Consider the following 57055-nt stretch of genomic DNA (forward strand, 5'->3'; position numbering starts at 1 on the left):
TCGTCGGTATGTACCCAGCGAATCAAGCGCCGCACTGCCCAGCAGACGAAGAACAGAAACACTGCTTCGCTCATACCGTTCGCACCGTAGAAGACGATCATCGGGTTGATCGCGAACACCACCGTGATGAGCGTGCAATACCGGGTCGAGAGGCCCCGGTCGCGACAGATTCCGTACATCATCACGACCGCACCTGCCATGAACGCTGCCGAGACCACGATTCCGGAGATGTTCCACCGGGTGATCGCCGGCCACCACGAAGACAACGCAACGATCGGCAACTGTGCCAACGCAGTCAACGGGGTGAAGATGAATCCGATGGCGGACACATGTGGGTCGCGGCTCAGGAGAACCGACTGCGCAGCCGAGGTTCGCGACAATGCGTCGCCGAGTAGGTAGCCGAACTTCAGGCTCAGCGTCGACCCGATCGCAAGGTAGCCCGCCAACGATGCGGTGAAGACGATCCACGGTGTGCGAGAGCTCACGGAAGAGCCTCTTCGGTCTCGGCGGCTGCCGCGGTCGGGGTGTTCAGTCCGTGAAATGTCTTCTCCCAGTATGACGGGTTCCGAATGAGCTGCCAGCATCCCTTGATTGCAGCAACGCTCATCATCACCCAGTACAGCGGCATCGTCAGGCTCGGAACGAGAAGGTAGGCGTTGTCGCTTTCCCGACTGGCGATCAGGTACATGTAGATGGTGGCGACGTTGCCGATGATCAGTGACACCAGCGAGAAGTAGTAGATGTACGGCGGGAACAGTGCGGCTATGAGGTCTGGTTGCCCGAGAATCCAAGCGGCAGTTGTGAACCAGAAGATCATGTTGATGCAGGCACTGATCGGAGTGCCCGCCAACAACAACGTCAACCGGTAGGTGCCGACCGGACCCAGCGCACGCACGGTAGCGACGGGTCGACGCATATGCACCAACCACGTCTGAAGGTAACCCTTGTACCAGCGTGATCGCTGTCTGACCCAGTTGATCGGGTCACTGTTCGCTTCCTCGAGGGTGATCGAATCCAGTACCGCGGTGGAGTAACCGGATGCGGCGATACGCACTCCGAGATCGGCATCCTCGGTGACGTTGAAGCCGTCCCACGCGCCTACCTGCTCGATCACGTCGCGCCGAAGATGGTTGGATGTGCCGCCCAGCGGAATCGGTGACGTACTGCGCATCAAGCCGGGGAGCAGGTAGCCGAACCACAGCGCATAGTCCGCGGTGAACCATCCGGTCAGCAGATTCTGAGAACCGTTGTGGAATGCCAACTTTGCCTGTACGCAGGCAACGGTATCGGGCAGCCGGTCGAACGCTGCGATGACCCTGCGCAGCTGTAGAGGTTCGGGAAGATCCTCGGCGTCGAAGATCGTGACGATGGTTCCGGTCGCAAAATGCAGTCCGTAGTTGCAGGCCTTCGGTTTGGTACGCGGGTCTCCGGCAGGGACGAGGATGACCTCCACGATCTGGCTGACGCCACTGCGCGCCGCCGCGTCGATGGTGACGTCGTCGTCCTCTTCCAACAGCAGCAGAACTTGTAGTTTGTCCGGCGGATAGTTCAGGTTGGTCATGGCCGCGATGAGGTCGCCGACGACCTCGGGCTCGTTGTATGCCGGGACCAAGATCGTGTACGCGGGGAGAAGTTCGTCCGGAATCGCGAGTGCTTGCTCATCGGTGACCGTCACGATCGCTGTCGCATCCAGCCCTCGGGAGAAGATCAACAGGCGGTCGAACATCATCGCCAGATAGCCCAGCGTGCACAACACCGTCAATACCAGCAGTGTCGGAACAGGATTCAGTAGGGCGCTCACCAGAGTGAGAACGGCGATGGAGATGGCGGTGTACTTCTGCCACGGCACGAAGGCGATCGCAGCCGACGCCAATGGATTTCGTCGGGCGAGTCCGTTGATGGCGTCGTCGAGCGCCTCTGCGCGAAACTCCGCTGTCTCCTCCCCGACGCGCGGCGGCGTCCGCGGCGTGCTGTTCACTGTCCACCTCTGGTATCGATACTCCATTGCGCCCGAACGAGACCGGTACCGAACGAGGCCAGCAGCGTGCGGTCTTTGTACTCCGGTTCGGTGTCGGCGATGATGGAATTACCGCGAAGGAATGTTGCGAGACTGGTACCGACATTCGACGCCATCGACGGTATCGGCCTGGGGAACGTAGCGCCGTCCTCGTGATTGTCCACGCTGATGATCGTCACCCGCTGGGTGACGTCACCGCGTACCCAGGTGAAGACCAATTTTGTCCAGGTCAACAACAATGCGTCGCTGACCGAGGTGTACAGGGTTCCGGTGACTCCGTGTCCGAGGGGCACCTGGAGTGGAGCGCTGGTACGGGTATTGCTCAGCCGATACAGAGTGCTTTCCGGATAGATCGCCAAGCTGGCTCGGTTGGTGGTGGAGAGGACGTCCACGACCACCGTTCGTGGTCGTGATTGGATGTCCCACTCGGGGTTTCCGTCTTCGGCTTTCATCGTCTGCCGGGTCAGCGTCGCTGTTTGCCCGAAGTACGAGCGCACCCAGTCGTACGATTGGAGGGATGTCCGGCTCCAACCGGTCGGCGGAGCCAACGGTACGGACGTCGATCCCGGAGGGCCTGCGGTATCCGGGATGACCGTTGTCTCGGGCAGCGGGAGAATGAGCAGGATCACCGCAGCAACGATCACCATGATCGCCGAACTCGGAGACCTTTTCGCCGAAGACGAGGACATGCCCTTCGGCAACGGTTTCTTGCTCTCACCGCGCCGGGAGAGCAAATAGAATCCCACCCCGATCACCATCGAGGCACCGACCGTCGGGATGAGCTGCATCAGAACGACGTCGATTCGAGGCCAGAGGGCCAAGATGAACGCCAGCACCGCGAACCCTGTCGCCACCGTGCAGACGAATCCGAGCCACGCTCTACGACGAGTACGACCGACGGCTATCGCGCCTGCGACCCCGCCCAACACCACCAGCACTGCTCCGTAGGCGAATCGGCTTCCACCGACGTTGATGGCGACCAGCCGATACATCAACGGGCTCAAAGCCAGCAGCAGTAACCACACCGACCAGAACCGACCGACCGGGCGAAGCCCGAACAACAGGATCGCGCCGCCGAAGAAGAACACCAACGCCGACAGGACATCGAGGTGCGCAAGTGCGTACTGCTCGGCGTAACGCGGCAACCACAAGGCTTTGACGGCGATGGCTACCAGTAACGCGAGACCGCCGACAATGACGTCGGTCTGTCGATCATGAATCGGCAACTCTCCGGCCCGGCGGCGAGCCACTCCCTGCGCTGCCACGGCCGCCAGAAACGGGAGCACGAAAATATAGGCGGTGATGGCACCGTTCGAGGCTTCCTCCATCACCCGTTTCCAGGTCGGAAAGTACGCGACGATGACGCATCCGATGAGCAGAAGCCACCGAAACACGATCATCGTGGCCGGATGCGCCGTCCATCCCGTCTTCTCCGGTGCTGGATCGAGTTGTTCGACGTCGTCGCTGCTCGAGTCCCCTTCCCCGGTGTTGTCGGGTCCGGCCTCGGCATCGGCGGTCATGACGGCGGTGAATCGTCGCGGCGGCGGTGGCGACGGCGACCAGAGCGGCGAGAACGCACAACGAGGACGACCGCACCTACGAGAGCGACGAGCAATACTGCGCCGGCGATTCCGAGAAGCGTCACGCTCAGGCGATCGACGCCGGACCCGCTGGCCTCCGTCGCCTCCTCCGATGACTCCCCTGCCAGGTCCCCGCTCGACAACGACACCGGTTCGATTCCCGGTACAGCGAAGAGAATGTCACCGCTGCGGCCGAACCAACGCGACGGATCTGCGTCCAGCCAACCCAGAAGTGCGTCGAGCCGGCCCCCTTTGCCTGTCGACGATGCCACCAACAATGCCTGGTTGTTCTCGGTCGTAGTCACCTGCAGGCTGGCGTAAGGCACCCCTGGATCGACGGTGAGCGAAAAGTCGGTGTCGGTGTCGGTGGATTCCGGCGTTGCGATCGAGAACGTCGTAGCCCCGGACGAGGACAATGGCAATGTGAGCGAGTCCGGTAGACCGCCGTCTGCTGCGATCACGACGGCCGGGTCGGAGCTGGCGAGCGCGTCGTCGAGAGAAACGACCTGCGGCATGATCGGCCTGGCGGACAGGCGCTGCAGTCCGGTCACGACCGAGACTGCACGGGCGGTATCGGCGAAGGTTTCCTGGGTCATCGCTACGTCGAACTGCGGCATCAAGGCTTGCGGCAGCGATCCGAATCCAAGCGGAGCCGGCGTCGAGGAAGGTCCGGATCGGACGACAGTGGAACCGTCGACCGTGATCGTCGACGCTGCCTGCGTGCCACATCCGGCGGCCGAATCCGAGGGGTGCTCGACGCTGACGTCGAGGGTGGTAGCTTTCTGCAGCTCGGTGTTCGGGATCTCGACCCACTGATCCAACCGACCGGAATCGTCGGCGGACCACGATGCGATCGTCTTGCCTCCCACTCCGGCAGTGATCGATCCGACGCCCGGGGTGTAATTTCCGGTCAGATGCAGCGACACATCCGAGACCGAGCGGCCGAGGCGTGCTTGATCGAGCGTGAGCGACGCAGTGGCGGTGGTGTCACCTTTCCCCGTGACAGTCCCGATTCCGAGATCGTCGAGTGTCGTCGAGTCGGGTGCGAGGACCGCTCGAGGAGCCGACGCCCCCGCGAGTGCTTTGGTCGTCACCGCCAAGTCGGAAATCTTGCTGGTGATCAATCGAGTCTGGTCGGACAGCGCCGTACCGCTACCTGTGACGAACAGCCGTGGAGGTGATTGATCGAGCGGAAAGATCAGTTCTGCTGCGGCGTCCTTGTTCTCGGCCACGACGACGGACCGTTCGAATGTCTGGTCCGGCTGCGATCCTTGCAATTCGGTATCCGGGCGCACGACGACTCGAACGGGTTGCGAACCGTAGTAGTCGATCACCGATGTCGTCAACGTCAACACTGCCGAGATCATGTCGCGGTTCGGCTGGGCAGGCATGAACACAGTGAGCTGCCGAAGTACCGGCGGCAGGAACTCGGAGATCGTGCGCGGGATCGACGGCACCCCGGTGAAATCGACTCGGGCGTCGAGGAGTCGCAACTGCGTGTCTCGGACATCGGGGCAGAAGCCGGCGTCGGGAATCAGCGTCGACGCGAAGTCGAGTGTCATGGCTCCGTCGACAACTGGAACTGCTGCCAGCGGGATGGAGATCGGAAGCGTCGGTGCGTCACCCCCGAGCGCGACACGTGAGATGGGCCGGTTGCCGGACTCCACGTCGATCCAACCTCGATCGAGCCAGGCCGGGACGGTGAGCACCGCGTTCAACGACGCCGGCCCGGTACCCGGTGGCACCGGCACGGTGATCTGAGTGCGGCCACTCTGCCCATTCAGTGCAATCGAACCACCTAGGCCGGTCTCGCTGAGGGACAGCGAGATCGGGCCCGTCTCGTCCGCGTCCTGCGCCTGCGCGATACCCGGCACCGAAGAAATAACCATCATCGCAACGATCCCACTGATCGCGGCCATTCGAGCGGTACTGCGTGAAGGCATACCAATAGTCGACGACATCAAATAGCCCGGCCCTTTAGGTGGAAGTGGCATCTCTCGAGAATGATTATGACCGATCAGCAGCGAACAGCCCTCGAAGTACATTCGAATTTATCGTCACCCCTGGTGACCAGGTGAAGGGACCCCAGGAAAGCGTCGAGATAAACAATCTCCACGACCAATACCGATGCGCATTTCGGTATCGAAGAATACTTTTGTGAAGTTTTCCGAGTCCGAATAAGTTACGAGCCGATATGCCATTCAATGGGAGCGGATATACCGACTGTCAATACCAGGCTTATCATCTGCGATATGCCGAGCATGGTTCGTTTCCGTCGAGTCGCCGCCGTGGCACTCGCGGGACTCCTCGTCACCGTCACCGGTGCAGTACCGACAGACGCTGCGCCGTCGCCGGGAGCTCGCGTGAGCGCGGGCGCCGACGGACTGACACTCGACGGCGCACCGTGGTGGCCGACGGGTTTCAATGCCTACCAGCTGGCGACGGATTGGTCCGTCAATGCCGGGTGCGGGGCCATGGTCGATCTCGACAGCTACTTCGCAGCGCTGCCTGCACACTCCCTGACACGCTTCGACGCGTTTCAAGCTCTCGCGATCAACCGCTTCACCGGCAACCTCGATTTCGGCCCCATGGACGCAGTCTTCGCCGCAGCGGAGGCGCACGACCAACTTCTCGTCCCTGTCCTGTCACCTCAGGACGGCGCGTGCGAGGACAACGTCTTCAAGGATCGACAGTGGTACATCGACGGCTGGATGACGCCACCGCCCTCCCCCACCGCAACTGCACTTCTGAGCTTCGAACAATGGGCTGACACTGCCGTTGCGCGCTGGAAGGACTCACCTGCACTGGCTGCGTGGGAACTCGTCGGCGAACCGGAAACGAGTACCTGCACCGACGCGAATTGTTCCTGGGAGAGTCGAACCTGCACCTCCGACGCGGATGAAGTTCTACGCACCTTCTTCGATACCGCCGGTGCACGAGTGCGCGCTCTCGACCCACGCACCTTGATCACCGCGGGCCTGACCGGCGGAGGCCAATGCGGAAGCCAGGGCGAGGAATACCGCTATCTGGCGCAGTCACCAGCTGTCGATGTTCTCCAGTACCACGACTACGGCGCCGACGGGGTCGCACTGCCCGGCGACCAGTGGAACGGGCTCCAGCGTCGGATCACCCAGACGGCGGAGGTCGGTAAGCCCCTTGTGGTGGCCGAGATCGGCGAACTCGCGGGATCCTGTTCGACTGTGGAGAATCGTGCCGCACACATCGAAGCGAAGATCGACGGTCAGCGGGCTGCAGGTACCGCCGGGGCACTGCTGTGGGCGTTCGTTCCGGACCCGAGACCGACAGAATGCAGTTTCGACATCGGGCCGAGCGATCCGCTGTGGCAGGTCCTCGAGCAGGGAACCTCGAACTAACCGCTTGCACAAGTGTGCCCCGAGTATTCATACTTGAACTAACATTTGTAGATGTACAACTATCGGGCGGTCCATATGACAGAGTCTTCGTCACAGCGCCGATACCTCGTGCTCGGCATCTGCTGCCTCAGCCTCTTTCTGGTCAGCATCGACAACACCATCGTCAACGTCGCACTTCCTTCCATTCGGGCCGAGCTGAACTCGTCGGTGGCCGGTCTTCAATGGATCATCGACGCGTACACCCTCGTACTGGCGTCACTGTTGATGCTCGGCGGATCTTCCGCAGATCGTTTCGGGCGCAAGAAAATCTTCATGATCGGCACCGGATCCTTCGTCATCGGATCGCTGCTGTGCAGTGTCGCGCCGTCACTGGGCTGGTTGGTGGCATTCCGCATGGTTCAGGCCGTCGGCGGATCGATGATGAATCCGGTCGCGATGTCGATCATCACCAACACATTCGACAACCCCAAGGAACGCGCAGGGGCGATCGGCGTGTGGGGCGGCGTCGTCGGAGTGTCGATGGCTGCGGGACCACTGCTGGGCGGGGTGCTCGTGACTTCGGCAGGGTGGCAGTCGATCTTCTGGGTGAACGTACCGATCGGACTTCTCGCGTTGGCACTGACGTGGAAGTACGTTCCGGAATCCAAGGCACGGCATGCGCGCAAGTTCGACCCGGTGGGTCAAATCCTCATGATCGCATTGCTCGCCGGTCTGGTGTTCACCATCATCGAGGGCTCGGCAGTGGGCTGGACCTCCCCACTCATCCTCACGACGGGCGCGGTGACCTTGGCATCGCTCGTCGGGCTGATCCTGGCGGAGTCCAGACGCACCGAACCACTCATCGAACTGTCGTTCTTTCGCAGCGTCCCGTTCAGCGGCGCCACGATCATCGCCGTGTGCTCCTTCGCATCACTGGGTGGCTTCCTGTTCCTCAACACCCTGTATCTGCAGGACGTCCGCGGCTACTCCCCGCTGCACGCCGGCCTCTACACGTTGCCGATGGCCTTGATGACCCTCGTTTTCGCCCCGATCTCCGGCCGTATCACCGGATCCCGCGGGCCGCGGATCTCACTGGTTGTCGCCGGGGTCGGGTTCATCGTCTCTGCCACGATGCTCACCCGTCTGACTGCGGACACGTCCTTCGGCTGGCTTGCGGTGTCGTACATCATTTTCGGTATCGGCTTCGGTGTGGTGAACGCCCCCATCACCAACACCGCAATATCGGGCATGCCACGTAGTCAGGCCGGTGTCGCATCCGCGATCGCGTCGACGAGTCGACAGGTCGGCCAATCGCTCGGAGTCGCGGTCGTCGGATCGATTGTGACCGCAGGTCTGGTCGGCAGCTTCGAGGACGGTTTCATCGACGCTGCGAGACCGGCCTGGACTGTCATGTTGTGCGCCGGTGTCGTGGTTCTGATTCTGGCCGTCGTCACCACCGGAGGATGGGCGCGCGGTACCGCGCACGCGGTCGCCTCCCGCTCGAAGGAGCTGGTCACGTGAGCGCCCCCGACGTCTGGGCCGACATGCGCAGGCTCGTCCTCGAAGTGTCCGATCCACACCGCGCCGTCGTCGCCGCGACAGGGGAGAGCTTCTTTCGCACCAAAGTTCTCCGACGGCTCCTGGACGGGCCGCTCTCGGCGGGCGAACTGACCGAACAACTCGGTTCCGATCCGCCGTACCTGTCGATCACTCTTCGTGATCTCGAAGCCAGAGGCCACCTCGTACGCACGGAGGACCCGTTCGACCGACGTCGACGCGTCGTAGCCCTCACCGACTCCGGGCGTGAGCTCGCGCGGATAGCGAACGACGTCCTTCGAACGCCGCCTGCGGCCTTGTCCGCTCTGAACGAGGCAGACCTCGCTACCTTGGCGCGGATTCTGTCTTCGCTGGTCGACGACTCGGCCGCGTCTGCATAGGCTCACACGCCGGCGTCAGTCTTCGTACGTGACGACGATGTCCTGAAACCCCTTGTTCCGCTGCGCTTCTGCTTGGCCGGTGTAGGACTTCTTGTCCCCCTCGGTGAGTTCGACGTTGTCGGTGAACGGCGTCAGCAGCGCACGAGGATGCAGTCGGTCGACTCGAACGGCATTGATCTCTATACAGAGAACGATGAGTATCGAAGCGACATAGAGGAATCCGAGCAGACCGAGGACGATTGCGAAGACGCCGTTGCTGGTGCTGGCATTGCCCACCACATATCGGATGTAAATCCCTCCGAACGCTTGCAATACCTGCCAGATCACTGCGGCGATCATTGCCCCCGGCAGTACGTCCCGGAGGGTAAGCGGACGTGGAGTTCCGATTCTGAACGCTGCGGAGAAGACTGCGGCGTTGACTACAACGGCCCCGATCAGGGCCAGCGTGCCCCCTGCAAACCCGAAAACGCCAGAGGATGCGACGGCATTGAGAACTGTGAGCCCGATGATGGCGGTACCGACAGTGCTGAGCAGCAGAAGACCTCGCAGGCGTGCTCGCAGCGGGTCGGGCTGCTCGTTGCGTGGAACGGACCACGCTGTGTTCATTGCGTACTGCGCGGCGAGCGAGATACCGAGCCCGCCGTAGAGCGAGCCGACTATGCCGATCACAATCGCCGTCACACCGCCGCTGAGACGATCCGGTTCACCTAGTTGATCTCCGATGACGGGTATCTGGCTCATCGCCGAGTCGAGAATGGTGGCCTGCAGGTCCGGATTACCGGCAAGCACGATGCCCAGCAGCGTGGTGAACAAGAGCAACAGCGGAAACAGCGACAAGAACGCGTAGTACGCGATCAGGGCAGCGAGGTATCCGCCGCGGTCGTCGAGGAATTTGTACACCACGGCCAGCGGGAATCCCGCCGATGGATGCCTTCTTTGAAACTCGTCCAGTCGCGCCAGCATCATCGGTCGAATCCAGCCATGCTTGTCACACTCCTTCGCCGCGCCACTCGCGACCGGATCGCACATACCCGCTGCTCACCCATCCGACACCGCCCGCTGGTCCAACTCTGAAGGAACTAAGCGCGCAGGTAGGCCAGTACTGCCAACACCCGACGATGTCCGCTGTCCGCAGCGGAAAACCCCAACTTGCCGAAAATGTTGCCGATATGTTTGCTGACGGCGGTATCGCTGACGAACAGGCGCGCAGCGATAGTGCCGTTGTCCAATCCTTCTGCCATGAGGCCCAGGACTTCACGTTCGCGTGCAGTCAGAGTGCGGATGGGGTCGTCGACCGCTCGTCGGCTCAGCAATTGCGAGATCACTTCGGGATCCATGACAGTCCCGCCGCCTGCCACTCGCCGTACCGCATCGGTGAACTCGGCGACCTTCCCGACACGTTCCTTCAGCAAATAGCCGAGTGCATAGGCACCATCGGCCATCAGTCGACTGGCATAGCGGTCCTCGACGTAGGCGGACAGAACGACGATCGGAAACCCCGGTCGGCGCGATCGAGCCTCCGCAGCCGCTTTCAAGCCTTCGTTGGTGAACGTCGGTGGCATCCGAACGTCGACGATGGCCACGTCGGCATCGTCGATGAAGCCGAGGAGCTCATCTCCGTTGTCCACGGCGGCGATCACCTCGAAACCTTCACTGCGAAGCAGAAGTACCAGGCCTTCCCGGAGCAGGGCATCATCCTCGGCAATCACAACCCGCACGGCAGTGCCACCTCGATTCGTGTCGGTCCCCCAGGCGGACTGACCACTTTCATTTCTCCCTCGAATGCTTGGACTCGACGACGCATTCCCGCCAACCCGCCTCCCGGACGTTCCATCGCGTCACCACCGCCATCGTCGACGACCTCGAGGGTCAACTGCTCTGCTGCTCGCTCGACGGAGATGGATATCTGTTTGGCTCCGCTGTGCTTGGCCGAATTGGTCAAGCTTTCGGCGACCACGAAATACGCTGCAGATTCGACAGCGGCAGGCACACGTCCCACAGCGCCTAGTCGCAGCTCACACGGGATCGCGCTACGCCCGGCAAGCGCCGACAACGCACCTTCCAGTCCCAAATCATCAAGTATGGGCGGATAGATGTCATGGACGATGGTCCGCAGACCGGACAGGGCGTCGTTGGCGGCGTCCTGTGCTCGCCGCAACTGCGGAAGCGCAGACTCCGGATCATTTGTCAAGGACCTCTCGGCGATCCCGAGCATCATCACGACCGCGACGAGTCGGTTCTGCGCTCCGTCGTGCAGATCGCGTTCGATGCGACGCAGTTCTGCCGCATGCGCATCGAGTGCCGCTGCGCGGCTTGCCGATACGGCGGTCAATCGTTCTGCGAGTCGAGATGCACGGGTGGGTGCCAGTAGGTTGCGCAGAAACTCCGCCAGCCATCTGGCACCCAGCGGTATCAGCCACCATGCAAGCAGCCCGAAGCCCACCGCCACCAATGGCATCGCAGCAGCCCGGGCCCAGGACGTGACCGGAAAAGGGCTGCCCACCGGCTCGTCCGCGGGAAGCGCCCACCAATATGCAGGCACGAGCAAAGAATTGATCGTAGCGAGCGGCAACACCACCGTGAACAGCCCAACGAAGGATCCGACGATTGCGTGCGCGGCGAGCCACACAACTTCACGTCTGGTCGAGGGAGCCCAGAGGAGGTGCTGTAACTCGCGCAACGTGGGGTCCGGGGGTATTGCGGCATATCGTGAATCGATATCGACACCGCTGAAGCGAGCCACTCGTCTGCGGCCACGATCTGCCCACCCCTGTAGTCCTCGGACGAGCCGAGGTACGGCGGCCCACCCACCCGCCAACAGCAGCAGGGGCACGCAGATGAGACCGAGGATGACGAGCATCAGAGATACGGCACCAGCGCCGCCTTCGACGGCGGCGAAACGGGCCGCGCGTAGCCATCGACGGGACTTGTCCATGGCCTTCAGCATGCCGTACAGCGTCACCTACTGCGGTACAGCCAGCTATACCTTTTCTTCGGTACTCAGGCACCTGGTTGTGCACTCGCCGTCTCGCTAGCGTATTTTCTGTGATTCCAACTACCGCAGCACCGTCGACAACTCTGTCCCACAACACTATTCGAATCGAGAATCTGGTCAAGACCTATGGCCGGGGTTCGGCCGCCACGACAGCACTACGCGGAGTGAGCCTCGCGCTCCCCCGTGGCTCCTTCACTGCGATCATGGGCCCCTCCGGATCCGGAAAAAGCACCTTTCTCCAGTGCGCCGCCGGCCTGGATTCACCAACTGAAGGTGCAGTGCACATAGGCTCCACCGACATCTCCACATTGAAGCCGGCACAGTTGAGCGAATTTCGGCGCGACAAGATCGGATTCGTCTTCCAGTCCTACAACCTCCTCTCGGCCTTGACCGTGGAGCAGAACATCACCCTTCCGTTCCTCTTGGCCGGGAAGAAATCCGATCGAACGGTTGTCGACCACGTACTCGATGCAGTCGGCCTCAATGGTTTTCAGCAACGGCGCCCCGCAGAACTATCAGGCGGGCAACAGCAACGCGTCGCGATCGCGCGCGCATTGGTAACGAGCCCGGACGTACTGTTCGCCGACGAGCCGACAGGAGCGCTCGACTCACGTACGGGACGTCTCGTACTCGAGTTGCTGCGTCGGTCCGCGAAAGACCTCGATCAGACCATCGTGATGGTCACTCACGATCCGCTCGCAGCATCGTTCGCCGACGTCGTCGTCTTCCTCGCCGACGGTCGGTTCGTCGCGCACGAGAAGGCGCCGAACGTTCAGCAGATCGCCGACCGCATGACCGCACTCGGGGAGTGGTGACCATGTGGCCTTTGGTCCGAGCGGACATCCGATGCCACCGCGCCAGCCTGGCAGGCGTTTTCGTCACCTTGATGGTCTCGACGATTCTGGTCACCGGCCTCACCGTGCTGATCGAGTCCGGCCTTCGAGGCGGAATCGACCCAGAACGCTATACCGGGGCCGACGTAGTGGTCACCGGTTCGCAATCACTCGATGTTCCCCAGGACATGGACCCCATCTATGCCGAGCGTGCGCCGCTTCCACCGGCCGTCGCAAAATCGTTGCTCGAGTTGCCAGGCGTCGCCGATGTCATCGAGGACCGGACCGCGCCGCTGTCGTGGGACGGAACAATCGTCGAAGCCCACGATTGGCGGTCTGCCGCTATGACTCCATACCGACTCACCAGCGGACACGAACCAGGTGCTCCTGACGAGGTCGTCGTCGACGGCAGCCGCGCGGTGGAGCTGGGAGAGGCCATTTCCCTCACCTACGGCGGGATTCCCACCACGTACACCGTCGTAGGTATCGCCCGGACGGACGGGCCGCTTCCCAGCAGGGCCGAGCACGTGTTCGTTTCCGAAGCACACCTGACCGCATTGAACCCGGACTCGAAGCCAGTAGTCGGTGTTGTTGCGACACCAGGATCAAATCCACAAGTGTTGCGGGAGAGCATAGATCGCAACATATCCGGAGTGGACACCTTTGTCGGACGCGCGCGGGGGGACGCTGAATTTCTCGACGCAGGTAGCGCAAGGTCGCAGCTCTCGGTCATCGGCAGCTCGCTTGCGGGGACTGCCCTACTCATCGCCATGTTCGTCGTCGCGAGCACCCTGGCACTGTCGATCGCCGGACGTCGCCGTGACTTTGCGTTGTTGCGGGCAGTAGGCGCCACACCGCGCCAGATCCACACGATGGTCGGCCGTGAAGTCGTGGCAATCGGAGTCCTTGCGGCAATGATCGGAGTGGTTCCCGGTTATCTGACGGCAGGGCTGTTGGGCTCGCTCTTCGTTCGAGCCGGAGCCCTGCCTGATGACTTCGCGTTGGCCTATGGACCGCTACCGGCTCTGTTCGCGGTGTCGACAGCACTCGTCACCGCACGCACCGCAGCCTATGTCGCCGCGCGTCGACCTGCCCGTCTCGCACCGACCGATGCGTTGCGCGAAGCGTCGACGACACCCGCTCGAATCGGCCCTCGGCGGTACGGCATCGGTGCCGTCTTCGGTATCGCTGGACTCGCAGTCGCGCTGCTTCCAATCTTCGTCTCGGGAGAGCAGGGGATCGCTGGTGCCGCTGGTTCGGCGATCATGTTGATGGTTGCGGTCGGTCTTCTCGGACCCGCTCTGGTTGGCGGAGCGGTCGCCCTGTTGTCTCGCTCAGTCGGCTCGGCGCATTCTTTCGCGGTCGTTTTGGCGTTGATCAACTCGGGCTCCAACACCCGCCGGCTCGCATCTGCCATTACGCCACTGGCCCTGGCGGTCGCAATCGGATCGGTCCAACTCTTCGTCAACAGTACGGTCGCAACAGAGGCGGAACGTCAAGCTGTGGACGGCGTGACGGCAGATCTGATCGTCAGCGCACCAGCGGGAGTCTCTCCAATGGCCGTCGAACAGGTTGCGGCGCTGAACGGTGTCCGGTCGGTGAACCCCGTGACCCGGTCTCAGGCGTATCTGACGTACCTCGAAGCGGGCGATCCAGTTACCACCATGTACTCACTACAGGGGGTAGATCCCGCGGCAGTGGTATCGACTATGGATCTGGGCCGAGTCGATGGCGATCTCGGCAGACTCGCAGGTACCGACACCGTGGCACTGAGCACGGCCGCAGCGTCCGCAGTCGGTGCCGACCTCGGTTCACACATCGAGGTGAGATTGGGAGACGGATTCTCGATCCCTGCAACGGTCGTCGCACTGTACGAGCACGGTTTGGGCCTGGGCGAGATCACGATCGACGGTGGCGTGGTTCGGAACCACACCACCTTCGGGCTCGTCGATTCGCTGCTGCTGGCGGTAGACGAAGGCCACTCGACCGGTGTTACGGCCGCCCTGTCGGTCGGCGGATTCGCGGTCACCGATGCTCGCGATCTCGGCGCGGCGGGCGGGCAAGAACGTAGCGCGCAATCGTGGACGAGCCTGATCGCCCTCGCTGTGCTCATGGGCTATCTTGCAGTGGCAGTGGTCAACACACTCGTGATGGCCACGAGCGAGCGCAGCCGAGAATTCGCCCTGATGCGTCTCGTCGGGGCGACCAGCAAGCAAATCCGCGCGATGATGCGTATCGAGGCAACCATCGTCACGGCCGTGGCAGCGGTGATCGGCACGGCAATCGCCCTGCCTGCACTGATGGGAGTTGCCTACGGCATCTCCGGGCAACCCTGGCCTACGATCTCGCCCGTCGCCTACGGGGGCATCGTGGCCCTTACCGCAGTACTCGGCTTCGCTGCAACCGTCGGACCGACGCTGGTGATGTTGCGCTCCGACCCGGCCGACTCCATCGGGACGCGAGACTGACCCGCGCTCCGCGGCATTCGATGGCCTGAAGATATTCGAACTAGTGGGTTCGTTGTGCACCTCGGTGGTGGTGGAGGTACCGAGATGAGATCAGGGGCCTGTGCCATCATCGAGGGCATGACAGCAGCGGGCGACGACCCTGCAGCCCCGGAGGCAAGCAGCGGCCACGAGTACACCGAGGACGGACACTTTCTCGTGATCAACGGCCGACGATGGCGAGCCACCGATCCGCTGATTCCCGAGGACCGCAACGCCGAACTACGGTCCATTCTCATGGCCTGGCGACGCGACGTTCGCTCCACCGGGGGTGCCGCCGCCTCCCGAGCTGGGGTACAGGCCGCGAAAGCTGCGCTGGGAGAACGTGGCACACCGTGGTGGGAGCAGTCGGAATCCGAGCGGCGGGCCAGGTGGGAGAAGGACGTCCCGCGACCCGGGGCGTGACCGGCCGGCCGTAAGGTCGCCAGGGAAAGCATCGCGTGGCACGAGCATCTGGAGCACCTGAATCGACATGGAACTGGTTTCGTCACTACCCGCCGATACCCCGCTACACCAGGTTGCCGAACGCGTCAGGCGCATCGAGGATCTCGGTTTCGACACCGTGCACATCTCCGAAACCGTCCGAGATCCGTTCGCGGTAGCTGCTTTGGCCGTCGAGCACAGCTCTACGCTCGTCGTCCGGACGTCGATGGTGGTGGCGTTCGCTCGCAGCCCGATGGTGACGGCGTTGGCGGCCTGGGATTTGGCGAGCTTCTCCGGTGGCAGGTTCCAATTGGGGTTGGCGACTCAGGTGCGAGGGAACATCGTCGGGCGGTATTCGATGCCGTGGACGGATCCTGCTGCGCAACTACGTGACTACATCGGTGCTGTTCGAGCGATCTTCGTAGCATTCCGCGACTCGACTGCGTTGGATTACCAGGGCACGCACTACACGTTCGATCGCTTGCAACCCTATTTCAACCCGGGTCCGATCGACGTCCCGTCGCCCGAAATATGGACCGGCGGAGTCAACGCCCGGATGTGCATGCTCGCCGGCGAAGTTGCCGATGGCTTTGTCGTTCACCCCACGTGTTCGCACCCGAAAGTGCTGGAAGAGATCACTATTCCGCATCTCGAACGTGCCGGTCGACGGCCTCGCATCATCGCGGTCCCGAAGACGATCACCGGCCGCGACGCGGCTACGGTCGCATCGGACCGGGAGCCTGTGCGTAAAGAACTTGCGTTTTTGTACTCCACCCCGGCGTATCGCGTTGCTCTCGATGCACTCGGATTGTCCGAGATCGGCGAGAAGCTGACCGCCATGTCCCGCTCGGGCGACTGGGCTGATCTAGCCGGCGTAGTCACCGATCAGGTACTGGACGTGCTGGTCACTCAATGCACGTACGCCGAGCTTCCTGCCGTGGTCGCAGCGAAGTACGGGAACCTTTGCGACGGGATCGCGTTGGCGGTTCCCGCGGATCGCGCCGATGACGACGAGTTCCGGGACATGTGCGCGAGGCTACGAGTCCTGAAGTAATTCTCGGCCGATTGCTTTCGAGCCAGCCGACCACGCCAGCTCAGCGACTCCGGAAGCGGTCGATGGCGGCAGCTCGACGAGCGGAGAATCGTGCCCAGACGCTCTGCTGGATCGCCAGAGTAGCCCAGCCTGCCAACGCCATCCCGGCAATGTTCAGCAGCAATTGAAGAGTGCTGCCCCAAATTTCCGAACCGACCCCGAACGCGATACCGAGCGCGACGTTTCCGGCGGCGGGCACCGTAGTCACCGAGATGAATACCCCGGACAGCCCGCCCGTCTTTGCCGAGGTGATCGAAAGAACCCCTGCTGCTGCCGCGATGACTGCCACGATGAACGACCATTTGTCCGGGGAGTAGATGAAAGCGGTGCTCGGTCGGGGTCCTGTGACGTCGTCGATGACCACCCAGCCCACCGAACGAGCGACAAGCACCAAAAGAGTTGTCGTAGCAATCGATAGTACGAATCCGACCACGAGGGTCCGGCTCGCGCGGGCCAGCAGCGTAGGTCTTTTCCGTACCAGTGCAACACCGAGAGCTGCGATAGCTCCGAACTCCGGACCGAGAACCATCGCACCGATTATCAGGATCTGCGAGTCGATGACGATCGCAATCGATGCGAGCAGCGTAGCCATGCCCATGAAGCTCAGGTAGGTCCAGTTGAGTTCGGTGTCTTCGTACGACCGCTGCGCCACATCCGCCCACACCACCGAGTCGGCGCTGCTACCCGGAGTTCGTTTCTCGGCCTCGAACCCCGATCGCGAAAGCCAGGTGGGAACCGGTTCGATGTGGATGCTGCCATCCTGATGCACTCCGAGAGCGTGTAGTCGTTCGATGATCTCGTTCGCTCCCTCCCGAGCGATATCGGCGACAACAAGGTCACCGACAGGTTCGACGGAGGCCGCGCGTGTCACCGCGATACCGCTGACAGCGGGACTGTCGACAAGACATGCGAGCACATCCTGAGTCAGTATCGATGGCGAGAGGATACGCAGGTGCAGCATGCCCATATTCTGCGCACAGCCTGTACGGACCCAAGCATCGACTCCCCCTCGATTCGGCCGCCGGCAACACTCCTCGGGGTAGACGCTTTCGCTTGCTCGCGGGCTAATATTCTTACTTGCATTAATATGCAAGTAAGAATATTGTGAATCTGCGTAGTTCACTAGTACGACACTCAACAATCAGTGGAGGTCCGCGATGAGGACTCGATACCGGCATGCGGAGCGCTCGGGTTCCGGTGTTTCTGCAGCCGTGGCGGTAGTCGGAATACACGAATCCTCCCCGCGATCGCGACAAGCTCACGATTCGGTTCGCGGCCGGGTTGCGATGGAGGAGTACGCCGCCGTCATCGGCAACCTCACGTCACTGCGTGTGACACGACTTTCGCTGGCCGACTGCACCGAGACCGACGTCGTCGATCGCCTGTGCGCGGTCGACGCGAATGTCGGCATTGCCCTGGTGGTCGGAATGAACGCTGCACACTCCCAAGCGATCGCTCGTCACGTCGACGGGCGGGGCGGCCCGGCTGTCGTCACCGAGATCGATCTCGCGACCGCCACGATGGCAGCGTCGGTCCTCTCCACGCTGAGCCACCGCGGCATCTCCCCCAGCCGCGGGCGAGTGATCCTCGCCTGCCCCGAACGCGCCCCGCTACTGGGTCCGGTGCTCATCGAATGTGGAGTCGGAAGCGTCACTAGTTGGAGTATCCATGACGCGCAGGACTTTTCGCTGCGTCGCCTGCTCACGCACAACGATGTACTGGTGGATCTGTCCGACTCGGAAAGTCGGGTCGGCGGGGAAATCGAAGGATCGATCACTCTAGGATCGGATCCTGTTGCGGCCGTTTCGCTCGCACTGACCGGACTCCTCGATGCACTGGACCGGCGGACACTACCCCGCGTCGACGTACCAGTTCTGGCGGCCTGTGCGCGCGCTCTGAATCATCTCGAAACATCCGGCCTCCAGCCCAGCCGGTGACAACTGCGAATCGGCAACCTCATGCCACCCCGAAGGGACACCCCATGACCGCCTCGAGCACCGTCGATCTCGATATCGGCTGCCCACCGACTTCACACACCGAACTCCTGATGTGGGTGAGCGACGTCGTGGAACTCACCACACCCGACCGGGTCGTCTGGTGCGACGGCACCACGGATGAATGGGACAGGCTGACAGCGCTCCTCGTAGCCAAAGGCACGTTCGTCGAGTTGAGCGAGCCCCCGAACTCCTTCCGCTGCATCTCCGATCCCGAAGATGTTGCGCGCGTCGAAGATCGCACCTTCATCTGTTCGGAGAACGAATCGGATGCAGGACCGACGAACAATTGGATGGACCCGCTCGACATGACGACGGTGCTCACCGAGGAGTTCCGCGGCGCAATGGCGGGACGAACGATGTACGTCATCGGCTACTGTATGGGGCCCCTCGAGTCCGTCTCACCGAAATTCGGCGTCGAGATCACCGATTCCGAATACGTCGCAGTATCGATGCGCGTGATGACTCGCACCGGCACCCCGGTCTGGGATCGCATGGGCACACACGCAGACTTCGTCAAAGGACTTCATTCGGTCGGTGCTCCGCTCGCACCGGGTCAACAAGACCTCCTGTGGCCGTGCGACAACACGAAATACATCGCCCACTTTCCTCAGACGCGAACCATCTGGAGCTACGGATCCGGCTACGGCGGCAATGCCTTACTGGGTAAGAAGTCGTTTGCCCTGCGCATCGCTTCGGCGATGGCCCGCGACGAGGGGTGGCTGGCCGAGCACATGCTCATCTTGAAACTGACCTCCCCTGCCGCCGAAGTGCGTTATATCGCCGCGGCATTCCCCTCTTCGTGCGGCAAGACCAACCTCGCGATGCTCGAACCGACCCTCGACGGATGGACCGCGGAAACCATCGGAGACGACATCGCCTGGATGCGATTCGGTGAGGACGGGCGGCTCTACGCCGTCAACCCCGAAGCGGGGTTCTTCGGCGTCGCGCCCGGAACCGGGATGGCCACGAACCCGAATGCCATGCGCACCATTGCCGGCGGCAACTCGATATTCACCAACGTCGCCCTGACCGACGCCGGCGGTGTGTGGTGGGAGGGGATGACCGAGCAGTTCCCGGAGCATCTGATCGACTGGCGTGGCAACGACTGGTCACCGGAATCCGACACCACTGCTGCACATGCGAATTCACGCTATTGCACCCCGATAGACCAGTGCCCGACGGCTGCTGCGGAATGGAACGATCCAGCCGGAGTCCCCATTTCGGCGATCTTCTTCGGGGGCCGACGTGCATCGACGGTGCCGTTGGTCACCGAGGCATTCGACTGGCAACACGGGGTATTTCTAGCCTCGATCCTCTCGTCGGAGACGACGGCAGCCTCGACCGGAAGCATCGGAGTGGTGCGTCGCGATCCCATGGCGATGCTGCCCTTCATCGGATATCACGTCGGCGACTACTTCCAGCATTGGCTCGACATCGGGGCCGATTCGAGCGTTCCAGGAGCTCTACCGAAGATCTTCTACGTGAACTGGTTTCGCCGTGATGACGACGGGGATTTCCTGTGGCCGGGCTTCGGGGAGAACCTTCGGGTGATCGACTGGGCGTTGCGCCGAATCGACGGGAAGGTCGACGCATTGTCCACCCCTCTCGGCTACGTCCCCACCTCCGATTCCCTCGACCTGACCGGCCTCGACATCGATCGAGCCGATGTCGAGGCCGCCCTGGCCGTCGACACCGACGAACTTCTCACAGAATTACCCCTCATCGACGAGTGGTACGCAACCATCGGTGGCAACAAGCTCCCCGATGCCCTACGTCAAGAGCTGAACTGGCTCAAAGTGCGCCTGTGCGGCTACCCGAGAGGTCTGGAAACGTCTCCGAAGCACCGACTGGAACACCATTGCGTCGAGTCCGGAAACCCGAACCGATGATCGTCACACCTCGACCCTCGGTCCGGCAGCTGGCCGCCTACCTCGCCGGGCGGCCCCTGCCCGCAAAGTTCAGCGACTGGGTCATCCAAGACATCACCGGACCTGGTTCCACCCGGCATTACGCAACACGGTGCATCGTCCCGCTGGTCCCGCTGCTGGCAGCATGCTTGCTCGTGCCGGGCCCACTGTTCGTCCGCGCCGGCATGATGCTGATCCTGTTACTCCCGTTCGTCTATTTCATGATCGCTCTCAAACCGATCTATCAGCGTCATCGCCTGGTCACCCATGGGCTCGATCCCGCACTGTTGACCGCATACAAACAACGCACTATCGACGACGACGCAGCCCGCTATTCGGCGCGCTACCGGGGTTTCTGATCGATCGCACGAAGTAGAAGCTCTTCGATCCGAAGATGGACGGAATCCGTATCATCTTCTGTCGCAATAATACTGAGAAACAGCGACGCTCCCGCCGCCATCGCGATCAGCGCACGAGCGTCGAGCACAGCGTCGTCCGCTGCGTCCACCGATGAACCAGCAGAGAACAGTTCGGTGGGAGGCCCGCTGAAGCTTTGCCAGAGCTGACGACGAAGATCTTCGTTGCGAGCGAAGGTGCTGATCAGACCTGGGACTGCTGCGCGCACTTCCGGTTTGGCGAACAGCTCGCGGCTACCTGTCGCCACCCATCGCACCCACCCGTTCGGATCCGTACCGTCGAACGGCTCGAGGTCGGGGGTCGCTCCGAGGATCGAATGCAACACCAACTCGGCTTTGGACGACCATCTTCGATCGATCGTGCTGCGGCCGACACCTGCGCGGGCAGCAACGCCGCGCATGCTCAGGTCGTCCCATCCGAGCTCCATAAGCAGCTCGCGGGTAGCCGCCAACACTCGGTCGTCGACGCTGCTGTCTCGGGGGCGGCCGGCCCGACCTTTACCGCTATTGCCATCCGGATTCATGAAATTTCGTCACACTCGCCGTTTATCGTCTATGTTCAATTATGATGCCGCTGGCATCGTATTACTGCAATCAGGGGTGACTGCATGGTCGAACAAAACGTACACGGGTCGCTGTCACGACGCCGCTTCTTCGGCACCGCGGCCGCCACGGCGGTAGCAGCCGCAGTCGCCGGGTCCCAATGGACGCCCGCCGCTGCTGCGCCCGTCGGGGAGGCCTCGCTCACGGTGCCACCCGAGTTCCCTGGGGGGATCGACCTCTATCAGCAGAGCTACGTGAACTGGTCCAAGGAGATCGTCTTCGACCACGTCTGGACATGCGCACCGCGGGGTGAAGCCGAGGTGGTGACGCTGGCCAACTGGGCCGCGAAGCACGGCTACACGATACGGGCACGAGGTTCGATGCACGGCTGGAGTCCGTTGACGGTGGTCCCCGGATACCCCGTCGACAAAGTAATTCTTCTCGACACGACCGCGCACCTGATCGGCGTGAGCGTGGATCCGACGGGGTCCCCTGCCACGGTGACCGCCCAGGGTGGCGCGAGCCTGCTGTCCATCTTGACCGCACTCGAAGGCCACGGACTGGGCTGGTCGAGCATCCCGGCCATCGGCGACATCACCATCGGCGGTGCTCTCGCTATCGACGCGCACGGCGCCACCCCTCCGGCCGACGGAGAAAGTGCAGTCCCCGGAACCAGCTTCGGTACCGTCAGCAACCTCGTCACCGCCCTGACGGCAGTAGTCTGGGACGATGCCGCGGGAGAGTACGTCGCGCGAGTATTCACCCGATCCGACCCCGCCATTCGCCCACTGCTCACCCACCTGGGCCGCACCTTCATCACCTCCGTGACGCTCCAGGCAGGCGTCGACAAGCGCCTCAGATGTCTCAGCACCTTCGACGTCGGCTGGCAGGAACTGTTCGCGCCGGCAGGATCACCGGGCCGGACTTTCGAGAAGTACCTCGCCGAGTCGGGGAGCGTCGAAGCCATCTGGTTCCCGTTCACCCAGGAGCCGTGGCTCAAAATATGGAGCGACGAACCGAACCGCCCGGAACAATCACGGGAAGTGACCGGACCGTACAACTACGCGTTCTCCGATACGCTCCCCGAGCCGCTCACCGACGGGCTGGGTGTACTGGCGACACAGCTCGCGGCCGGCACACCCGCATTCGGTGCATCTCAGCTCAGCGCGGTCAAGGCCGGCATGGCACTCACCGGCACCGCCGACATCTGGGGCACATCGAAGAACGTCCGCTTGTACCTCCGCGCAACCACGTTGCGAGTGACTGCGGGCGGAGGCGTGGTACTTGCACGCAGGTCCGACGTCGCCACGATCATCCACGACATGACCACCTGGCTCGACGAGCGGCTCACGCATTACAGCTCGCTGGGGCAGTACCCGGTGAACGGCCCGTTCGAGGTGCGTTTGTGCGGGCTCGACCACGGCGCAGACGTGGACGTGGAAAGCTCGGGCCCGCCGTCTCTTTCAGCGGTGGCCCCAGTGCCCGGCCATCCGGAATGGGACACCGCAATCTGGCTGAACGTGGTCTCTTTCCCCGGTACGCCTGGAATGCATGCGTTTTTCCGCGAGATGGAACAGTGGATGCATGGACACTATTCAGGTTCACTCGGAATCATGCGGCCCGAATACTCGAAGGGCTGGGCGTTCACCAACGACCGGTCCCACGCCGACACCGAGTTCCTGACCCGGACACTCCCCTCCCGGTACCCCGAGTGGGAGTCCGCCTCCGCAGCATTCGACGAGTTCGACCCACGGCGAATCTTCCGGAACCCCTTCCTCGACAAGGTAATGCCATGAAAATATTCGAATCGGCTGATCTCGGCCCCCTCACGCTCCGTAACCGCGTCATCAAAGCCGCGACCTTCGAAGGACGTACCCCGGAAGCACTGGTCACCGATGAGCTGATCGATTTTCACCGGGCCGTCGCTGCCGGTGGTGCCGGCTTGACCACCGTCGCCTACTGCGCATCCTCGCCCGAGGGCAGAACCGACCGCCATCAGATTTGGATGCGCCCGGAAGCTGTTGCAGGACTGACGCGACTGACCGAAGCCGTCCACGCCGAAGGTGCCGCCGTCTCCGCTCAGATCGGGCACGCGGGACCGGTCGCGAACTCGCAGTCCAACCGTGCGACGGCATTGGCCTCTTCGTGGCAGATCAGCCCACTGAGCCTGCGGCTGACGAGGACGGTGAGCGCAGCCGACCTCGATCGCATCGTCGCCGACCACGCCCGCGCAGCCAGAATTGCCGTCCAGTCCGGATTCGATGCTGTCGAACTGCATTTCGGGCACAACTATCTCGTCAGCTCATTTCTCAGCCCAGCGCTCAACCGCAGATCCGACCAGTTCGGTGGAAGCCTCGAAAACCGGGCGCGAGTCGCGCGGGCCGTAGCGTCGGCAGTGCGCGCCGAAGTAGACACCGAGATCGCCGTCACCGCGAAGTTGAACATGGATGACGGAGTACCGGGCGGCTTCTGGCTCGACGAGAGCCTTCAGGTCGCCCAGTGGTTGGAAAGCGACGGCTCGCTCGATGCGCTCGAGTTGACTGCAGGTAGCTCGCTGAAGGACCCGATGTACCTCTTCCGTGGAGATGTACCGTTGCGCGACTTCGCGGCGTCGTTCCCACAGCCGCAGCGAGCGGGTATTCGCATGGTGGGCAGCAAGTTCTTGCGCGAGTACCCCTACAAAGAGGCTTATCTTCTCGAACAGGCACGCCAGTTCCGCAGTGCAGTGAACCTCCCGCTCATCCTTCTCGGCGGGATCTCCACGCGGGAAACGATGGACCTTGCCATGACCGAAGGGTTCGAGTTCGTGGCGATGGCGCGCGCACTTCTGCGCGAACCGGACTTGATCAATAAGATGCAGAAAGAGGAAGTCACCTCCTCTCTCTGCATACATTGCAATCGCTGTATGCCCACCATCTACAGCGGCACGCGCTGCGTGCTTGTCAACGAAGGAGCCTGAATGAACCGTTTGGAAGGCCGAGTAGCACTCGTCACCGGTGCTGCACGCGGAATGGGTCTCGCTCACTGCAAAGCGCTGATCGCAGAAGGCGCAAAAGTCGTCCTGGGCGACATCCTCGACGAGGAAGGCGCTTCGGCAGCAAGCGAATTGGGTGACGCCGCACACTATGTGCGTCTCGATGTCACGTCGGAGGACAGCTGGGCCGAGGCCGTCGCGGCGACCACCGAGAAGTTCGGACCGGTGACGGTACTGGTCAACAACGCCGGCATAGTAGGCGGCAACCTGATCACCGCCTACGAAACATCCGAGTGGCAGCGCATTCTCGATATCAACCTCTCCGGAACGTTTTTCGGTATCCGTGCCTGCGCTCAATCGATGATCGATGCAGGCGGCGGCTCGATCATCAACATCTCCTCCGTCGAAGGGTTCCGCGGTAGTCCCGGACTGCACGGCTACACCGCCACGAAGTTCGCAGTGCGCGGACTGACGAAGTCGGTTGCACTCGAGTTGGCGCCGAAGAACGTACGGGTCAACTCCATTCACCCCGGCTTCATTCACAGCCCGATGACCGAAGGTATCCCCGAGGACTTCCTGCAGATCCCACTGGGTCGTGGCGGCAAAGCCGACGAAGTGTCCTCGATGGTCGTCTTCCTGGCCAGTGAAGAGTCCTCCTACTCCACCGGATCCGAGTTCATCGTCGACGGCGGCCTGATGGCAGGCGTTCCACACCGCACCTTCGACTGAGCCCGGCGAGACGACCCGCAGACGTTCCACTGCCCTGCTCCCCGGGAAGTTGGACTGAGAAATTCAGTTCCAACTCACGGGGAGCAGTTGCATGCGTGCACGAAGTTCATCGACCGAGGATCAGCGCGAGGCCGCGGTAGCGTTGTTCGAGGATGGCAGGGGCTCGGTATGGGTGGCCGGCAACTCGAGTGGCGAAAAGGACGCCGTGACGCAGCTGCACAAGCGATGGCGGGTTCGCGGGAGGACTGTGTTGAAAACCGGACCGATCGAAGTCCTCGGGCCGGCTCTCCCACCGGAATTCATCGTTTGCGCAACAGTTATGGGATCACGTGGGCTGGTGGCCGAGCGGGCTTCGCAAGAGCCGACAAAAATCGTCTCGGTCAGTGGGACAGGGGGCACACACCAGTAGCGCTCAACCCTGAGTATGTGAGGCGAATCACATACATCTGCGCGTGAGCGTGAAGGAAGAGGTAAACGATGGCGCTGCAATCCGACACCGATGTCGAAGAAATCAGGATGATCGAGGCGGCTGCCGCCCCAGCGCGATTCGCCCGAGGGTGGCACTGCCTAGGCCTTCTCAAGGACTTCCAGGACGGAAAACCGCACGAAATCAACGTTTTCGGTAGCTCGCTGGTGGTGTTCCAGTCGGAGTCCGACGGCAAACTCAACGTGCTCGATGCATTTTGCCGACACATGGGCGGCAACCTCGCTCAGGGCACCGTGAAGGGCGATTCCCTCGCTTGTCCATTCCACGACTGGCGCTGGGGTGGAAACGGCAAGTGCACCGGCATCCCGTACGCCCGCCGTGTGCCACCGCTCGCCCGCACCCGGGGATGGGTCACTCTCGAGCGCAACGGGCAATTGTATGTCTGGCACGACCCGCAGGGCACCAAGCCGACCGACGAGGTCACAATTCCGGAAATCGAGGGCTACGGCACCGACGAATGGACGGACTGGAGCTGGAACTCGCTACTGGTCGAGGGCTCACACTGCCGTGAGATCGTGGACAACGTCGTCGATATGGCGCATTTCTTCTACGTGCACTTCGCCTTTCCCCGCTTCTTCAAGAACGTCTTCGAGGGCCACGTCGCCACTCAATACATGAGGTCGACCCCACGTCAGGACATCGAAGTGGGCACCAGCTACGACGATCCGAACTCGACCCTCAGCTCGGACGCGTCCTATTTCGGGCCGTCTTACATGATCGACAAGCTGGTCACCGTCGCCAACGGTATGGAGATAGAAACCGTCCTCATCAACTGTCACTACCCAGTCAGCGACAACGCGTTCGTGCTGCAGTGGGGCACCATCGTCAAGAAGCTCCCCGGGCTCTCCGACGACGAGAACAACGGCATGGCAGCGAAGTTCACCGAGGGGGTCGAGCTCGGTTTCGAACAGGACATCAAGATCTGGAAGAACAAGGCACCGATCGACAATCCGTTGCTGTCCGAGGAAGACGGCCCCGTCTACCAGCTCCGGCGCTGGTACAAGCAGTTCTACGTCGATGTCGACGACGTCACCGAGGACATGACCACCCGATTCGAGTTCGAGATCGACACCGACCGGGCCGTCAAGAGCTGGGAGGCGGAGGTGGCCGAGAACATCGCCAACGGCGTTGTTCCACTCCATGCCGACGCCTGACCCACGAAAAGTCGCGTGGTGCGCCGAGAAATGAAACCGCTCACCGAAAAGCTTGGCCTCACAAAAGGAAAACTCTCATGACCAACAAGGTTCTCGACAACCTCACCGACATCGCCGATCAGCTTCGCGATCAGGCGACCGAAGCCGAGCGGATCGGCCAACTTCCCACCGAGACTGCGAAGAAGCTCAAGGTAGCCGGCCCCATCAAGATGCTCCAACCCGAGCAATACGGCGGTTTCGAAGCGCATCCCCGTGCATTCGCGGAAACCGTGATGAAGGCGGCATCGCTGGATCCGGCTACCGGGTGGGTCTGCGGCATCGTCGGCGTGCACCCCTGGCAACTGGCCTTCGCCGACCCGAAGGTGCAGGAAGAGGTGTGGGGCCGCGACCCGGACACTTGGATCGCCTCGCCTTATGCACCTACCGGTATTGCGAAGCCCGTCGACGGCGGTTACATCTTCAACGGCCGGTGGCAGTTCTCCTCGGGAACCGACCACTGTGACTGGATCTTCCTGGGCGCGATGAAAGGCGACAAGGACGGCAACATGGCATTGCCGCCGCGGATGATGCACATGATCTTGCCGCGCAAGGACTACGAGATCGTGGAAGATTCATGGAATGTAGTGGGCCTGAAGGGAACCGGATCCAAAGACATCATCGTCCGAGATGCTTTCGTCCCCGACTACCGTGCGATGGACGGCGATGAGGTCATCAACGGCACCGCCCAGAGGAACGCCGGTATGACCAAGACGCTGTACAAGATGCCGTGGTCCACCATGTTCCCGCTCGGCATCTCCTCCGCAGTCGTCGGCATTGCCGAGGGCGCACTGGCCGCGCACCTGGACTATCAGCGGGATCGCGTCGGTGCGCAGGGCACCGCAGTCAAGGATGACCCCTACGTGCTGTTCTCGGTCGGCGAGGCGGCGGCGGACATCAACGCCGCGCGCCAGGAGCTACTGGCAAACGTCGACAGAATGTGGGACATCGTCGACTCGGGCAAGGAGGTCTCCTTCGAGGACCGCGCCGCGGGCCGCCGCACACAGGTCCGCGCAGCCTGGCGGGCGGTCGCCGCCGTCGACCAGATCTTCGCCCGTTCCGGCGGCAACGCACTGCGGATGAACAACCCGCTGCAGCGGTATTGGCGAGACGCACACGCCGGACTGGCTCACGCCATCCACGTGCCCAGCACGGTCTACCATGCGTCCGCACTGAGCTCGCTCGGCATCGACCCGACGGACAACCTCAAGTCGATGATCTGAAATTCGTTCGGTATCGGCACTCACACCTCTGAAGGACAAATCATGACTGAAATTCGTCACACGGACATCAAGGGCCTCGGCTACGTCAAAATCCAGACCACCGATCTCGAACGCTGGCGGAAGTTCGCGTTCGAGGTGCTCGGCTTCGCCCAAGGAAAGGGCCCCGACGACAACGCTCTCTACCTACGGATGGATGAGCGCGCCGCTCGCATGGTCATCGTTGCCGGCGACACCGACGAAATCGTCACCATCGGCTGGGAGGTCCGTGACCACGCAGCCCTCGTCCGCGTCCAGGATGCCGTCGAGGCCGCCGGAATCGACGTAAAACCTCTCTCGCTCGAGGAAGCCGACGCACGCCGGGTCGAGGAAGTCATCACCTTCCAAGATCCGACCGGGGCCACCCTCGAGGTGTTCCACGGCGCAGTGCTCGATCACAGCCCAGTCGTCACGCCGTTCGGTGCCAAGTTCGTCACCGGCTCGCAGGGGCTCGGGCACGTAGTGCTTCCCACGATGGACCTGGACGGCGCGTTCTCGTTCTACACCGACGTGCTGGGTTTCTTGCCCCGCGGCGCGTTCCGTATACCGGCGCCGCCGGAGTTCGGCGCGATGCGAGTCAGGTTCATGGGTGTCAACGAGCGACACCACAGCCTGGCCCTATGTCCGTCCCCCCATGGGGGCGCGCCGGGGCTCATCCACATCATGGTCGAGGTGGACACCCTGGACGCGGTCGGACAAGCGTTGGATCGTGTGGTCCAGGACGGATTCTCGGTGTCCTCGACCCTCGGTCGCCACACCAACGACAAAATGGTCTCGTTCTATGTGCGCGCCCCCGGCGGCTGGGACATCGAATTCGGTACCGAGGGAATCAAAGTAGACGAGAAGCACTACTCCGCTGAGGAAATTACCGCCGACAGCTACTGGGGCCACGACTGGTCCGGCAGTGAACCACTGGCAGCAATGTAGATACTCGCCTCGCACGCGGCCTCTCCGAAGGCCGCGTGCGAGGCGCATCCAACTACCACACGGCGGGAGTGTCCGCTGGGGGCTACGCGAGCGGCGCATCGATGGGAGAGGGCCGCTTCTTCGGCCATCGCGCCGGAAGATCAGCTTCCAAGGCCGATTCGACCAGCGGGAGAGAGTGGACCTAGTTCAGTCTTGGTCGCTTTTATAGGCCTCAACGTGCCGTTCGACCTCGCGCCACAGGCCGGGCGGGGGCTTCGGGAAGCCGGCCTCGTAGCCGACCTTCACCCGACTGATTGTGGCCTCCGCCTCGTCGATATCCTCGATCAACTGCAAAGCCAGTGCGCGCTCCGAGGCGTAGTAGCGTTCGGACCATCGCAGCACGATCTGGGAGTAAGCCCACGCCGGTTCCTCGGCGGCTCCACGCGCATCGGCCGCAGCGCGCCGTTCCATCTTCTCGACGTACTCGATATGCTCGCGGAGGATATCCTTGAGCCGATCTGGCTTGTTGAGATGCCCAAGCCAAATCCGAAGCATCACACCGTGTTTGAGAATAGGCGGATCAATAGGTGCCTCATTGGACCACCTTCGGACCGCGTCGGTCCCAGCCTCGGTGATCTTGTAAAGACGCCTGCCGCGGACGCCGTTGTCATGCTGCACCCGAGAGGTGACGAAGCCATGCTTGTCGAGCTTCTTCAGCTCCGTATACACCTGACTGAACGAGGGGCTCCAATAGAAGAACTTGATGCTCCAGTCCGCCCACTTCTTGAGGTCGTATCCCGAGAGCTCCTCATCGAATGCGAGCATGCCGAGAACTGCCCAGCTGGTGGCGGGCAGGTTAGGTAAGTCGGCCTCGGATGCCGATTCGGTCGATGCCACGCCCGCGAGCCTAACAATTGGACAATCGAGAGAAACATTACGAGCCACCGCTGATCGGATGCCGGGTCGCATTCCGCGTCCCGGCATCCGATCCCGGTACAGCCGCTTCTGTTCTTCGATAACCTTTCCGCGGTTTCGCCGCTAGATGCGCCCGGCTGCGTCGTGCGCTGCGATGTAACCGAACACGAGGCCCTGTCCGATCGTCGCCCCGGCCCCCGGGTAAGTGCGACCGAAAGCATTGGCCGCGGTGTTGCCGATAGCGTAAAGGCCCTCGATGACGGTGCCGTCCTCACGAAGGGCGCGTGCGCGCTCGTCAGCCTTGACGCCGCCGCAGGTGCCGAGATCGCTCAGTGTCATCTTGACCGCGTAGAACGGCCCGTTCGTCAGCGGACGCGCTCGCGATCGAGTATCCGCTGTCCGAACGACATGTAGTCGACGGACGAGCGCGCGAAGTTATTCGCCCACAGGGCAATCCGGTCTCCGGGGTGGGCCCCTGTGGCGGCCATGGCTCGACCCGCTCTGAATGCCTCGTCAGCGAATCGCTCGTAGCTCAGGCGTTCCCGCCCGTCCACGACGGCCTCACGGTCGGCGCGGCGTCGAGAAGCCTCGACCAACCACGGCCCAAACGGTGTCGAGGGTGTTGTCCGAGGGAGAGCGGGAGTGACAGGGCAGTGTGCCTCCCGCTGGGCGGGACGAGTGGGCAGCGCGGTAGCTGTGGCATGGCTACTTTCATATCCACCGACCACATCCACATGTACGGGAGAGATCAATGGCTTCAGCAGAGGACATCCGTTCAACGGTGTCGAGGTATCTCAACGCAGTGGGAAGCGGGACCTCCACAGACGTCGCCTCCCTGCACTGCTCACCGTCCGGGTGGCCGGACACTGTGCAGCTTTCCACTTCCGCGTGGTCACCGAGACTGGAGACCAGACAATCACGATCGAACCGATCTACATCATGACTTTCGACGACCAGGCTCGGATCACCAGCATCCGCGCCTTCTGGTCGGAGGACGACGTCAGCTTCAGATGAGCTGGTTCGAAAAGATTCCATCCTGGCCGTCGGCATTTATACTCCCCCACACGCGCGACCGGAGACACCTCCGCCGCAGCCAAGCAGGAAACGAGGCAACTATGCAGAACCTGAGCTGCAAGCACTGCGGAAACCGGGTGCTAGTAGAGAAGTACAGTCCCACCCATACCAGCATCCAGTGGCTGTCGGACGCGGAAACCGCGTGTCCCGAGTTTGCCCAGCAGGCCGCGCTCGGCGTACCCAGCATCTATATCCCCACCTGCTCGGCCCTGCGTGACTCCATCGAGCAGGCAGCGCACGAGGGCATTGTCGAGACCGACGCGCCCCGCAGCTACCCGGTGCCCGGTCGCCTGATGTAGGAGATCTGCCGAAGTCGAGTTGGACAGGATCGAGGAATTGTTTCGCCCTGCGGCTCGGTGTACGTTCATCGACTTTCTTGTGTGACACCCGACACAAAACATGGTAGATAGATGTATGCCTATTAGAAACACACTGCTAGACGCGCTGCGGTGAAGGCCAAACACGTGGAGGAACCCATGACAACGCCAGTCGCCGCCAGCACTCCTAGCGCCGTCCTCGACCGCGCTTCGCTCGTCCTCGACGCGTTCGAAGGGCCGGGCCGCCTCACCCTCGCTCAGATCGTCCGGCGAACCGGACTGCCGCGTTCCTCGGCCCATCGGATGCTCGAGCGCCTTGTGCATTTGCGATGGCTTCGACGTCAAGGCCACGACTACGAGCTTGGAATGCGCCTGGTCGAGCTCGGTTCACTTGCAGTACACCAAGATCGACTACACCGGGCTGCGATGCCCTATCTTCACGATTTGCACCGGGCGACCGGCCATGTGGTTCACCTCGCCATTCTCGACGGAGCCGACGTGGTCTACCTCGAGAAAATCGGCGGCCGCACCGCAGCAGCCATCCCCACCCGGGTCGGCGGACGCTACCCCGCCCATTGCACGGGGGTCGGGAAAGCAATCCTCGGCTTCTCGGCCGAACGTCCACTCGTTACCAGCGGCGCGGCTGCACTGAGCCGAAAGACGAGGCACTCCATCTCGACCAGTGCCCAGCTCAGTTCGGATCTGGCAAAGGTACGCGCGGACGGTATCGCCTACGAGCGAGGGGAGGCACTGGCCGGATTCGGTTGTGTGGCAGCACCGATCGGCAACTTCGGCGAGGTGGTAGCGGCAGTGTCGCTATGCGGTCCCCTCCAGCACATGCAGCTCGACCACCGCCTCGCTGCGCCAGTCCGGATGGCAGCAGTGGGCATTTGGAACAACATCGAAGGCGCCGTTCGGGTTCAGCCGACCATGCAGCGAGAGTGCAGGCCATTGCTCGGCACCTCGCCGCCGACCCGACTCCGCGATGCGGGGAAGGCGCTGACCCAGAATCTGCATTCCACATGACACTCGACGTCGACGCTGTGAGGGCGAGGCTTCAGATGCCTGCGGAGCCGGAGTTCTCAACCGACTTTTTCAACACCCGTGCAAGCATGCTGTGGTACTGGAATCAGTACCTACCGATCGATCCCGACCGCGATCATGCATACGCGTCTCCGATTCACGCCGTCCCGTCTGAGGCGGCCGGTCGGCTCAGCTGCGGTGGCCGACCACCGGGTTGAGCTCGGAGGCCGCGAGGCCGCCGGGCTCGACACCTGGGAGGAACTCGCGCCAGGTGCCGCTGATGAGCGTCGGCGACGACGTCACCCGCGCCCCATCGGCGAAGTAGGTGGTGGCCAGCGCCCGGCGCGGTTGCGTCGTCAGGTTGGGGCCCGCGGTGTGGAAGCACAGCGCCGAGTGGAACGACACGTCGCCCACCGCGAACGGCCCGGGCTCCACCGCGACGCCGCGCTCGACGAAGCGCTGGGTGACGGCCTCGTCGTACGAGGTCCCGACCTTGTCGAACTCCAAGTCGGCTACCTCGCCGAGCACCTCGCGGCCGCGGGCGAACGACAGTGGACCCATCCGGCCGGGGATCGCCGACATCGGCATCCAGGCCGTGACCGCCTGGGTGGTCTGCAGCGGGAAGTGTTCGGCGTCGTGGTGCCAGGGCGTGCGGCCACAGCCGGGCTCCTTGGACAGCGCGTTGTCGTGGTAGAGCCGAACGCCGGGTTCGTCGAGCAGGGTCGCAGCCAGGCCGCCGATCCGGGGCGACAGCGCCACGGCGCGCATAAGGTCGTCGCGCAGCCACATCTGTTCCAGAGCGGTGAACCGGCCCGCGACGTCGTCGCCGTGCTCGGCGCGCAGCAGCTCCTCGAGGTGCTCGGCGAGGCGGCGCACGACCGACGGCGACAGCACGCCGGGCAGCCGCACGAAGGCCTCCCGCGCGAAAGCCTCGACCGATGCTGGGTCGAGGTCGTAGGGCTCGGCCAGCTCGCGCTCGACCTGCTCGTCGGTGGCCGCCGGTGCGTCGGGCAGGCCCGGACCGTCGACCAGTTCGGTGGGTGCCTGGTCGTTGGCGGCCAGCGTGACGTACCAGTCCCACCAGTCCTGGTCGTCGCCCGCCCAGTCCTGCTCGATACCGCCGTCCCGGTTCTGCTCGGGGAGCCGGCCGTTGGTCGACGGGTTGTTCAGAGCCGAAGTGTTTTTCAGATCCACAGCAGGGCCGCCTCGTGGGAGAAGGTGTAGGCACCGGACTTCTCGCGGCAGGATGCGAGGTAGTCGCCCAGCACGGGTGCCGCCTCCATCTCCTCCAGCGACACGGAGTCGTCGAAGGCGCAGCGCTGCAGAAAGCCCTCGGCGACGGCACGATCCGACGTGCCGGTGGTGTATGTGATGCGCTGCTCACGCACATCCGCGCCGGCTCGCACCAGGGAGTCACGCACCTGCTCGGCCGTCGTATACGGCGTCGCTTCGCGCATACCGGCCCGGAAGGCGTCGTAAAAGGCGAGGTAGTGGGAACTTGCTGTGGCCTGTGCGACCAGGCCGAGACCACCGGGGACCAATGCAGCCACAAACCGCTCGGCCGCGGCGTCCAGCTCGGACGGCGGCAGGGCGTAGAGCGCATGGATGGCCCACACGACGTCGTAGCCGGTGTGGTCGGTTGGGAGGTCCTGCAGAGTCATCACCAGGTCGTGCCTGGCCGAAAACGGCGGGCCCAGCGCGGCGCGCGCCTCGGCCACCGAGAACGCCGACGGGTCGAGCAGGTCGTAAGCCAGCTCGGGCAGCGCGGAGAGGTCGGTGTAGCGGCGCAGCGCGGTGGGAAACTTGCCGCTGCCGCAGGCCACGTCGAGCAGTGACCAGCTGTCGTGGGCGCGGTCGGCGAGCAGACCGGGCCAGTCGGCGGCCAGCGCCAGCTGGCGGTAGTCCTCGGTGGCAAGGGCGTAGAACGCCTCCATGCCCGTACGACCCGCCTCACTCCAGTGCTCGAGACTCCGGTCGGCTGTGTCTCCGCTGCTCACAGGAGTCCTCGTCTCTCTCAGGAAGCCGACCGCAATGCACCGGGTGGGGCGTCGTGGTTGACTCGGTCTGATGTCCAACGTAGCTCCGACCCCCTCGATCGGCACCGCATCCGCGCTCCTCGACGACTTACGCACCGAACGGCGTGGCGCTGCGGCCCTGGTCGGCCTCGAACCCGAGGCCTACGCTCGCGACCACGCCGCGTTCGAGCAGCTCTCCGACCAGCGCGGCCTTATCGCCGAGCACCTCTGCGGCCGACTCACCAGGATGGGCAATGGACCGGTCTCGGTACTCTCGGTGGGCTGCGGCGACGGCTCACTCGACGTCCAGCTCGCCGATTCTCTGCTGGCGGTGCCGGGCCGACCTGTGCGCTACGTCGGCATCGAACCCTGGTCCGGGAGCGCGGGGCTCTTCACCGCTGCGATGGCCTCGCTGGAGGCCGACGAGCTCAGCGTCGACGTGCACGTCGCGTCTTTCAGCGACGCCCCGGTCGACGAGAGCTTCGACGTCATGTTGTTCGTGCACTCGATCTACTACGTCACCGACCTGGAAGAGACCCTCCGTGGCGCCCTCGACCTGCTGCGACCCGGCGGCGAGCTGTGGGTGCTCAACGCACCCCGAGGCGCGCTCAACGCATTGGTCGACGTGCTCGCCCCACCGCTGGAGGGACACCGTCAATGGTTCAGCGCCGACGTCGAGAAGGCCTTCGTCGATGCCGGCATCGCCCTCGACGAGATTGTCACCCTGAACGCACTGGTCGACCTCGCCTCCGCGAGCGAGCGGGTGCTCGACTTCGCGGTGCAGGCTCGGCTGACCCCCGAGCTGCGCGGGCCGGTACGGGCCTACCTCGACGCCGTCTCGGTGCCCGGCATCGACGGCAGGCCCCGGGCGCCGCACCCGGTCGACGTGTTCGCCGCGGCCCGCCGCTGACAGTCACTCGAAAGATCTGCGCACTACGGGCACTCACGCAGGCGGGGCGAAGAATTCGAGTGCGATGTTGTCCACATCTCGGAACGAGATACCCGAACCATATCCTGCGTGTTCGATGCCGGAGTGTTCGATCGTCAACTCGTCCAGCCTGTCTCGCCACTGCACCAGTTCTTCCTGGGAGCAACCGAACGCGATGTGATCCAGGCCTACGCGGCGTTCGTCGAACGGCCCCTCAGCCGCCGAACCGTGGTGTGAATGTAATCCGAACAGCATGCCGTTCGCGAGCGCGAAGACCGAATGATGGAAGGTCCCGGACTCTTCGTCTTCGTCCAGAACCGGGCGGGAATCGAACAACCTCGAATACCACTCGACGCTCTTCTCGAGGTCCGTCACCGTTATTGCAACGTGGGCCAAGCCTGGGAAACTGGGCATTTTCGGTCGACCTTTCGGATGGGCGCTCGCACTACCGTGAACCTAATCGAGACTGTTCTACGGCGAGACGTCATGGACGAAAGCTACCCATTCGGGTAGGTGCGACACAGACCGTACCCTCGTACCCGGACAGCGCCCCGAATTCGATTGCAGCACAACAACGCAAGACCGGAATGAGCTGGTGTGGTCTATTTTCCGGCGAGACCCGTTGCCGCTGCGAGATATTCACGCGAGTCGCGAAACGTCTGCGCCACGCCGCGTCCCGCGACGGCTCGGTACCGACTGATCTGATCGTCATCGAGAAGATCGAGCACCGTGCTGGAATCCGTGTGCATCCAACCGCCGTCTCGCACCAATTGGTGGGCGCGTTTGCCCTGCAGGGCAGAAATTCCCTCGACTCTGATTCCATTCGGGTCGGTCGACGCTGCGATGTAGTAAGCCTTCTTCCCGGGATAACCGGCCTTGACCTTCGCGCGCAACCGCAAGACGGCATCGGCCGCGTCATCGATGGCAGACAACTGCTCGTCGGAGCCCGATTCGGCAGCAGAGACTCGCGCTATCTCCGCATCCAGTCCAGCAAGCAAAGTGGCGAGGTACTCGAGATCGCTCATCAACTCATGATGCCTTACGACAGTGATCTCCCGAACCAGCACCTGACAACGCTCATGATCCAGCTCCAGACATAGGTTCACACTCGAGCAGCAAAGCCGCGAACGGCTCCAATGCACTCGCCGTCCATGCATCCCGGCGACCCGCTGTGGATACACATGCACGAACTTCCTGAACCAGAATCGACTGCCGCAGCCCGAGTCCAACAGGACCCTACCCGAACTACTTTGCGCCACATTGCCTTTCGATTCAAACACGGACCGAATGCGGCATCGATGTGGGAATAGTGACCAGCGGACTCACCTCACCCTGGCACGATGGACGTCTTCGAAACCGGTGACTGACTGCACACTATCGGCGGCTATCGGCGGGATCCCGTCAATAGCCATCGACAGTGTACACTGAAGGCCGGGCAACCACACGATCTGGGTCTGATCTGCACCGGTAGTATGCAACCACCCGCATCCCCGCCGTCACTACCGACATGCGACACGCTTGCGCTTGCGCTTGCGTCGGAGCGTCGCAGTGTGGAGACAAATTCGGGCTGCTCGTCAGTCGCCTTCCAGCCACCACAGCCGTCGCCAACGCGCGCGGAATGACACCGCGCAACCGGGCTGCACTGACACCCATCACCACAGCGCCGTCGAGGCCGTAGGCCGAAACCGCGATACCTGTCGCGGCGGCGTCCAAGTCGTCCCGACGCGATCGTCTCGCACCGCCATGTAGAAGTCTGTCGCTACCTGATGCCGTAGACCTACCTCTCGTCAGCCGCACGAGCTCGGCATGCGGATGCGCCTAGACCCCGGCAGCCGTCGCGGCACGCACAATCCGCATGGGCAGGCGAGCAAACTCGGGCGGTAGGCCGCTCTGACGGCGTCGAACATAACTCTTGGCTTTGCCCAAACAGTGAGTACCGGATGTCGCTTACCGAACTTCGTGAATGCGGCCACAGTGACACGGCTCCAAATTGCCGACGTCGTTGCCCCGCGACTGACTGCACACTATCCGCGGCGATCGGCGGGATCCCGTCAATAGCCATCGACAGTGTGCACTGAGGGCCGGGCGACCACAAGAAAAAGGCTCCGACCAAACCATCTAGTCGGAGCCTTGCCGTTGGAGCCTCCTAACGGGATTGAACCGTTGACCGCTCGCTTACAAGGCGAGTGCTCTACCGCTGAGCTAAGGAGGCGTTGGTGCTGAGCCAGCATATCCACTCACTGCTCGCTTGGTAACAGCAGGTACCTTGTGCGTGGATCACCCCAGCTATGTAAAGACGGTAATGACTTTCTTGCAAGACGTGACGGCCTCGCTCAGCCGTCTCACCGGCGAGCGTCGCGCCACCATCGACACCCCTACGGCCGCACCTTCACCACTGCGGCCTATCGACCTCACCGACGACGCTGTCGTGGCGGAAGTGCTGGATCTGGCGGTACGCGTCGGTGAGGTACTTCTTGCGTCGGGGACTTCCGCGATGGATACGGCATCTCAGGTGCAGTACATCGCGGCAACCTACGGCCTCGCCCGCTGCGATGTCGATGTCACCTACAACTCCATCACGATCAGCGCTCACCGCGGTCCGACGCGGCCGCCGGCGTCGACGATGCGAATCGTGCAGTACCGGTCGATGGATTTCACTCGTCTCGCTGCCGTGGACAACTTGATCCGGGATGTCCGCGTCAAGATGGTCTCGCCCGCGGTTGCGCGCGAGACGTTGGACGCCATCACCAAGGCGCCGCATCCGTACAACCGTTGGATCGCGACGCTTGCCTGGTCTGGCATGGCTGCGGCGATCAGCGTGTTGGTCGGTGGTGATGCGCTCGTGGCGGTGGTGAGCTTCTTGACGACGATGGTCATCGACCGGATCGGGCGTGTACTGAACCGGGTGGGTCTGCCGTTCTTTTTCCAGCAGGTGGTCGGCGGGTTCGTCGCGGCGACCCCTGCTATCACGCTGTACAACTTTCAGGATCAGCTGAACATCACGATCTCTCCGTCGCTGGTCATTGCGGCGGGAGTGACGGTGTTGCTGTCGGGATTGTCGTTGGTGGGCTCGGTGCAGGACGCCATTACCGGGGCACCGATCACTGCGTCGGCGCGATTCTTCGAAGTTCTGATGATGACGGGCGGGATCATCGCCGGTGTTGCGACATCCTTGAAGATCGCCGCGATCATCGGAAGCGATCTACCGCTGATCACCAACAATCCGCCCCCTGGGATCGACGAGTTGCCGACGAAGGTGCTGGCGGGTGCTGCAGCCTCGTTGTTCTATGCGTTGGCCTGCTACGCGGAGCGTCGTGCGTTGACGGCGGCGTTCTTCGGCGGCTTCGCTGGTGCCCTGGTCTACCTGCTCATCCAGACGCTGTCCACCGGGCCGATCATCGCGTCGGCGTTCGCCGCTACCGTCGTCGGTTTCGCCGGTGGTCTGATGGCACGTCGCGCGCTGATTCCGCCGCTGATCGTCGCGGTTGCCGGCATCACGCCGCTGTTGCCCGGTCTGTCGCTGTACCGAGGCCTCTACGCTCTGCTCAACGACCAACTGCTGCTCGGCATCAGTGCATTGCTCGCAGCGTTCGGTATCGGTTGTGGTCTCGCTGCTGGGGTCACGCTCGGCGAGTGGGGTGCGCGTACGTTGCGTCGTCCACGCATCTTGGCCCGCACCGAAGAACTGCTACGCCCGACTCTCCGACGCAGAGAAGAACCGCGTCGCCCGGTTGTTCGTCGGCGACGCGGTCCTGTCGAGCTCAAGAAAAAGAAGAAGGTCTAAGCCTCGGGGGTTCCCTCTGCGGACTGACGTGCAGCTGCGTCGGCCTCCATTGCTTCACGGAGGCTGCGAGGGCGCATGTCCGTCCAGTTCTTCTCCACGTACTCCAAGCACGCTGCACGGGTGTCTTCACCGAAGACGACCTTCCAGCCCTGGGGGACATCGGAGAATGTGGGCCACAACGAGTGCTGGTCTTCGTCGTTGACCAGCACGAAGAAGCGTCCGTCTTCGTCATCGAATGGATTGGTACTCATCTCGCCTCACTCGTCGCAAACGTATTGTTATCGGCAGTCTTCAATGTGAAGTGACCCCGACCCTAGCAACGCACAGTATCGCACTCGAGTGCCGACGCTGGAGGTCAGCTTCGAATAAACTCCAGCACGGCGTTGTTGATCGCCTCGGGTCGTTCCAGATATCCGAAGTGCCCGACGTCGGGAATCTCGACGTATTGGGCGTCGGGGATTGCCTTTGCCAGCTCGGCGCTCAGGTATGCGGGGATCATCCGGTCGTGCTCGAATCCGACCGACAAGCAGGGCACGGAGATCTTTCCGTACGCAGCACCTCGGTCGAAATTCCCGTCCATCCCCAGCTGAGCCCGCACGCCCGGTGAGGTGGGAGCAGTCGAGAATTCGAACAGGTCCAGCCAGTCACGGGCCGATCGGGAGTCGGCAAGTGTGGTCGGGGACAGATTCATTGCGGCCGTGATCGCCGCGGCGTACTTCGGTGGCAAGGAAGTCTTGGCGTCGGCGAGTGCACGTTCACCTTCGCCGAGTGTCTTTTGAAACTCGTCGAGACGGGCATGACCGGCGAGGAATACAGCTTTGCGGACGAGATCGGGTCGCGTCAGCGCTAGTTCCTGCGCGACGCGTGAACCCATCGAAGTACCGACGACATATGCCCTCTCTCCGCCCTCACGAATCAATTCGATGAGTCCGGCGGTATCGGCCACGAGATCGTCCATCTTCATGCCATGCGCACTCTCCGACGACGGCGCTATCCCCCGATTGTCGAAATAGCAGACGCGATAGCCGGCTTTGACGAGTTCGGGGACCTGATGCAGGTCCCACACCCGCCCCGGGCTACCGGTGCCCATGATGAGAACGACCAAATCGCCAGAACCTTTGACCTGGTAATTCAGCGAAATCCCGTTCACGGTTGCGATCGGCATGTAACTCCTTTGCTCGTCGGCGGCTGGAAGGAATCTTACGACCGAGCCCGCTAAGCGGTCGACCGGCGGGTTTCCGGCTCCACTCGGTCGGGTAGTCCAACCTCGTTGCGCGTTCGGCATGTTCATCCTGTCGGGCGAATTCCACCGGGGAGTAGAAGCGAGGGGCACTGCAGTGAGCAATGAGAACGCATCCGAAGAGGCCCGCAAAGGCCTGTTCGACGCAGTCAAGGGCAAGGCCAAGGAGGTTGTCGGGGCAGTAACCGGCAACGATTCCCTCACCACCGAGGGGCAGCTTCAAAGCGCCCAGGCCCGCGAACGCGCGGAGGCGAAGGCCACCGAGTTGGCAGCCCAGGCGCAATCGGAAGAAGCCGCCGAAGACCTCGCTGCTGTACGAAATACCGCCGAGCAGCAGCGCGATGCAGCCAGCGCGAGCGCCGAGTCATCTACAGAGAGCGCCCGTCGCGTCCAGCAGACACAGCACGTCGCGGCCGAGAAGGAAAAACATCAGACCGTCCGGGACGCGGTTGCCGACGCCGAGGTCGACGCGCGCGCCGAACAGATCGAGGCAGTTGCGGAGGGCCAGTCCGACGCCGCAGCCGCGACACAGGACGAACTGAAGGCCGTCCAGGAACATGGCGAAGAAGTGGCCGAGGCCCAGGCTGCCCGAGCTGCAGCTGACCGTGCTCGACGCAACGCCGAATCATTGCGCGAAGACACCAACCCGTGAACAGGAGCAGTCCTTCCATGAACGTACTCAGCATCCCGATGTCCATTCTCAGATTTCAGTACAAGATCGTCCGAATCCCGTTGCATCTATTCGAAACCAGCGTCGTGCAGACGTGGAGTACTGACGCACCCGCTCGAATTGCGTACGAGCGCACAGTCGGATCGCTCGACAAGGTCGTCGGCGGTGTGCTCGGCGACAAAGATGTCGAGCAACGCGGTGAAGCTCAGGTCCACCTCAGCGAGGAGTTGACCAAAGCCCGCAAGCTCGAAGCAGACGCCGATGCGACCGAGGCAGTTGCCGACCAGAAGCTGAGGGCTTCTCGTGAAGCAGCCGAGAGGGAACGCAAAGCTGCCGCCCTCGCCGCAGACGATGCCGCACGGAAGGCACGTGAGCAGGCCGAACAACGCAAGCAGCAGGCCGCTCAGGAAGCCGAAGAGAAGGCCGCCGAAGAGAAGAAGCGTGCCGACGAGCTGGCCGAAGCACGAGCGGCACAAGCCCGCAACGCGGAGAAGAAGCAGCACGAGCAGATCGCCAAGTCCGAGAAGGCCGCGGCAGCGCCCGCGGAGTCCGAACTGGCGGACGCCGCTGAAGGCAAAGAAGAGGCCGAGGACAAGAAGGCCGAAGCCGCGCGTATCGAGAAGCTGTTCATGGCAGAGAAGAACAGCTGACAAAACTGATCGAAACACCGAAAGCGTCCCTCTAGGGGCGCTTTCGGTGTTTCAGAGCCGACTATCGCCCCTGCCAGGCCGACCATAGTTCGGCGTATCGCCCACCAGCCACGACGAGTTCGGCGTGTGGGCCGGCCACGGCGGGGTCGGCGAGGACGAGCCGCGCGAGTGCCAGCTGTTGTGATTGGGCGGAGGTCAACTCGTGTCCACCTTCTCCGACAACGGTATCCACGCCGTTGGTCAGAGCGTCGACCCATCGGGTGGCGCCGACGGTCGAGTGCTGTGTGGACGTCCGCTCGGCTCGCGTCCGGTGCTGCGAGTAGTAGATCCTCGATCAGTGGGCCCGCGAACACGTGTACTTCTTGGCTGACGATCGCGATATGTCTGCGCAGCCCTTTCTCGCCCAGTTCGGCGAGTGTCGCGCCGCCGATCCGTACCGTGCCGGAGGTCGAGTCGATGGAGCGTCGTCGAAGGAGAACATGAGCATGCTGATCGGATAGAACAACCGATGAAACAGCAGCGCAGCTGCCGTCACCTGGCCGACGGTCACGTAATCGTCCTGGACCAGCAGGAATCCGGCGGCCAGAATCACCGACAGTCCGACGCATTCGGCGCGGTTGCTGCGCGAACCGAAACGTGTGAACAGTCGGAACACCTCGATGCCGAAGTCTCGAGCCTTGCCCGACGCTTTGTCGATCTCGGCCAGGTGTGTGTCTTCGAGTCCGTAGGCGCGAACGGTGCGTGCGCCCTGCATGCTGCTGATGAGTGCCTGGGATCGCTCGCCCATGGCGACGCGCTCGGCGGCGTAGAGGGGGGCCGATTTCGGCAGGTACCAGCGCAGGGCCAGCACGTACATCGGGATGGCGACCATGCCTGCGAGCCCGAGACGCCAGTCCAGGCTCAGTATCGCGACCACGCTCAGCGATACGAGGAGAATCGCGGAGATGATGCGTTCCCTCGCCGACGACGCGTCCATCGTCGACGAGTACGACGCGATCCGTCACGGCAAGAACGGCGGGACTGGTCGTGATGAGAATGGTGGTCTGGGCGCGATCGCCGCAATGACGCAGTTCCTTGATCCCGGCGGCAATGGAGTGCTCGGTGACGGCGTCCACCGCCGTGGTCGGGTCGTGCAGGACGAGCACCGGGGCGGACACCGACGATGCCCGGGCCAATGCGACACGTTGACGCTGACCGCCCGACAAGCTGGCCCCTCGATCGGTGACGGCGTGGTCGAGGCCACGCTCGTGCATCGCGACGACATCGGTAGCGGCGGACGCGGCAAGTATCCGGTCGAGTTCGTGGTCCTCGCGGGTACGCCCGGCGGATACGTTGGTCCGCACGGTGCCCGCGAACAGGTCTGTGTTGTGCGGTTCCATCAAAACTGTTCGACGCGCATCGGCCAGTCCGAGTTCACCGAATAGGAGGCCACCGATTTTCACGGTGCCGAGGTAGTCGTCCTCGCAGATCTGCCCGGACAGCACCGCCGCCAACGCCTCGCCGTCCTGGGGCCGCAATGCCACCACACCGAGAAGTTCCCCGGGGGCGGCCGAAAGATCGAAGCCGTCGAGAGACCGGTAGGCGATGCCCGCGGCCTCGACATCGGTGGCCGACAGCGCCACGGAACCACCCTCCGCCAGAACGTGATCCGCGCCGAGCACCAAAGCCAGGCGATCGGCTGAACCTCGCACGACGGCAGCGACACCCGGTAGACGTGACATCGTGGTCAGCGGTTCGATGATGAACTGCGACAGTCCGACCACGGTGATGAGCTCACCCACGGAGATTCGCCCCTGTAGCGCGAACAGTCCTGCCGCACCGGCAATTCCGACGGACAGCAGCGCACTGGCCGTCGTCGAGAACCCGAGGTAGATACTGTTGGCTTTGGCCATCTTCATCGTCGCGCTCGATGCGGTGCGGCTCGAGGCGAAAAATCGGGCCGATGCTGCGTCCTCGGCACCGATACCGCGTAGTGGACGCACCCCGCCGACCAGGTCGGTCGCCATGCCGGACACTCGTGCAACCTCTGCTTGTTGCGTCGTGGCGGCGTTGGTCAGCAGCGGAGCCGCACGCTGCAGTCCGAACATGATGACCGGGGTGGCGATGACGACCGCCAACCCCAACGGAATGTCGATGACCAACAACGCAACTGCGCTGACGAGGGTGGCAGTGATCGCCGCGGCAGTACGCGCGACGACATCGAGAATCCACGAGGTCTTCTCGGCGTCGGAGGTGGAAACGGACAGCAGTTCGCCGGACACGAGGTCGGTGCGCACCCCTCGGGGATGGAGCACCCGGCCCGCGACCTCGACACGCATCATGTGCGCCTCACGTTCGATCGCGACCACGATGATGCGGGCGCCGAAACGAAACGCATAGGACAGAACCACGAACAGTCCAGCCAGAGCCAGCAACGAGATGAGCATCGCGGTTCCGTCACCGGTGTCGATGGCACGGCCGACGATCAGACCGATCGCGACCGGAACCATCGTCTCGCAGAACTGATGCACGCAGAGGAACACGGTGGAGATGATCATCAGTGCGCTGGCGTCGCACACTCCGCCGAAGAATCGCTGTACCGGTCGAGGGGGGGTCGCGGTCGTCGACACACTCATCGCGTCGCCGAGGAAGAAAAGTGCATTGATCGACCCTTATCCATGCCCCGACAGGGCCCAGGTCGCTTCGACGAGCACTGCGCTCGTTCAGAGGAAGTGGCGAGAGGGCGACCAGTTCTCATAGAGTTGGTGCCGACGCGAAAGAAACTTTCGTGGGCACCAACCTGTCGAGTACGCCAGCAACCACTACGGAGACGATCATGGCCGCCAATACGACCACGGACAAAGACATCGCCGACGACGAGATCGTCCCATTGGCCGACGAGACCGCCAGCCAGGCGCAGCGCGTCGTCGCTGCATACGCGCTCGACGCAGACGAGTGCCGCATGCTGTTTTCGATGCTGGGCATCGAACCGGCGGCAAAACCCGAGTGATCTCACGCACCAGCAATCGCACTTTCTGAACGATGAACCGATAGGACAGTTGTGGCTGACGCCTCGCAGGGTTCCAATTTCGTCGTCGTGGCCAACAGGTTGCCCGTGGACTTGGAGACGCTTCCGGGTGGAAGTACGCGATGGAAGCGCAGCCCAGGCGGGCTGGTGACCGCCCTCGAACCGATCCTTCGAGCCAACAACGGTGCTTGGGTGGGTTGGCCGGGCGTCCCCGACGTCGAGGTCGAGCCGTTCATCGAGGACGAGCTCGAACTGTGTCCCGTCACGTTGAGCGAGCGTGAAGTAGCCGACTACTACGAGGGCTTCTCCAACGGCACCCTGTGGCCGCTCTATCACGACGTCATCGTCAAACCGATCTACGACCGTTCCTGGTGGAATGCCTACGTAGAGGTCAACCGTCGGTTCGCCGAGACGACCTCTGCTGCGGCAGCCCAGGGCGCGACGGTGTGGATTCAGGACTACCAGCTCCAGCTGGTCCCGAAGATGCTGCGGATGCTGCGCCCGGATCTGACCATCGGGTTCTTTCTGCACATACCTTTCCCGCCGGTCGAGTTGTTCATGCAGATGCCATGGCGGACCGAGATCGTCGAAGGCCTACTCGGCGCCGACCTCATCGGATTCCATCTCGCGGGCGGCGCCCAGAACTTCCTGTACCTCGCCCGCAGACTCGCCGGTCAGGTCACCTCACGCGGATCCGTCGGGGTGCGGTCCAAGCTCGGATCCGTCCAGGTCGGCTTCCGAACGGTACGCGTCGGCGCGTTCCCGATTTCCATCGATTCTGGGGATCTCGACGAGAAGTCACGCCGCAAGGCGGTCCGTGATCGCGCCAAGCAGATCCGTAAGGATCTGGGTAACCCGAAGCGCATCATGCTCGGGGTCGACCGTCTGGACTACACCAAGGGAATAGACGTCCGGCTCAACGCATTCCGCGAGCTTCTCGAAGAGGGCCGGGTCGATCCAGCCGAGAACATCATCGTCCAGCTCGCCACACCGAGCCGCGAACGCGTCGAAAGTTACAAGGCGATGCGGGGTGAGATCGAACAGCAGGTCGGCCGTATCAACGGCGAGTACGGCCAGGTCGGCCACCCTGTCGTGCACTATCTGCATCGACCGATCCCGCGGGACGACCTCATCGCTTACTTCGTCGCAGCAGACGTCATGCTGGTCACTCCCCTACGCGACGGGATGAATCTCGTCGCCAAGGAGTACGTTGCGTGCCGTAGCGATCTCGGCGGGTCGCTCGTGTTGAGCGAATTCACTGGTGCCGCTGCCGAACTCCGTCAGGCATACCTGTGCAACCCACACGATCTCGACAGCGTCAAGGACGCCATCATCGATGCGCTCGAGCAGGCACCCGAGGACGGCCGACGTCGTATGCGCGCCATGCGTAGGCAGGTGCTCGCACACGACGTCGACCGATGGGCCCGGTCCTTCCTCGACGCGCTGTCGAATCCGCCGCAGGACGGCCAAGCGATAACTCAGCGCTGATCCGACCGATAGGCCACTGGAGGCGCCCAGCCTCCCGTGGACGGCGCTCAGATCGGGGCCAGCTCGCTTGCGAGCCAGCGCCCGTCGACTTTTTCCATCGTCATCCGAACCCGACTTCCGCTGCTGGCAGCGTCAGGCGCGTCGGTGCTGGTGGTGATCTGGTTGAGGAACAACAGGATCGTCGCATCGTCCGGATCTGCCGAAACGACAGCGGTGCCCTGCACGGTCACCTGAACGGTGAGCGACTTTTCCTTGGCACTGGGAGCGATCACTTCGGTCACCAACTTGGTGTATTCGTCTTTGAAGTCTCCGGTCAGACCGTCTGCCGCAGAGCCCAATTGCTGATCCACATTGTCGAAGTCGTAGGCCAGCATCGCGGTAGCCTGCGCAGAAGCGGCTGCTACGGCATCGGTACGTGCCTGCTCGGTCTGCTCGTTCTGCCGATACTGATAGAACAACACGCCGACACCGGCGGCAAGCGCCAACACGATGACAACGGCCAAGCTGCGCAAAAGAATTGCAGATTTCATCACGGCACGAACTCCACTCTCGACGCGGTCATCACGTCACCGTCGTCAGCGACTGTTACGCGCAACCGGAAGTCGCGCGGCTGGGGTTCTTCGGCATCGGAGTTCTTGACCATTGCCCGCGCAGCCACCAGAACATCCGCTGCATCGTCGCTGATGTTCTCGATTCCAGCTTCGATGATCTCACCGTTCGAGTCGACACGAGCCTGCTTGACGACGTCGACGAACGGCCCTTCGCGGCCCTCGAACTCGGCCTTGAAATCACCACTGGCACCGGCCAGCAAACGGTCCACGTCCTCTTGCGCCGAATCGGGATGAATTGTCGTCAGATTCAACACGGTCTGTCGGGCGGTCTGTACGAATCGCTCGGCTTGCGCGTCTTCGGCGCTCGTCGCTCGATTTGCCAGGAACAGGTAGACGCCTCCGGCGAGTAGGGCGAGAACCACGACCACGAACAACGACGTCAGCACTAGGCCGAGCCGGTTCGTTTTCGGATGCGGGGCATCCCCGTCCTGCTCGGGCTTTTCTACTTCCAGCCGAGTCTCTCCCGTCGTCGGCGTTGCCGGCTTCTTCTCGGCGTCATCCTCGGCGAGGGAGGATTTTGGTTCCTCTTTCTTCAGGTCCGGCGTGTCGACGGGTGAGTCCTGTGCGGTTGCCGGTACTTCGACTGCGTCCTTCGACGTCGTCTCGCCCGCGATAGGCCCTGCCGGTCGTACTGCCCGACGGCGTGGGCGCCTCGGCGCCGTGCCCTCGTCGTCTGCCATAAAAACCTTCCTCGTTGCGTTCAGTGGTCGTGCCGACTAGAACGGGTATCGACCTACATCTCTTTCATATTGTGCACGCTGTGGGTAACAGAACGGTCGAGAACTAGAACTGGTTCACCAGGCTGATACTCTCACTTCTCGGGTTGACTGCGAGAGGACCACTCCCTATGGCTCACACGCTCACGTGGCACGACGACGTCAGCCGGCAGGCGCGGGTACTGGCGTATGCCATGCGGATGACGCTGAAACCGGCGTTCAGTCTCTGGCCACTCACCGACAACGGTATCCGAGCGATCGGTCACCTCGACCGTGCCGTCGACCGACTCCCGAAACCCAAGCGCGTCACGATCGAGCAGGTATTCCTCGGCGGAGTGCCATGCGAGAAGACGACACACCCGCGGGTCGCGACGGGATCTCTCGCCGATGCAACCATCCTCTACTTCCACGGCGGAGGCTTCGTATTCTGCGGTTTGGCCACCCACCGGAGCGCCTGCGCGACGATGTCCGCTCGCGCAGGTGTCCCCGTGTACTCCGTCGAATACCGACAGATCCCCAACGGCGGAATCGGTACATCCATCGCCGACGCGATGAGCTCCTACCGCGCTGCGCTGGACACCGTCGCAGATCCGTCCAAGATCATCGTCGCAGGTGATTCTGCCGGTGGATATCTCGCGATGAAGGTCGCCGAACTTGCTGTACTGGAGGGACTCACGCCGCCGGCCGCGGTGTTGGGGTTCTCCCCTTTGCTCAATCTTGATTTGAAGAGTCATCCGCGGAAGTTCATGAAGAAGGATGCGTACCTTCCGATGAAGCAGGTTCTTGCACTCGAAGGTCGCTGGCTCGCCGGACCCGACACCATTCCCGGGGTTTCTTCGCCCGTCGATGCCGACCCGTCGATCTTTCCACCGGTATTTCTTTCGACGGCGGAGAACGAAATCATGCGACCCGACGTCGAATCGATGACCCGAAAGCTCGGCGTCGCCGGCCGAACCGTCGAAACGCATGTGTGGAGGGGGCAGGTGCACGCGTTCCCCGTCATGGCCAGCGCACTGCCGGAAGGCAAGACGGTCCTGGATCTCGCTGTAGCCTTCGCCGCTCGCAACCTCTAGACACAACCACCCATAGACCCCACTCGACCGCACCTGCGGTCGAGTGGGCTCGAAGGGCAAGCGGTCAACCAGTACCCTGTTGGACCGACATGAGGCCCTGCAGGTCGTTGACACCGCCATTGAGTCCGGGTTGGGCGTAGGCGACGCCACCGGGTGCGACATACATTCCGGTCTGCGGATCGTACGGGCGTGCTGCCACTGCCGGAGTGAGACTGCTTTCACCACTCGGGATTTCGGTGTACGACGGCTCGCCCTGCTCGACCGGACCCCAAGGCGGGTTGTTGCCCAGCGGCACATACCCCTCCGCGCTGCGGCAGATCTCCGGCGTGGGTGCGCGTCGACCGGGCACCTCCATACACGGCAGGTTCCGCGAGCCGCGGACAGCGGTGCTATCGGACTGATCGGCCTTGCAGAACAGGTCAGCGGGTGTATCCGGAACGGACATTTCGTTGGGATCGCGCCGCTGATCGGCAGGAAGGAATCCTGTTGTGCACGATGGCGGGTCGTTGACTTCGAGTTGAAAGTTGACGATGGCACCCTCGTCGGCTGGCCCGGAGCCCGCCGCGGTCATCAAGGCTGCAGTGATCGGCGGGTACAACACCAGGATCTGCTCGATGCCTGCGTTGTAGATGACGCCGACTTCACCGATACTGACCAGGTTGGCAAGCAGAATCGGCAGCGTCGGCTGCAGATCCTGAAACAGCTTGTTGGCGGTCGCTGCCGCATTCGGCCCCTTCTCGAGGATGGCACGAAGATCCGGATCGCTGGCACGAAGCTGATCGGTGAAGGTAGCGAGATTACTTGTCCAGGAACGAATAGCGTCGCTGCTGACGACCTGTCCGTCGAGCAATGGCCCGAGTTGATCCAACAATTGGATCGTTTCTCCGGAATTGGCGTTCGCTTCCTGCACGAACAAGCGGGTCGAGTCGATGAGCTTCTGCAAGTCCGGTCCGGCTCCGTTGAACGCTTTGAAAGACTCGTCGACGACGGTCCGAAGCCTGGTGTCGGAAATGCTTTTCAGGAGCGTATCGGCCTGGTCCAACATCGGCCCGACGTCCTGCGGCACCGACGAGCGTTCCACCGGAATCACATCGCCGTTCGACAGGGCAGGGCCGTCCGAGCTGAGCGGGATGAGATCGACGTACTGCTCTCCGACGGCGGAGACGCTCTTCACCTGGGCATCGACATCCGCAGGAATCGAATAGTCGCTGTCGATCGACATCGTGGCATCGACGCCGTCGGGTGTGAGTTCGACGGACTTCACCTCACCGACGGTGGTGCCTCGATAGGTCACGTTCGAGTATTGGTACAGCCCGCCGGTCGTCGGCAGTTGCACCGTGACGGTGTAGCGGCCGATTCCGACAAGCGCTGGCGCTCCGACGTACTGGGTGGCCATTGCGACGAGTCCGATGACGGTGAGGATCGAGAAGATGATCAGCTGTACGCGGACGAATTTGGTGAGCATCATGGTGCGGGCACCCCGAGTCCAGGAATGGTGGGCAGAGGAATCGCAGGTAATCCTGGAATTTGCAAGGTCGGTGCGCTGATGGGTCCGCGCAGCGGATCGCCCGCTGATGCTGCGGTCGGTGCGGCCTGTACCCCGAGAGCGCCTTCGAGGCCAGCGATACGACCTGCGAGAGGCGTTCCGGTAAGGAAGTTGGCGTCGAACCTCGGAAGCGACAGGTCGATGACCATCCCCAGGTTTGCATAGTCTCCGCGGATCACGTTGTCGATGCCCTCCTGCGGGAACGGGTAGGTCAACAGAACCGACAACACTTCGGTCAGCGCACTGCCGGAATCGGCCAACGCGTTGAGCACTGGTGTGATGCTTTCGATGTTGGTCTGCAGGTCTGCGCCACTGGTCTCGACCAACTGGGACACGACGTTGCTGAGCTGGCCCAACGAAACGAAGGCGCCGGTGATGCTCGGACGTTGCTGGATCAGGACGTCGAGCGCCGGTGGCAGTTCGTTCAATGCCTTTGTCAGCGTCGCACTCTGGTTCTCGACATTGACGGCCAGGCGATCGATTCCGTCCAATGCCGCAATGATGTCACCACGCTGATCGTCGAGACTGCCGACCAATTCGTCCAGCCTCGGCAACAGGTCACGGATCGAATCTTCGCGGCCGCCGAGAGCATTGTTCAGTTCGGTGGTGATGTCCTGAATTTGAGCCAGACCACCACCGTTGAGAACCACGGACAGCGAGGACAGAGTTTGCTCGGTTGTCGGGTATGCCCCGGCTCGGTCGATGGGAATCACGTCGCCGTTCTGCAGTCTTCCCTCGGGGTCGGGCGGCGGCACCAGCGCGAGGTGCTGTGACCCGAGCAGTGAGGTCTGACCGATCTTGGCCGTGACGTTCTCTGGCAACTCGACGCCCTCGTTCAGCGACACTGTGACCAGAGCGTGCCAGTTCTGAACCGTGATCGCGTCGACAGTTCCGATCGTGACGTCGTCGACGGTTACCGGTGAGTTCTGCGACAGAGTGGTCACGTTGGGCATTTCGATCTGCACCTGATAAGCCCCGTCGCCTCGACCTTGAGTGCCAGGCAGTGGCAGGGAATTCAAGCCGCCCCATTCACAGCCCGCAAGGGTGATCGACATGGCACATGCGAGGGTGCCCACCTTTGCAACCGTGCGCATACGAGTTCTCATCGTCCGCCTCCCAGCAGATCACCGAGGCTTGGAACCTGGACGGTTGGCATATCGGCCATAGGCTCGGACTTCGGAGCGGACGCAGGCGTCTGCGCTTGTTCGAGACCAGGCTCGGTGTACACGATCTGATCCGGATTCGCGGCCGCTCCGGTGGTCGGATTGGCAAGAAACGCAGGATAATTGAAGACCAACGAGCTGAGCACTGGCCCAAGGTACTGCTTACACAGATCGGCACTGCGCTCCGACGTGGTGTTCCCCACGCCTGCCACTGCACCGCAGATGAAGTTGATCGGGTTGCCGAAGTTGTTCAACGAGATGGCACCGGTCAGCGAACCCTGCGCCGGTTGGTAGATGTTGTTGAAGTTGGCGAGTGCATTCGGTCCAGAATGCAGGATGCGCTCGATCTCTGGCCGCTTGTCGGTCAGGACGCGGGTCGCATCAGCCAACCGGCCGACTCCCTCGACCAGTCCTGCCTGGTTGTCCGCAATGAAGCGTTGCACTTCGCCGAGTGCGACATTGAGATCGGTCATGGCAGTGCCGAATTCGTCGGAACTCTGTGCGAGCATCTCCGACACCGACGCCAGCCGGCCACCGAACTGCACGATTTGATCGTTACTGTTCGAGAGTGCGCCGACGAACACCTGCAGATTGCGGATGGTCGAAAAGAGGTCGGTACGACCGTCGGACAGAACGCGCATGGTGTCGGACAGTTCACGCAGAGTCGAGCGCAGCGTGTCACCGTTCCCGTCGAGGTTGTCGGCGGCGGTGTCGATGAACCGGCCTACCGGTCCTTGCTCGTCGACGCCTTCCGGTCCGAGCGAGGTGGACAGTTTGGTCAGTTCGGTCTTGATCTGGTCCCACTCGACGGGTACCGCCGTGCGTTCGAGGGGAATCGTTTCCCCATCGGCCAATTCGGGTCCGCCGGCGAACACGGGAGTGATCTGGACGAACCGCGCAGACACCAGACTCTGCGCAATGACCACGGCCTTGGCATCGGCCGGGATCGCGACGTCGGATGAAACTTGCATGCTTACGCGGGCGTCGTCACCTTGGGGTTCGATCTTCTTCACCTTGCCCACGGTCACGCCGAGCACTCTGACATCGTCACCTTCGTAAAGGCCTGTCGTAGAGGAGAACTGAGCGATCACAGACTTCTGGGTCAGGCCGATGATCACCTTGTAGCCGACCACGACCAACACAATCGCCAGCACGGCGGCACCGAGATACAGCAGCTTCTTCTTCATGTCATTGCCCCGGAGGTTTCAGGATGGGTGGCGAATTCTTCGGAAGCAGATCCTGCAGAGTGCCAGGCAATTGATCCGGAGCAACGACGCCGTCCACGATCGTCTTCCACCACGAGCTCGGGAGGATGTTCTGGATGTAGGCGTTGAAGAACGGCCCGCTTGCAACCGCTTCACCGAGGGCACTGATGTAGGGCCCCAAGCCGTCGAGTGCGCCGGCGATATTGTCGTTGTTCTTTTGCAGTACCGCCACCACCGAGTTGAGCTTGTCGAGTGTCGGACCCATCTGCTCTGCGTTCTCCTGGACCAAACCGGTGAGCTGGCGAGACACCGAGGAAATGTTGGTGATCAACTGGCTGATAGCGGTTCGTCTGCGATCGAGTTCGCCGAACAACTCGTTGCCGTCGAGAATCAACTGGTTGATCTGATCGCTGCGGGTGGCGAGGATTCCGGTCACGCTCTCGGCACGTTCGAGCAACTGCTGCAGGCTTTCGTCGCGCGAGTTGATGCTTTGCGAAAGCCTGCTGACGCCATCGAGTGCGGTACGTAATTCCGGAGGAGTGTCGGACAGAGTATCCGAGACCACGTTCATCGCGTCACCCAACTGCTGGGTGTCGAGGTCTGAGATGGTGGTGCTCAGGTCGCCCAGAGCGTCGGTCAGCGAGTACGGAGAGTTGGTGCGAGAGGACGGAATAGTGTCGTGGACATCGATCGAACCGGGCCCATCGGGGCTCACCTTCAGCGACTTGCGGCCCAGGATGGTGTTGGTCTTGATCGCCGCAGCAGTCGCCTCGCCGAGTTCGATGTTCTCGCGCACCGTGAACTCGACGCGAACTTCCTGATCTGCGAGTTCGATCTGCTCCACCTTGCCGACCTTGACGCCGGAGACCGTGACGTCGTCGCCGACCATCAAGCCGCCTGCATCGGTGAAGAGCGCGGAGTAGTTGATGCCGCCGTTCAGGAACGGCAGGCGGTCGTACTGCAGCGTCGCAATTACGATGCAGAGCCCCAACACGATGCCGATGACCCCGATGTGGATGAGGTTCGGTGATTTATCCGCTTTAGTTGACGTCATTGATGTTTGCGCACCTCCCCGTATCCTGGACCGCCGTCGGAACGAGCAGCGTCGGTGAACCCTCTGGCCCTGAGATCTTGAATGTGTTGGAGCACAGGTAGAACTGGAAGAAGCTGCCGTACGATCCGGTTCGAATCAGTTTCTTGTAGTCACTCGGCAACCGGGTGAGCACCTGATCGATGTTGTCCTTTCCAAGGTCCAACTGGGTCGCGGTGCGGTTCGCGGCAGCGATCATCGCCTGCAGATCCGGACGCGTCGCCTGGAGAAGTCCGGCCAGATCTCCTGTTGCCCCGGCGATACGCGGGATGGCGTCACCGATCGGGTCTCGATCCTGAGCAAGTCCACTGACGAGTTGCTGCAATGAGTCGATAGTGGTCTCGAACTGGGTTCCTTGACGATCGATTGTGCCGAGAGTCGCGTTGAGGTTGGTGATGACGTCGCCGATCAACTGGTCGCGGTCAGCGAGTGTGTTGGTGAACGAGCTCGTGTTACCGAGAAGCGAGACCAGGGTTCCGCCCTGCCCTTGCAGGACCCCGAGCAACGCCGCCGACAAATCGTTGACCTGCTGCGGATCCAATCCTCGAAGCAGTGGCTTGAACCCACCGAGCAACAGGTCCAGATCGAGCGCGGGTGAAGACTGATTCACTGGAATCGTGCCGCCACTGTCGAGTTCCTCGATCCCACCGGGGCCTTCGAGGAGCTCGAGGTACCGGTCGCCGACGAGGTTCTCGTATCGGACAGTTGCCGCGGTGCTCGTCAGCAGGCGGTGCTTCGAGTCGACGTCGAACTCGACCTCGGCGAGGTTCTCATTGCCGACGTCCACACCCTTCACGGCTCCGACGGGAACACCTGCGATGCGCACTTTGTCACCGGACTCGAGCCCGGACGCATCGCTGAACACGACATGGTAGGAGTCGGTGCTACCGAACCGGTATTGGCTGAACACCAATGCCAAAGCACCGAAGATCACCACCATGACCAGCGCGAAGATCGAAAGCTTTATCGTATTACTTCTCATGGCCACGCCCCCGCAAACAGGAATTGGAAGATGGTGGGCACGTTGATGGAAGGCTGCGTTTCAGGCACATACGGTGCGTCGGCGGTGTCCGCGACGACGAACGGTGCGTGCGCCTGCTTCGGATCGAAGTTGGGCAACCCGTAGCAGTTGGGGCCGCCGCTGGCCGCGATTTTCGGCAGGTTCTTTTCGACCGTGTACGCCGGGTCACCCAGCACGAAGCTCGTACTGAGCTTGAGCGAGGCGCTGTCTCCTGCACCGGCCATCGGCCCGAATTGCTTCCGTCCCTTGTTGAGCCCCACCAGGAAACAGGTCAGGGCAGGTGAATATTCGTCGAGCAGTGTCGTGGTGTCGGTCAGCGTCGACAGTGCGGTCTCGAGTGGCTGCTGATTCTCGGTCAGCACCTGCGTTGCAGTATTGGCGAGACCGGTCACGTTCATCAGCAGTAGGTCGAGGTTCGCTTGTTCCTCGACGATGGTTTTGCCCGTGTCACTCGCGTTGTCGAGTACCCGCATGAGGTCCGGGGTCGCGTCGGCGTAGACATTGGTGACGATCGCTGCCGCGGACAGATCTCGTTGCAGCGCGGGAAGACTCGGATTCACTGTCTTCAGATAGGAATCGGTGTCCTCGAGCAACGACCCGAGTTGGTCGCCGCGGCCGCGTAGCGCCGAGGAGACCGCGCCGAGGGTCGCGTTGAGCTTCTCGGGTTCGAGCTTCTGAAGAACCTCCGACAGATGCTGGAACAAGGTGTTGAACTCGACGGTGACACTGTCCGCGGGAATGACGGCGCCGGCCTCGATGCTCTGGCTCGATGGGTCGGGGGGAACGACGAAGTTGACGTACTTGGCGCCGAACACCGTGGTGGACTTGATCTCCACCGCAGCGTTCGACGGAATCAGCGACAGCATCGACGGATCGAGATCCAGGTCGAGCCGAGCCATACCGTCTTCCTGCGAGATCGACCCGACACGGCCGACCTCGACGCCGCGAAGCTTGACCTTGGCCTGCGGATCCATCACCAGTCCGGCGCGCGCCGAGGTGACGGTGACCGGAACTGTGCTGGTGAATCCGCCCGCAAACGTGATCAACGCGAACGCCGTGATGGCGACCAAACCGAGCACGAGTCCGGCGGCGGCGAGTTTCTTGGTAATCGAATTGTCCATGTCCCGTTATCCCGACAGGTTGAAGTTGCCGGAGCTGCCGTAGATGGCCAGCGAGATCAGCAGGGTCACCGTCACGACTGCGATGAGCGAGGCGCGAACAGCGTTTCCGACAGCCACCCCGACGCCGACCGGACCGCCGCTGGCAGTGAAGCCGTAGTACGTGTGGATCAGCATTACCGCGAGCGCCATGACTATGGCTTGGGCAAAGGACCACAGTATGTCCGTCGGTATCAAAAATGTGTCGAAGTAGTGGTCGTAGACGCCCGCAGACTGGCCGAAGAGCACCACCGTGGCGAAACGACTCGCAATGAACGAGGCAATGACCGCCAGCGAGTAGAGCGGAACGATGGCGACCATGCCGGCGAGCACTCGTGTGCTGACCAAGTACGGGATCGAAGGAATTGCCATCGACTCCAGTGCGTCGATTTCCTCGGCGACCCTCATGGCACCCAATTGCGCAGTGGAACCTGCTCCGATGGTGGCCGCAAGGCCGATCCCCGCGATCACCGGCGCGGCGATGCGCACGTTGATGAAGGCGGCGAAGAAGCCGGTGAGCGCCTCGACGCCGATGTTCCCCAGCGAGGAGAAACCCTGCACGGCAATGGTTCCGCCGGCGAACAAGGTCAAGAATCCGACGATGACGACCGTTCCACCGATGACGGCGAGCGCACCGGACCCCATGCTGATCTCAGCAACGAGTCGCAAAGTCTCTTTTTTGTAGCGAACCGCGGCGCGTGGCACCGACGCGAGCGCACGGATGTAGAAGATCGCCTGTTCTCCCAGGCTGTCCACCGCGCCTGATGCACGCCTGACCCTCCTGCGCACCTTCGGAAATCGGCCGGCTGTAACGAGGGCCATCTCTAGATCCCCTTCATCCGGCTGTCAATTTGATACCGACGGCGGTGACCACGACATTGACGACGAACAGCGCCATGAAAGCGAAGACGACTGTCTGATTCACTGCATCGCCCACGCTTTTGGCTCCACCACGCACGTTCAGTCCGAGATAGCACGCGACGAGACCGGCGATCATTCCGAACAGGCCCGCCTTGACCTGCGAGACGATGAGTTCACCGAAGCCGGTCAGCAGCGTGATGCCGTTGACGAAGGCCCCCGGGTTGACACCTTGAAGGAAAACGGAGAACACGAAGCCGCCGAGAATGCCGATGGTGCTTACCAGGCCGTTGAGCAGCAGTGCGATGACCGTCGAGGCAAGCACTCGCGGGACGACGAGGCGGTGGATCGGGTTGATGCC

At 62.5% G+C, this 57055-nt stretch carries 54 protein-coding genes, 1 tRNA gene and 3 pseudogenes (2 of these 58 only partly in view); 27 read left to right on the plus strand and 31 right to left on the minus strand.

Translation table 11 applies throughout. The features are described 5' to 3' along the window. The 4 genes in view from BJI47_RS19685 to BJI47_RS19700 are tightly spaced (each overlapping or abutting the next) and all read right to left on the minus strand, a layout consistent with a single transcriptional unit that may run on beyond the window. Nucleotides 1–485, minus strand: the start of a protein-coding gene (locus tag BJI47_RS19685; protein WP_088945327.1) for a glycosyltransferase family 39 protein. It extends 1162 nt beyond the left edge of the window; only the first 485 of its 1647 coding nucleotides appear in the window; its start codon is at nt 483–485; its stop codon lies off the left edge, out of view. Beyond that, nucleotides 482–1978, minus strand: coding sequence for a glycosyltransferase (locus BJI47_RS19690; RefSeq protein WP_254900701.1), 1497 nt, complete (start codon nt 1976–1978; stop codon nt 482–484). Before BJI47_RS19690 ends, BJI47_RS19685 begins: the two co-directional genes overlap by 4 nt. Then, nucleotides 1975–3537 (minus strand): hypothetical protein, encoded by a 1563-nt coding sequence (locus BJI47_RS19695; protein ID WP_088945329.1) that lies wholly within the window; start codon nt 3535–3537, stop codon nt 1975–1977. Before BJI47_RS19695 ends, BJI47_RS19690 begins: the two co-directional genes overlap by 4 nt. Beyond that, complete coding sequence (locus BJI47_RS19700) at nt 3534–5540, minus strand: hypothetical protein (RefSeq protein ID WP_139804870.1); 2007 nt, start codon at nt 5538–5540, stop codon at nt 3534–3536. The genes BJI47_RS19695 and BJI47_RS19700 overlap by 4 nt, the downstream gene beginning before the upstream one ends. Before the next feature lie 309 nt (nt 5541–5849). Between BJI47_RS19700 and BJI47_RS19705 the strand changes: the two genes are divergently transcribed. The 3 genes from BJI47_RS19705 to BJI47_RS19715 all read left to right on the plus strand — a co-directional run bounded on the left by BJI47_RS19705 (nt 5850) and on the right by BJI47_RS19715 (nt 8887). After that, nucleotides 5850–6971, plus strand: a complete 1122-nt coding sequence (locus tag BJI47_RS19705) for a beta-mannosidase (RefSeq protein WP_254900702.1) — start codon at nt 5850–5852, stop codon at nt 6969–6971. A 75-nt stretch (nt 6972–7046) separates the two neighbouring features. Next, nucleotides 7047–8471 (plus strand): MFS transporter, encoded by a 1425-nt coding sequence (locus tag BJI47_RS19710; protein ID WP_088945404.1) that lies wholly within the window; start codon nt 7047–7049, stop codon nt 8469–8471. After that, complete coding sequence (locus BJI47_RS19715) at nt 8468–8887, plus strand: MarR family winged helix-turn-helix transcriptional regulator (RefSeq protein WP_088945331.1); 420 nt, start codon at nt 8468–8470, stop codon at nt 8885–8887. The genes BJI47_RS19710 and BJI47_RS19715 overlap by 4 nt, the downstream gene beginning before the upstream one ends. Nucleotides 8888–8902: 15 nt before the next feature. Here the strand turns inward: BJI47_RS19715 and BJI47_RS19720 are convergent, their stop codons facing one another. The 3 genes from BJI47_RS19720 to BJI47_RS19730 all read right to left on the minus strand — a co-directional run bounded on the left by BJI47_RS19720 (nt 8903) and on the right by BJI47_RS19730 (nt 11822). Further along, nucleotides 8903–9850, minus strand: coding sequence for a YihY/virulence factor BrkB family protein (locus tag BJI47_RS19720; RefSeq protein WP_088945405.1), 948 nt, complete (start codon nt 9848–9850; stop codon nt 8903–8905). A gap of 116 nt (nt 9851–9966) precedes the next feature. Beyond that, a complete protein-coding gene (locus BJI47_RS19725; protein ID WP_088945332.1) occupies nt 9967–10605 on the minus strand; it encodes a response regulator transcription factor in 639 nt (212 codons plus the stop codon). Then, entirely contained in the window at nt 10593–11822 is a 1230-nt protein-coding gene (locus BJI47_RS19730; RefSeq protein ID WP_254900703.1) for a sensor histidine kinase, read from the minus strand. The genes BJI47_RS19725 and BJI47_RS19730 overlap by 13 nt, the downstream gene beginning before the upstream one ends. Before the next feature lie 110 nt (nt 11823–11932). On the opposite strand from BJI47_RS19730, the gene BJI47_RS19735 reads away from it, so the two are divergent. From BJI47_RS19735 to BJI47_RS19750, 4 genes are all read left to right on the plus strand, one after another. Next, complete coding sequence (locus BJI47_RS19735) at nt 11933–12697, plus strand: ABC transporter ATP-binding protein (protein ID WP_254900704.1); 765 nt, start codon at nt 11933–11935, stop codon at nt 12695–12697. 2 nt (nt 12698–12699) lie between these two features. After that, entirely contained in the window at nt 12700–15183 is a 2484-nt protein-coding gene (locus tag BJI47_RS19740; RefSeq protein ID WP_088945408.1) for an FtsX-like permease family protein, read from the plus strand. Between the two features lie 117 nt (nt 15184–15300). Further along, a complete protein-coding gene (locus BJI47_RS19745) occupies nt 15301–15624 on the plus strand; it encodes a hypothetical protein (protein ID WP_088945409.1) in 324 nt (107 codons plus the stop codon). A gap of 67 nt (nt 15625–15691) precedes the next feature. After that, a complete protein-coding gene (locus BJI47_RS19750; RefSeq protein WP_088945333.1) occupies nt 15692–16696 on the plus strand; it encodes a TIGR03617 family F420-dependent LLM class oxidoreductase in 1005 nt (334 codons plus the stop codon). Between the two features lie 40 nt (nt 16697–16736). On the opposite strand, the gene BJI47_RS19755 is transcribed toward BJI47_RS19750, so the two are convergent. Next, entirely contained in the window at nt 16737–17696 is a 960-nt protein-coding gene (locus BJI47_RS19755) for a DUF389 domain-containing protein (protein WP_088945410.1), read from the minus strand. Between the two features lie 196 nt (nt 17697–17892). Between BJI47_RS19755 and BJI47_RS19760 the strand changes: the two genes are divergently transcribed. From BJI47_RS19760 to BJI47_RS19770, 3 genes are read left to right on the plus strand one after another with little or no spacing between them, the layout of a single operon-like run. Next, entirely contained in the window at nt 17893–18672 is a 780-nt protein-coding gene (locus BJI47_RS19760; protein ID WP_088945334.1) for a hypothetical protein, read from the plus strand. Nucleotides 18673–18716: 44 nt separating this feature from the next. Beyond that, nucleotides 18717–20621, plus strand: coding sequence for a phosphoenolpyruvate carboxykinase (GTP) (locus BJI47_RS19765; protein WP_088945335.1), 1905 nt, complete (start codon nt 18717–18719; stop codon nt 20619–20621). Then, entirely contained in the window at nt 20618–20998 is a 381-nt protein-coding gene (locus tag BJI47_RS19770; RefSeq protein WP_088945336.1) for a DUF5313 family protein, read from the plus strand. The genes BJI47_RS19765 and BJI47_RS19770 overlap by 4 nt, the downstream gene beginning before the upstream one ends. Here BJI47_RS19770 and BJI47_RS19775 read toward each other — a convergent pair. Beyond that, nucleotides 20983–21579, minus strand: coding sequence for a TetR/AcrR family transcriptional regulator (locus tag BJI47_RS19775; protein WP_088945337.1), 597 nt, complete (start codon nt 21577–21579; stop codon nt 20983–20985). The two genes, BJI47_RS19770 and BJI47_RS19775, sit on opposite strands and share 16 nt — an antisense overlap. Before the next feature lie 84 nt (nt 21580–21663). On the opposite strand from BJI47_RS19775, the gene BJI47_RS19780 reads away from it, so the two are divergent. From BJI47_RS19780 to bphC, 7 genes are all read left to right on the plus strand, one after another. After that, nucleotides 21664–23394, plus strand: a complete 1731-nt coding sequence (locus BJI47_RS19780) for a cholesterol oxidase substrate-binding domain-containing protein (RefSeq protein ID WP_088945338.1) — start codon at nt 21664–21666, stop codon at nt 23392–23394. After that, nucleotides 23391–24557, plus strand: a complete 1167-nt coding sequence (locus BJI47_RS19785) for an NADH:flavin oxidoreductase (RefSeq protein WP_088945339.1) — start codon at nt 23391–23393, stop codon at nt 24555–24557. Before BJI47_RS19780 ends, BJI47_RS19785 begins: the two co-directional genes overlap by 4 nt. Continuing rightward, complete coding sequence (locus BJI47_RS19790; protein WP_088945340.1) at nt 24558–25301, plus strand: glucose 1-dehydrogenase; 744 nt, start codon at nt 24558–24560, stop codon at nt 25299–25301. It begins immediately after the preceding gene. Nucleotides 25302–25392: 91 nt separating this feature from the next. Continuing rightward, nucleotides 25393–25710, plus strand: coding sequence for a hypothetical protein (locus BJI47_RS19795; RefSeq protein ID WP_088945341.1), 318 nt, complete (start codon nt 25393–25395; stop codon nt 25708–25710). A gap of 68 nt (nt 25711–25778) precedes the next feature. Then, nucleotides 25779–26942 (plus strand): Rieske 2Fe-2S domain-containing protein, encoded by a 1164-nt coding sequence (locus tag BJI47_RS19800; protein ID WP_088945342.1) that lies wholly within the window; start codon nt 25779–25781, stop codon nt 26940–26942. A gap of 77 nt (nt 26943–27019) precedes the next feature. Beyond that, the gene (locus BJI47_RS19805; RefSeq protein WP_088945343.1) at nt 27020–28201 is read left to right on the plus strand and encodes an acyl-CoA dehydrogenase family protein; all 1182 of its coding nucleotides are present in this window, start codon (nt 27020–27022) and stop codon (nt 28199–28201) included. Nucleotides 28202–28243: 42 nt separating this feature from the next. Then, nucleotides 28244–29164, plus strand: coding sequence for a biphenyl-2,3-diol 1,2-dioxygenase (gene bphC / locus BJI47_RS19810; protein ID WP_088945344.1), 921 nt, complete (start codon nt 28244–28246; stop codon nt 29162–29164). A gap of 186 nt (nt 29165–29350) precedes the next feature. On the opposite strand, the gene BJI47_RS19815 is transcribed toward bphC, so the two are convergent. The 3 genes and pseudogenes from BJI47_RS19815 to BJI47_RS24320 all read right to left on the minus strand — a co-directional run bounded on the left by BJI47_RS19815 (nt 29351) and on the right by BJI47_RS24320 (nt 30792). Next, nucleotides 29351–29968, minus strand: a complete 618-nt coding sequence (locus BJI47_RS19815) for a PadR family transcriptional regulator (protein ID WP_254900707.1) — start codon at nt 29966–29968, stop codon at nt 29351–29353. A 213-nt stretch (nt 29969–30181) separates the two neighbouring features. Continuing rightward, nucleotides 30182–30433: pseudogene (locus BJI47_RS19820) on the minus strand (FAD-binding protein); the annotation flags it as partial. Further along, the gene (locus BJI47_RS24320; RefSeq protein ID WP_368655911.1) at nt 30424–30792 is read right to left on the minus strand and encodes an AMP-binding protein; all 369 of its coding nucleotides are present in this window, start codon (nt 30790–30792) and stop codon (nt 30424–30426) included. The pseudogene BJI47_RS19820 and the gene BJI47_RS24320, both read right to left, overlap by 10 nt. On the opposite strand from BJI47_RS24320, the gene BJI47_RS19830 reads away from it, so the two are divergent. The 3 genes from BJI47_RS19830 to BJI47_RS19840 all read left to right on the plus strand — a co-directional run bounded on the left by BJI47_RS19830 (nt 30701) and on the right by BJI47_RS19840 (nt 32475). Further along, nucleotides 30701–31072, plus strand: coding sequence for a hypothetical protein (locus BJI47_RS19830; protein WP_368655912.1), 372 nt, complete (start codon nt 30701–30703; stop codon nt 31070–31072). The two genes, BJI47_RS24320 and BJI47_RS19830, sit on opposite strands and share 92 nt — an antisense overlap. 101 nt (nt 31073–31173) lie before the next feature. Beyond that, nucleotides 31174–31431, plus strand: a complete 258-nt coding sequence (locus BJI47_RS19835) for a hypothetical protein (RefSeq protein WP_088945412.1) — start codon at nt 31174–31176, stop codon at nt 31429–31431. Nucleotides 31432–31608: 177 nt separating this feature from the next. Beyond that, nucleotides 31609–32475, plus strand: a complete 867-nt coding sequence (locus BJI47_RS19840; protein WP_088945413.1) for an IclR family transcriptional regulator — start codon at nt 31609–31611, stop codon at nt 32473–32475. Between the two features lie 186 nt (nt 32476–32661). Here the strand turns inward: BJI47_RS19840 and BJI47_RS19850 are convergent, their stop codons facing one another. Both BJI47_RS19850 and BJI47_RS19855 read right to left on the minus strand, forming a co-directional pair. Beyond that, the gene (locus tag BJI47_RS19850; protein ID WP_088945347.1) at nt 32662–33666 is read right to left on the minus strand and encodes a phytanoyl-CoA dioxygenase family protein; all 1005 of its coding nucleotides are present in this window, start codon (nt 33664–33666) and stop codon (nt 32662–32664) included. Next, nucleotides 33657–34406, minus strand: coding sequence for a class I SAM-dependent methyltransferase (locus tag BJI47_RS19855; RefSeq protein WP_088945348.1), 750 nt, complete (start codon nt 34404–34406; stop codon nt 33657–33659). Before BJI47_RS19855 ends, BJI47_RS19850 begins: the two co-directional genes overlap by 10 nt. 133 nt (nt 34407–34539) lie before the next feature. Here BJI47_RS19855 and BJI47_RS19860 point away from each other — a divergent pair, with 133 nt between their 5' ends. Next, the gene (locus tag BJI47_RS19860; protein WP_088945349.1) at nt 34540–35397 is read left to right on the plus strand and encodes a bifunctional 2-polyprenyl-6-hydroxyphenol methylase/3-demethylubiquinol 3-O-methyltransferase UbiG; all 858 of its coding nucleotides are present in this window, start codon (nt 34540–34542) and stop codon (nt 35395–35397) included. 33 nt (nt 35398–35430) lie between these two features. Here the strand turns inward: BJI47_RS19860 and BJI47_RS19865 are convergent, their stop codons facing one another. The 3 genes from BJI47_RS19865 to BJI47_RS19875 form a co-directional block, all read right to left on the minus strand. Then, nucleotides 35431–35829: a VOC family protein gene (locus tag BJI47_RS19865; RefSeq protein ID WP_088945350.1), complete on the minus strand. Its 399-nt coding sequence runs from the start codon at nt 35827–35829 to the stop codon at nt 35431–35433. 188 nt (nt 35830–36017) lie between these two features. Then, the gene (locus BJI47_RS19870; protein WP_088945351.1) at nt 36018–36440 is read right to left on the minus strand and encodes a phosphate acetyltransferase; all 423 of its coding nucleotides are present in this window, start codon (nt 36438–36440) and stop codon (nt 36018–36020) included. Between the two features lie 1112 nt (nt 36441–37552). Further along, nucleotides 37553–37627 (minus strand) — tRNA-Thr (locus BJI47_RS19875). 90 nt (nt 37628–37717) lie between these two features. Between BJI47_RS19875 and BJI47_RS19880 the strand changes: the two genes are divergently transcribed. Next, entirely contained in the window at nt 37718–39199 is a 1482-nt protein-coding gene (locus BJI47_RS19880) for a threonine/serine exporter ThrE family protein (protein WP_088945352.1), read from the plus strand. Here the strand turns inward: BJI47_RS19880 and BJI47_RS19885 are convergent. Both BJI47_RS19885 and BJI47_RS19890 read right to left on the minus strand, forming a co-directional pair. Next, entirely contained in the window at nt 39196–39450 is a 255-nt protein-coding gene (locus BJI47_RS19885) for an MbtH family protein (protein WP_084347229.1), read from the minus strand. The two genes, BJI47_RS19880 and BJI47_RS19885, sit on opposite strands and share 4 nt — an antisense overlap. A 104-nt stretch (nt 39451–39554) precedes the next feature. Beyond that, the gene (locus BJI47_RS19890) at nt 39555–40364 is read right to left on the minus strand and encodes an alpha/beta fold hydrolase (RefSeq protein WP_088945353.1); all 810 of its coding nucleotides are present in this window, start codon (nt 40362–40364) and stop codon (nt 39555–39557) included. 172 nt (nt 40365–40536) lie between these two features. On the opposite strand from BJI47_RS19890, the gene BJI47_RS19895 reads away from it, so the two are divergent. Both BJI47_RS19895 and BJI47_RS19900 read left to right on the plus strand, forming a co-directional pair. Then, on the plus strand, nt 40537–41091 hold the full coding sequence (locus tag BJI47_RS19895; RefSeq protein WP_088945414.1) for a CsbD family protein: 555 nt from the start codon (nt 40537–40539) through the stop codon (nt 41089–41091). Between the two features lie 17 nt (nt 41092–41108). Then, the gene (locus BJI47_RS19900; RefSeq protein ID WP_088945415.1) at nt 41109–41759 is read left to right on the plus strand and encodes a hypothetical protein; all 651 of its coding nucleotides are present in this window, start codon (nt 41109–41111) and stop codon (nt 41757–41759) included. A gap of 61 nt (nt 41760–41820) precedes the next feature. On the opposite strand, the pseudogene BJI47_RS19905 reads toward BJI47_RS19900, so the two are convergent. Next, nucleotides 41821–42681: pseudogene (locus tag BJI47_RS19905) on the minus strand (ABC transporter transmembrane domain-containing protein); the annotation flags it as partial. Between the two features lie 25 nt (nt 42682–42706). After that, a pseudogene (locus tag BJI47_RS19910) lies at nt 42707–44330 on the minus strand (ABC transporter transmembrane domain-containing protein); the annotation flags it as partial. A 244-nt stretch (nt 44331–44574) separates the two neighbouring features. Between BJI47_RS19910 and BJI47_RS24215 the strand changes: the two are divergent. Together BJI47_RS24215 and BJI47_RS19925 are read left to right on the plus strand one after the other, a co-directional pair. Then, a complete protein-coding gene (locus tag BJI47_RS24215) occupies nt 44575–44748 on the plus strand; it encodes a hypothetical protein (RefSeq protein ID WP_176224977.1) in 174 nt (57 codons plus the stop codon). A 51-nt stretch (nt 44749–44799) separates the two neighbouring features. Beyond that, on the plus strand, nt 44800–46254 hold the full coding sequence (locus BJI47_RS19925; protein WP_088945356.1) for a trehalose-6-phosphate synthase: 1455 nt from the start codon (nt 44800–44802) through the stop codon (nt 46252–46254). A 47-nt stretch (nt 46255–46301) separates the two neighbouring features. On the opposite strand, the gene BJI47_RS19930 is transcribed toward BJI47_RS19925, so the two are convergent. Then, on the minus strand, nt 46302–46784 hold the full coding sequence (locus tag BJI47_RS19930; RefSeq protein ID WP_088945357.1) for a h domain protein: 483 nt from the start codon (nt 46782–46784) through the stop codon (nt 46302–46304). After that, nucleotides 46784–47545 carry a hypothetical protein gene (locus tag BJI47_RS19935; RefSeq protein ID WP_254900705.1) on the minus strand — a complete coding sequence of 254 codons (762 nt, stop codon included), beginning with the start codon at nt 47543–47545 and terminating at the stop codon, nt 46784–46786. Before BJI47_RS19935 ends, BJI47_RS19930 begins: the two co-directional genes overlap by 1 nt. Before the next feature lie 167 nt (nt 47546–47712). Here BJI47_RS19935 and BJI47_RS19940 point away from each other — a divergent pair, with 167 nt between their 5' ends. After that, nucleotides 47713–48654 carry an alpha/beta hydrolase gene (locus BJI47_RS19940; protein ID WP_088945358.1) on the plus strand — a complete coding sequence of 314 codons (942 nt, stop codon included), beginning with the start codon at nt 47713–47715 and terminating at the stop codon, nt 48652–48654. Between the two features lie 64 nt (nt 48655–48718). Here BJI47_RS19940 and BJI47_RS19945 read toward each other — a convergent pair whose 3' ends face one another. The 8 genes in view from BJI47_RS19945 to BJI47_RS19980 are tightly spaced (at most 13 nt apart) and all read right to left on the minus strand, a layout consistent with a single transcriptional unit that may run on beyond the window. Continuing rightward, nucleotides 48719–50122 carry an MCE family protein gene (locus BJI47_RS19945; protein WP_088945359.1) on the minus strand — a complete coding sequence of 468 codons (1404 nt, stop codon included), beginning with the start codon at nt 50120–50122 and terminating at the stop codon, nt 48719–48721. Next, complete coding sequence (locus tag BJI47_RS19950) at nt 50119–51294, minus strand: MCE family protein (RefSeq protein WP_254900706.1); 1176 nt, start codon at nt 51292–51294, stop codon at nt 50119–50121. Before BJI47_RS19950 ends, BJI47_RS19945 begins: the two co-directional genes overlap by 4 nt. Nucleotides 51295–51302: 8 nt before the next feature. Next, nucleotides 51303–52550 carry an MCE family protein gene (locus BJI47_RS19955; protein WP_088945360.1) on the minus strand — a complete coding sequence of 416 codons (1248 nt, stop codon included), beginning with the start codon at nt 52548–52550 and terminating at the stop codon, nt 51303–51305. Between the two features lies 1 nt (nt 52551). Then, on the minus strand, nt 52552–53622 hold the full coding sequence (locus BJI47_RS19960) for an MCE family protein (RefSeq protein ID WP_088945361.1): 1071 nt from the start codon (nt 53620–53622) through the stop codon (nt 52552–52554). Beyond that, a complete protein-coding gene (locus BJI47_RS19965) occupies nt 53609–54640 on the minus strand; it encodes an MCE family protein (RefSeq protein ID WP_088945418.1) in 1032 nt (343 codons plus the stop codon). The genes BJI47_RS19960 and BJI47_RS19965 overlap by 14 nt, the downstream gene beginning before the upstream one ends. Continuing rightward, nucleotides 54637–55800: an MCE family protein gene (locus BJI47_RS19970; RefSeq protein ID WP_088945362.1), complete on the minus strand. Its 1164-nt coding sequence runs from the start codon at nt 55798–55800 to the stop codon at nt 54637–54639. Before BJI47_RS19970 ends, BJI47_RS19965 begins: the two co-directional genes overlap by 4 nt. Before the next feature lie 6 nt (nt 55801–55806). After that, nucleotides 55807–56658 carry an ABC transporter permease gene (locus tag BJI47_RS19975; protein WP_088945363.1) on the minus strand — a complete coding sequence of 284 codons (852 nt, stop codon included), beginning with the start codon at nt 56656–56658 and terminating at the stop codon, nt 55807–55809. Nucleotides 56659–56671: 13 nt separating this feature from the next. Further along, nucleotides 56672–57055, minus strand: the 3' portion of a protein-coding gene (locus BJI47_RS19980) for an ABC transporter permease (protein ID WP_088945364.1). It continues 381 nt past the right edge of the window; the window shows 384 of its 765 coding nt (coding positions 382–765); its start codon lies off the right edge, out of view — the gene reads right to left on this strand; its stop codon occupies nt 56672–56674.

It is taken from the genome of Rhodococcus sp. 1168, assembly GCF_002091955.1.
In the GTDB taxonomy this organism is placed as follows: Bacteria; Actinomycetota; Actinomycetes; order Mycobacteriales; family Mycobacteriaceae; genus Rhodococcoides.

Coding starts and splice junctions, on each gene's coding strand:
- BJI47_RS19695 (WP_088945329.1), bottom strand. CDS start 3,537: ATGACCGCCGATGCCGAGGCCGGACCCGACAACACCGGGGAAGGGGAC.
- BJI47_RS19700 (WP_139804870.1), bottom strand. CDS start 5,540: ATGCCTTCACGCAGTACCGCTCGAATGGCCGCGATCAGTGGGATCGTT.
- BJI47_RS19705 (WP_254900702.1), top strand. CDS start 5,850: ATGCCGAGCATGGTTCGTTTCCGTCGAGTCGCCGCCGTGGCACTCGCG.
- BJI47_RS19710 (WP_088945404.1), top strand. CDS start 7,047: ATGACAGAGTCTTCGTCACAGCGCCGATACCTCGTGCTCGGCATCTGC.
- BJI47_RS19720 (WP_088945405.1), bottom strand. CDS start 9,850: ATGCTGGCGCGACTGGACGAGTTTCAAAGAAGGCATCCATCGGCGGGA.
- BJI47_RS19730 (WP_254900703.1), bottom strand. CDS start 11,822: ATGGACAAGTCCCGTCGATGGCTACGCGCGGCCCGTTTCGCCGCCGTC.
- BJI47_RS19740 (WP_088945408.1), top strand. CDS start 12,700: ATGTGGCCTTTGGTCCGAGCGGACATCCGATGCCACCGCGCCAGCCTG.
- BJI47_RS19745 (WP_088945409.1), top strand. CDS start 15,301: ATGACAGCAGCGGGCGACGACCCTGCAGCCCCGGAGGCAAGCAGCGGC.
- BJI47_RS19750 (WP_088945333.1), top strand. CDS start 15,692: ATGGAACTGGTTTCGTCACTACCCGCCGATACCCCGCTACACCAGGTT.
- BJI47_RS19755 (WP_088945410.1), bottom strand. CDS start 17,696: ATGCTGCACCTGCGTATCCTCTCGCCATCGATACTGACTCAGGATGTG.
- BJI47_RS19760 (WP_088945334.1), top strand. CDS start 17,893: ATGAGGACTCGATACCGGCATGCGGAGCGCTCGGGTTCCGGTGTTTCT.
- BJI47_RS19765 (WP_088945335.1), top strand. CDS start 18,717: ATGACCGCCTCGAGCACCGTCGATCTCGATATCGGCTGCCCACCGACT.
- BJI47_RS19770 (WP_088945336.1), top strand. CDS start 20,618: ATGATCGTCACACCTCGACCCTCGGTCCGGCAGCTGGCCGCCTACCTC.
- BJI47_RS19775 (WP_088945337.1), bottom strand. CDS start 21,579: ATGAATCCGGATGGCAATAGCGGTAAAGGTCGGGCCGGCCGCCCCCGA.
- BJI47_RS19780 (WP_088945338.1), top strand. CDS start 21,664: ATGGTCGAACAAAACGTACACGGGTCGCTGTCACGACGCCGCTTCTTC.
- BJI47_RS19785 (WP_088945339.1), top strand. CDS start 23,391: ATGAAAATATTCGAATCGGCTGATCTCGGCCCCCTCACGCTCCGTAAC.
- BJI47_RS19790 (WP_088945340.1), top strand. CDS start 24,558: ATGAACCGTTTGGAAGGCCGAGTAGCACTCGTCACCGGTGCTGCACGC.
- BJI47_RS19795 (WP_088945341.1), top strand. CDS start 25,393: ATGCGTGCACGAAGTTCATCGACCGAGGATCAGCGCGAGGCCGCGGTA.
- BJI47_RS19800 (WP_088945342.1), top strand. CDS start 25,779: ATGGCGCTGCAATCCGACACCGATGTCGAAGAAATCAGGATGATCGAG.
- BJI47_RS19805 (WP_088945343.1), top strand. CDS start 27,020: ATGACCAACAAGGTTCTCGACAACCTCACCGACATCGCCGATCAGCTT.
- bphC (WP_088945344.1), top strand. CDS start 28,244: ATGACTGAAATTCGTCACACGGACATCAAGGGCCTCGGCTACGTCAAA.
- BJI47_RS19815 (WP_254900707.1), bottom strand. CDS start 29,968: ATGCTCGCATTCGATGAGGAGCTCTCGGGATACGACCTCAAGAAGTGG.
- BJI47_RS19835 (WP_088945412.1), top strand. CDS start 31,174: ATGCAGAACCTGAGCTGCAAGCACTGCGGAAACCGGGTGCTAGTAGAG.
- BJI47_RS19840 (WP_088945413.1), top strand. CDS start 31,609: ATGACAACGCCAGTCGCCGCCAGCACTCCTAGCGCCGTCCTCGACCGC.
- BJI47_RS19855 (WP_088945348.1), bottom strand. CDS start 34,406: ATGGAGGCGTTCTACGCCCTTGCCACCGAGGACTACCGCCAGCTGGCG.
- BJI47_RS19860 (WP_088945349.1), top strand. CDS start 34,540: ATGTCCAACGTAGCTCCGACCCCCTCGATCGGCACCGCATCCGCGCTC.
- BJI47_RS19865 (WP_088945350.1), bottom strand. CDS start 35,829: ATGCCCAGTTTCCCAGGCTTGGCCCACGTTGCAATAACGGTGACGGAC.
- BJI47_RS19870 (WP_088945351.1), bottom strand. CDS start 36,440: ATGAGCGATCTCGAGTACCTCGCCACTTTGCTTGCTGGACTGGATGCG.
- BJI47_RS19880 (WP_088945352.1), top strand. CDS start 37,718: ATGACTTTCTTGCAAGACGTGACGGCCTCGCTCAGCCGTCTCACCGGC.
- BJI47_RS19885 (WP_084347229.1), bottom strand. CDS start 39,450: ATGAGTACCAATCCATTCGATGACGAAGACGGACGCTTCTTCGTGCTG.
- BJI47_RS19890 (WP_088945353.1), bottom strand. CDS start 40,364: ATGCCGATCGCAACCGTGAACGGGATTTCGCTGAATTACCAGGTCAAA.
- BJI47_RS19900 (WP_088945415.1), top strand. CDS start 41,109: ATGAACGTACTCAGCATCCCGATGTCCATTCTCAGATTTCAGTACAAG.
- BJI47_RS24215 (WP_176224977.1), top strand. CDS start 44,575: ATGGCCGCCAATACGACCACGGACAAAGACATCGCCGACGACGAGATC.
- BJI47_RS19930 (WP_088945357.1), bottom strand. CDS start 46,784: ATGAAATCTGCAATTCTTTTGCGCAGCTTGGCCGTTGTCATCGTGTTG.
- BJI47_RS19935 (WP_254900705.1), bottom strand. CDS start 47,545: ATGGCAGACGACGAGGGCACGGCGCCGAGGCGCCCACGCCGTCGGGCA.
- BJI47_RS19940 (WP_088945358.1), top strand. CDS start 47,713: ATGGCTCACACGCTCACGTGGCACGACGACGTCAGCCGGCAGGCGCGG.
- BJI47_RS19945 (WP_088945359.1), bottom strand. CDS start 50,122: ATGATGCTCACCAAATTCGTCCGCGTACAGCTGATCATCTTCTCGATC.
- BJI47_RS19950 (WP_254900706.1), bottom strand. CDS start 51,294: ATGCGCACGGTTGCAAAGGTGGGCACCCTCGCATGTGCCATGTCGATC.
- BJI47_RS19955 (WP_088945360.1), bottom strand. CDS start 52,550: ATGAAGAAGAAGCTGCTGTATCTCGGTGCCGCCGTGCTGGCGATTGTG.
- BJI47_RS19960 (WP_088945361.1), bottom strand. CDS start 53,622: ATGACGTCAACTAAAGCGGATAAATCACCGAACCTCATCCACATCGGG.
- BJI47_RS19965 (WP_088945418.1), bottom strand. CDS start 54,640: ATGAGAAGTAATACGATAAAGCTTTCGATCTTCGCGCTGGTCATGGTG.
- BJI47_RS19970 (WP_088945362.1), bottom strand. CDS start 55,800: ATGGACAATTCGATTACCAAGAAACTCGCCGCCGCCGGACTCGTGCTC.
- BJI47_RS19975 (WP_088945363.1), bottom strand. CDS start 56,658: ATGGCCCTCGTTACAGCCGGCCGATTTCCGAAGGTGCGCAGGAGGGTC.